Below are 57,039 nucleotides of genomic sequence, written 5' to 3' on the forward strand. Positions count from 1 at the left end.
GCCGTCGTAGCCAGCACGTGGTCCGCTTTCGCATGTGGACTGTAGCGTTCGGCCATCCAGGATCACGGCGCTGGGCTGCCCCTGCTTGCCTTGCGCCACCCGCAAGATCGAACGCAAATCGTTGACCATGGCCTCAAAGCAGCCAGCCTGTAACCACCGTTGGGTTTGCTGGTAGACCGCCTCCCACGGTGGAAACTCGTGGGGAATCAAGCGCCAGGGCGCCCCGGCTCGCGCCATCCAGCGCAAAACTCGTGGGGAATCAAGCGCCAGGGCGCCCCGGCTCGCGCCATCCAGCGCAACGCGTTGAACATCAAGCGCAGGTCATACTTGCGCTGCCGTGCCTGCGGATCCATCAGCGTCAAGTAGGGTGCAGCGAAGGCCCATTCTTCATCGGATACGTCGGTCGGATAGGAGCGTGCTGGCTTCATCCGCTTACGATAGCCGCGAAAGCCTCAAGTTCATTCATAACACGCTCTAAACACGCTCTAGGATAGCTCGTGCGACGGATTGCGCCTGCTCGATCAGGTTGATTGTGCACGGCGGGTGGACTTCAATTCATCGCATCGTATTTTGATGGCGTGGCTGGCCATTATTTCGCGAAACCCGTAGAAATTTGCGAAAAACACATCGCTGCATACGCTGTTTTCGTGCGACGGATTGCGCCTGCTCGATCAGGTTGATTGTGCACGGCGGGTGGACTTCAATTCATCGCATCGTATTTTGATGGCGTGGCTGGCCATTATTTCGCGAAACCCGTAGAAATTTGCGAAAAACACATCGCTGCATACGCTGTTTTTACATTGCGTGCGCAGCGTATAAGGGTAACTAGTAAAACGACTGCGTCGTCGCTGGATGAGTGCAGATAGTTGTCAGAAGCCTCATTCTCCACTGTGCGCCGCAGTTCCTGCGCGCTGTCCCCGCCCACACGATAGCGACTCTGGGCGTTTTCTTAGTCACTCTGATTCTATTTTTAACCTTATTGCATCAATTGCATGGCCGCTGCTGTGCAGGTGCAAGACGTCCTGGTCAGTATGTCTGCTCAGGCTTATCGCGGAAAGGAGATTATCATGGTGCGTTTGAGATATTCACGATTACTGCTGCGTGTTGTGGCAGGCGTTGTTGCGTTGTCGGTGGCAGCTTCTGCGTCGGCCGCATGCTCGGATTTGCTCAGGCTGACACTGCCGTCCACGACGATCACCACCGCCGAGGATGTGCCCGCTGGTACTTTTACCGCTCCGGATGGCAGTGTGATCGATAAGCTGCCGGCGTTCTGTCGCGTCGTTGGAGTGGCGCGGCCTGTGGAGGATTCACAGATCGGGTTCGAGGTCTGGATACCGTCGTCGGGCTGGAACCAAAAATACCTGCAGGTCGGCACAGTCGTCTTTGCCGGGACCATTCAATATAAATCGCTCGGTTTCGCCTTGCGGCGTGGTTATGCGACCGCAACCACCGATGGCGGTCACACGGGATCGGTTGGCGATGCGTCGTTTGCGCTCGGTCACCCGCAGAAGATCATCGATTGGGGCTACCAGGCGCTGGCCGTCACAATCTCAAGTGGAAAGTCGGTGGTTTCCGCTTATACGCATAGCCCGCCGCGCTACTCGTACTTTTTCGGTGCTTCCAATGGCGGCCGCGATGCACTGATTGCGGCGCAGCGCTTTCCGCAGGCCTTTGACGGTGTCATCGCCGATGCGCCGTCCAATGCCTGGATCCACAACGCGTTCTCTTGGCTATGGTCGGAAGATGCCGAATTCGGTAGTTCGGCTGCAACCATTTCTGCTGCCAAGCTGCCGGCTATCCAGGCGGCGGCGCTCGCCCAATGCGATGCGAAAGACCACACTGCCGACGGTGTGGTCAATGATCCACGCAGATGCCACTTCGATCCTAGTGTGTTGTTGTGCTCAGGCGCCGAGACCGACAGTTGTCTCACCGCGCCGCAGATCCAGACCCTCTCGGCGATCCTGGACGGTCCGGTCGATCCGCAGACCGGTCAACGGATTTACTATGGATTTGAGCCGTTCGCCGTCGCCACTCCAGGGTTGTGGGACACGTATGTCACAGGCAACGCGGCTGTCCCCGGCGGCGGCCATTCGATCCTTGCCAACCAGTTCTTCGCGAACATGGTGTTCGGCAACGGTACTGCCTTCGACCATACGCAAGTGAATTTCGGAACCGATGTCGCCCGCGCCGAACGCACGCCGATCAACGGCCAGTCGCTTGCCAGCGTGATTGACGCTACTTCTCCCGATTTGAGCGGCTTTCGCGCGCGCAACGGTAAATTGATCCTTTACATTGGGTGGGAGGATTCGGTGATTCCGCCGCGTGGGGCGATCACCTATTACGAATCTGTCGTCGCCAAGCAAGGCTCGGACAATGGTCAGACCCAGAGCTCCGGCGGCGCTCTGGCGCAGACCCAGCAATTCTTCCGTCTGTTTCTGGTTCCAGGCATGGGCCACTTCACCGGTGGGCCTGGTACTTCTGCCTTCGGTGCGCTCTTTGGACCGCCAGGGTTAGCCATTGATCCCCAGCACGATGTGCTGTCCGCTTTGGAAGCATGGGTCGAACAAGGCGTCGCACCGGAGCGCATTGTTGCGGCAAAGTATGTCGATGACGATCCTGGCAAAGGCGTGGTCCGCACTCGGCCGCTGTGTCGCTATCCGCAATCCGCGCTCTGGATCGGTATGGGCAGCAGCAACGATGCGCAAAACTTCATCTGTGTGGACGGGCCGCGTGGTGCGTACCTTGATGGCGCCGCTGCGTCTGCGAGCGTGCTGTCGCACGGCCGATAGACGAACGCAACGCTCGCGTCTGTTGGGCGCGAGCGTTGGTGGTTGCACGTTCGGCCGAGTGTTTTCATTTCTTGGAAGCGGTTCGCCTTGTGTGGGCCTTGGCCGCAGGTATGGCGGCGCACACCTGCCGACGAGTAGGCCGCTGGCCTTACCTCGGGAGCAGCGGGTAAGCAAAGAGCTGGGCGCACGATGCGATCGCCGCGCCGCCGACGCAGGAGTCTTCCCCACGGCGCATCGGTGTTGCCCACACCGATGCTCGCTGCCCGATATGCCGCGACAAAGCCGTTTCGTGCTGGGCTAAGCGCTCGTTTGCGGCGCGTCTAGCCAGTTCATACCGGCCCAGGGAAAGCCCGTGTCATCGTCATCTGGTAACGTTGGCAATTGGCGAGTGTCAGTGACGCATGCGCGCCGGCTGTTGGACACGATGGTGATTCCCGATGGCGGAGCATCCTATTCACCGTGCTGCGCAAAAATTGCTTCAAGCGCCATCGGATCTTTCCGTTCGCCGTGCCTGCTGCGCAGAGGCAGTGCGGGGCAAAAGCGGTATAAGACCCTCTTGGTCGTGTCTTTTTTTCATGGATCACAATGAACTTCATTTCCACCCGTCATACCGCGCCACCCGTTTCGCTCAGCCAAGCCATCGCTGCCGGTCTGGCGCCCGATGGCGGCCTTTACGTCCCTGAGCGCCTGCCGCCAGCGAGGGCGTTGACGCCAGGCGCTCGCTTGGCCGAGACTGCGGCAGTGTTGCTGGCACCGTTCTTCGAAGGCGATGCGTTGGCGCCAGAATTGCCGACGCTTTGCGCCGAGGCATTCGATTTCGCTGCGCCGCTGCAAGCGCTGGCCACGCCGGGCGATCACGCCTTGGAGTTGTTCCATGGGCCGACCGCCGCGTTCAAGGACTTCGGCGCGCGCTTTCTTGCCGCCTGCCTGACGCGCTTGCGGCCCGATGCCACGACGCCGTTGACCATTCTGGTCGCCACCTCCGGCGATACCGGCGCCGCCGTCGCGGCCGCATTTCATCGCCAGCCTGGCTTGCGCGTGGTGGTGTTGTATCCGGATGGCCGCGTGTCGCCACGGCAGGCGCACCAGTTGGGTTGCTTCGGCGACAACATCCAGGCGCTGCGCGTGGCCGGTTCGTTCGACGATTGCCAGGCCCTGGTCAAGCAGGCCCTCAGCGATGCCACGTTGCAGGCGCAGGTGCCTCTGAGTTCGGCCAACAGCATCAGCCTGGGGCGGCTGTTGCCGCAGATGAGCTATTACGCGCACGCCGCGCTGACCCATTACGCCGCGCATGGGCAGTCTCTGAATCTGGTGGTGCCGACCGGCAATCTGGGCAATGCGCTGGCGGCGATTCTGGCGCGTGGTTTGGGTGTGCCGCTGGGCAAGATCGTGCTGGCGACCAACGCCAATCGTGTACTGCCGGAGTATTTCGCGGGTGCGGTATATGCGGCGCAATCCAGCATCGCCACGCTCGCCAATGCGATGGATGTCGGCGCACCAAGCAATTTCGAACGGTTACGGTGGTTGTATCGTGACGACGATGCGGCGTTGCGCGCACAGTTCCGGGCATATTCGGTAGACGATGCGCAGATCGGTCAGGTGATCGGTGAGCGCTTCCGGCGCTATGGCGAGGTGCATTGTCCGCATACCGCGACGGCGTTGCACGTGCTACAGCAGTTGCGTGCCGAGGCGGCGCAGGCCGATGCCGGCGATTGGGCCGTGGTGGCGACTGCGCATCCAGCCAAATTCGAGGCGGTGGTGGAGCCATTGATTGGACAGCCGGTGCCGGTGCCAGCGGCATTGGCCGAGTTGTTGCAGCGCCCGGCCTATGCCGAGCCGATCGCGCCGGACTATGCCACGCTACGTGCTCGCTTGCTGACGGGAGGATGACTCAGTAGTGCGCGCCTGTCTGCGGCGTGTTGGTGGGCGATGTGCAGCATGCATGGACTGCTACATGCGGCCTGTTGTGCTGTTTATCGCGCTTGTCTGCGCTGACATCGGCGTGGAGCATTGAATCGCCCGTTAAATGAGTCATGATCCCAGATGTTGGTGGTCAGCCACGGGCCCGGAACGCTGGTTCCGGTGATCGACGAGGTGCAAGAAATGCCAAGAGCGGTACCGGTGTGTGATTGAATTTTCGTGACACCTGTAAAATGCATGCTTCATCCGATAGTTGGATGCTTTATTTATTTCATTGGAGATGCGGGTGCGATATGAGGAAGTTCGTGAGAATTGGCTTCAAAAAATGGCCGCATTCTGTATTTGATCTTGCGCAATTTATTTAATTCATATTTTAAATGATTGGTTTATTTTCTTAAATTTATTTTTAATTTCGGTGTGATGAGCCGTAATTCCGAAACGTCTTGGGGTGGCTGCACGATAGTTATGGCTGGTAGCTGGCATTGGCCCCATGCCGCTTTGCCAGGCAGCGCTGCGCGTTTTGACAGTCGCGTACATCTGTGGCCGTGACCCTCGGCAGCATCACGCTCATGCGCAATGGTCATGGCCTCTTGTCCGTGGAGTTGGGGGCCGCTGAACATGCTGGATTGCCCCTTCTTCATGGGGTGGACGACGGGGACAGGTGGATGTCGTATGCCACTGCGGTCGTCCGCGCTCGGTGCGGCTAGAATTGGCGTCCCGCTCGTCGACCCAATTGCAGGAGTTCCGCTCGTGATCAAGCCCCGCACGCCGCCCGGCATCATGGAGTTGCTGCCGCGCGAGCAGATCGCGTTCCAGCGCATGCTGGACGTCATCCGCCGCAACTATGAGCGGTTCGGGTTCCTACCGGTGGAGACGCCGGTGTTCGAGTTGTCCGATGTGTTGCTGACCAAGTCCGGTGGCGAGACCGAGCGCCAAGTGTACTTCGTACAGTCCACCGGTGCGCTGGCCAATGCCGCCGCCGAAGGCGCGGAGGGGGGCATGCCGGAGCTGGCGTTGCGCTTCGATTTGACCGTGCCGCTGGCGCGCTACGTGGCCGAACACGAACACGAACTGAGCTTCCCCTTCCGCCGCTATCAGATGCAGCGCGTGTACCGTGGCGAGCGCGCCCAGCGCGGACGTTTCCGCGAGTTCTACCAGTGCGACATCGACGTGATCGGCAAGGACGCGCTGAGCATCCGCTACGACGCCGAGGTGTTGGCGGTGATCCACGCGGTGTTCGCCGAGTTGGGCATCGGCGCCTTCGCGGTGCAGTTGAACAATCGCAAGCTGATGCGAGGTTTTTTCGAGAGCCTGGGTGTGGCCGAGGGCGAGCGTCAATTGGCGGTGTTGCGCGAGGTCGACAAGCTGGACAAGCGCGGTGCCGACTACGTGCGGCAGACCCTGACTGGCGAGGGGTTCGGTATTCCGGCTGCGCAGGTCGAGCGGATTCTGCAATTCGTCGCGGTGCGTTCCAATGGTCATGACGATGCGTTGGCGCGGCTGGAAGCGCTGGAGGCGCTGGCCGACGCCAGCCCGACCCTGCGCGAGGGGGCGGCCGAGTTGCGCGATGTGCTGACGTTGGTCAAGGCGCTGGGCGTGCCGGAGCGCGCGTATTGCCTGAACTTCTCCATCGCCCGTGGCCTGGACTACTACACCGGCACCGTCTACGAGACCTTGTTGACCGATTACCCGCAGATCGGCTCGATTTGCTCGGGCGGGCGTTACGAGGATCTTGCCAGTCACTACAGCAAGTCCAAGCTGCCTGGCGTGGGTATCTCCATCGGCCTGACCCGCTTGTTCTGGCAACTGCGCGAAGCCGGGTTGATCGAAGGCATCGCTTCCAGCAGCGTGCAGGCCATGGTCGCGCTGATGGATGAGGCGATGTTGGCCGATGCGTTGGATATCGCCCGACGTTTGCGCGTGGGTGGGATCAACACCGAGGTACAGATGGAGCCGAAGAAGGTCGGTAAGCAGTTTCAGTACGCTGCCCGCGCCGGAATCCGCTTCGTGGTGCTGGCGGGCGAGGACGAATTGGCGCGAGGAGTGGTCGCGGTCAAGGACTTGCTGCGCGAGCAGCAGTTCGAGATCGCCCGCGAGGATCTGGCCAGCGCACTGTTGGTGGAGTTGGAGCAGGCCAAAGTCATGGCGTGAGCCGCACGCGGGCTGTGCCGTGCGCTGTCGCCGCCGCGCAGGCGCGGCGCGCGGTGTCGTGTACGGGGATTACGGCAGCAGTCCAGCGTGTTGCAGCATGCGTTTGAGGGCGCGCCGTTGCGCGTGGTCGTCGTTGGGCCAGCCCTGTAATTGCGTTTGCACGCGTCCGTCGCGTACCAGGAAAAAGGTCGGCATGGCCCAGGGGTGTGGCAGCAGCGGCCATTCTGCCGCTGCGTAAATCGGATGCAGTGGCATCTGTGGATGGCGCTGGTTCCAGTTGCGTAGCGCGCTCATATCCTCCGCGCCCGGTGGGTTGCTCAGCCATAGTGCATGGCGGCGGAAGGCCGGGCCGAGTTCGGGGTCGTTGGCGATGGCGCGTGCGGCATCGTCTGACAAGTGGCAGCCGGCGGTAATCAGAATCCGGGGAGTGCGTAGGTCGATGCGTTGCCGCCGCAAGGTCGTGCCGTCGGTATCCAGCGACCAGAGTGTCGGGCCATGTGCGCCGGGACCCAGTCGGTCGTCGAAGTGCAGCCAGTGCGGCCAGTCGGCGCTGCCACCGTTCGCCAGCAGACGGCGCGCGTCTTCGGTGCGATGGGCGAGCAGTAGTGCGTTGCCGGCGGCATCCAGTTGCGCGGCGTCGGCCTGGCCGCGATCGCGTAACAGTTCAAGTGTGTCCAGTTGCGCTTGCAGCCCCGCGGGTGTGGGGCGCACGAGGTAGGTCGCGACGATGGCGCGGTACAGCAGGGTGAGCGAGGCGTTGTCCAGTTGTGCCGCAGCGCTACGGTCGAAAGCTTCGGGCAGGGCGGCGCGTAGCGATGGCCAGGGATCCTCGCGTTCGGCTTGTCGCTGGCGCAGGATGCGGTTGTATCCGTTGTAGCGGCGTTCCAGGGTGCTGATTGTGGCGGTGGTGTCTGCGGCGCGTGCGTGTTTCGCCCAGTTGGTCAGGGTGTCTGCATACTGCTCGGCGCCGAACAGGGCGAGCAGGGCGCGCCCTTGTTCGCGCGTGAGTTGCGGTAGATCAGTCGTCTCGAACCCGCTCAGGCCGTTGCGGCCGAACACCAGCCCGTCGATGAAGCGCTCGCGTGCGCCAGGGGTGAGTGCGTCCAGGGGTGTGGGTTCGCTCGCATGCGTGCGTAGGTAGGTATCCAGTTGCGCCTGGGAGTGGATCGGGAGCTGGTTCGTCGCCATGCCATTGGCGGTGGCGACAGCCATGGTCGCTGGCGGTGTGGCCGACGGCGTCGCATCCGCGAGTGCGTTCGTCGATAGCAGCAGTGCCAAGGATGTAAGCAGAGGAGGCTGCATGGATATTGCCGTGGTGGCTGTCTTGGCGATGCTAGCGATTCCAAGATGCCGGCGCCACTCATCGGGGGCAGTTGCCTGCGTGGAGAGCAGGTCTGCGTAATCGGTCGACGCTTGACGTTTGTGTTAGCACGCTATTACATTAGCGCAATGAAACAGCGTCCCATCCCCGTAGCAGGCCGTGACACCGACGCCGCGTTCAAGACACTGGCGCGCACGCTTGCCCAGCTTGACAAGCCGCAGGACGTCGCTGCGTTCCTGCGGGACCTGTGCACGCCGGCCGAACTGGAGGCGATGGCAGACCGTTGGCGCGTGGTGCCGTTGCTGCTCAAGGGACTGCCCTACCGCGAAATCCATGAGCTGACCCAAGTCAGCGTGACCACCATCGGTCGCGTTGCGCGGACCCTCGAATACGGCGCTGGCGGCTATGCCGTCGCGCTACGCCGGCAGACGCCGCGCCCTTCCGCTTCCCACTGAGATGCCCTGATGAGTGCTTCCCTGGCAGCGCCGGCACGCGACCGGCTGCGTATTGCGATCCAGAAAAGCGGCCGCCTGGCCGAGCCGGCACGCGCGGTACTGGCCGCTTGCGGACTGAGCTGGCGCGAGAGTCGCGACAAGTTGTTCTGCTACGGCGAGTCGTTGCCGGTGGATCTGCTGCTGGTGCGCGACGACGATATTCCTGGGCTGATCGCCGATGGCGTGTGCGACTTCGGCATCGTCGGTCGTAACGAACTGGAGGAGCAGGCCGGCGAACGTCGTCGCAATGGTCTACCCGAAGCCTACCGTGCGTTGCGCGGGCTGCACTTCGGCCAATGCCGATTGATGCTGGCGGTGCCGGAGCAGTGGGAATGGAGTGGCCCGCAGCAGGTGCAGGGCAAGCGGATCGCCACCAGTTATCCGGCGGTGCTGGCCGACTGGCTTCAGGCGCGCGGTATCCAGGCGCAAGTGGTGGAACTGTCCGGCTCGGTGGAGATCGCGCCGCGCCTGGGCACCGCCGACTTGATCTGCGATCTGGTGTCCAGCGGCGCGACCCTTGCGTAGCGCGCTCATATCCTCCGCGCCCGGTGGGTTGCTCAGCCATAGTGCATGGCGGCGGAAGGCCGGGCCGAGTTCGGGGTCGTTGGCGATGGCGCGTGCGGCATCGTCTGACAAGTGGCAGCCGGCGGTAATCAGAATCCGGGGAGTGCGTAGGTCGATGCGTTGCCGCCGCAAGGTCGTGCCGTCGGTATCCAGCGACCAGAGTGTCGGGCCATGTGCGCCGGGACCCAGTCGGTCGTCGAAGTGCAGCCAGTGCGGCCAGTCGGCGCTGCCACCGTTCGCCAGCAGACGGCGCGCGTCTTCGGTGCGATGGGCGAGCAGTAGTGCGTTGCCGGCGGCATCCAGTTGCGCGGCGTCGGCCTGGCCGCGATCGCGTAACAGTTCAAGTGTGTCCAGTTGCGCTTGCAGCCCCGCGGGTGTGGGGCGCACGAGGTAGGTCGCGACGATGGCGCGGTACAGCAGGGTGAGCGAGGCGTTGTCCAGTTGTGCCGCAGCGCTACGGTCGAAAGCTTCGGGCAGGGCGGCGCGTAGCGATGGCCAGGGATCCTCGCGTTCGGCTTGTCGCTGGCGCAGGATGCGGTTGTATCCGTTGTAGCGGCGTTCCAGGGTGCTGATTGTGGCGGTGGTGTCTGCGGCGCGTGCGTGTTTCGCCCAGTTGGTCAGGGTGTCTGCATACTGCTCGGCGCCGAACAGGGCGAGCAGGGCGCGCCCTTGTTCGCGCGTGAGTTGCGGTAGATCAGTCGTCTCGAACCCGCTCAGGCCGTTGCGGCCGAACACCAGCCCGTCGATGAAGCGCTCGCGTGCGCCAGGGGTGAGTGCGTCCAGGGGTGTGGGTTCGCTCGCATGCGTGCGTAGGTAGGTATCCAGTTGCGCCTGGGAGTGGATCGGGAGCTGGTTCGTCGCCATGCCATTGGCGGTGGCGACAGCCATGGTCGCTGGCGGTGTGGCCGACGGCGTCGCATCCGCGAGTGCGTTCGTCGATAGCAGCAGTGCCAAGGATGTAAGCAGAGGAGGCTGCATGGATATTGCCGTGGTGGCTGTCTTGGCGATGCTAGCGATTCCAAGATGCCGGCGCCACTCATCGGGGGCAGTTGCCTGCGTGGAGAGCAGGTCTGCGTAATCGGTCGACGCTTGACGTTTGTGTTAGCACGCTATTACATTAGCGCAATGAAACAGCGTCCCATCCCCGTAGCAGGCCGTGACACCGACGCCGCGTTCAAGACACTGGCGCGCACGCTTGCCCAGCTTGACAAGCCGCAGGACGTCGCTGCGTTCCTGCGGGACCTGTGCACGCCGGCCGAACTGGAGGCGATGGCAGACCGTTGGCGCGTGGTGCCGTTGCTGCTCAAGGGACTGCCCTACCGCGAAATCCATGAGCTGACCCAAGTCAGCGTGACCACCATCGGTCGCGTTGCGCGGACCCTCGAATACGGCGCTGGCGGCTATGCCGTCGCGCTACGCCGGCAGACGCCGCGCCCTTCCGCTTCCCACTGAGATGCCCTGATGAGTGCTTCCCTGGCAGCGCCGGCACGCGACCGGCTGCGTATTGCGATCCAGAAAAGCGGCCGCCTGGCCGAGCCGGCACGCGCGGTACTGGCCGCTTGCGGACTGAGCTGGCGCGAGAGTCGCGACAAGTTGTTCTGCTACGGCGAGTCGTTGCCGGTGGATCTGCTGCTGGTGCGCGACGACGATATTCCTGGGCTGATCGCCGATGGCGTGTGCGACTTCGGCATCGTCGGTCGTAACGAACTGGAGGAGCAGGCCGGCGAACGTCGTCGCAATGGTCTACCCGAAGCCTACCGTGCGTTGCGCGGGCTGCACTTCGGCCAATGCCGATTGATGCTGGCGGTGCCGGAGCAGTGGGAATGGAGTGGCCCGCAGCAGGTGCAGGGCAAGCGGATCGCCACCAGTTATCCGGCGGTGCTGGCCGACTGGCTTCAGGCGCGCGGTATCCAGGCGCAAGTGGTGGAACTGTCCGGCTCGGTGGAGATCGCGCCGCGCCTGGGCACCGCCGACTTGATCTGCGATCTGGTGTCCAGCGGCGCGACCCTGGCCGCCAACCAGCTCAAGGCGGTGGAAACCTTGCTGGACAGCGAGGCGGTGCTGGCTGGGCCGGTGCGCGAGCCGGCCGACGCACGCGCTGGGCTGGCAGCGATGTTGCTGCGCCGGCTCGACGGCGTCCTCAAGTTGCGCGATAGCAAATTGCTGATGTTCCGTGCCGCACGTGACCGGGTGGCCGACCTGACCCGGCTGCTGCCGGATGCCGACCCCTTGGTGCAGTTGCCCAGCGATGTGGATGGGCCATTGCAGTTGCAGACGATGTGTCATGGCGCGATCACCTGGCAGCGCATGGAAGAATTGGAGCGTGCGGGGGCGCAGGGTTTAATGGTGTTGACAGTGGAGCGCTCGCTCGCATGAATCGATTGGATTGGAATGCGCTCGACGCGCAGGGCCGCACGCAGGCGTTGACCCGGCCAGTGCAGGCCGTTGCCGCGCAGACCCGCGCGACAGTGGCGCAATTGCTCGAACAGGTGCGCGCGCATGGCGATGAGGCGTTGCGAGAAATCACCGCGCGTTTGGACGGGGTGGTGCTGCAACAGTTCGAGGTTGGTGCCGACGAATTCCTCGCGGCCGAGGCGGCGGTACCTGCGCCGTTACGCGAGGCGATGCTGCAGGCGGCGACGCGCATCACCGCCTTCCACCGTGCCGGTGTGGCTCAACCGTATGCGGTGGAGACCGCGCCAGGTGTCGTCTGCGAGCGGATGGTGCGGCCGATTGGTCGGGTCGGCCTGTATGTGCCGGCCGGCAGCGCGCCATTGCCGTCCACGGCGTTGATGCTGTGTGTGCCGGCGGCGTTGGCCGGTTGCCGCGAGGTGGTGCTGTGCACGCCGCCGCGTGCCGATGGCTCGGCGGATCCGGCGGTGCTGGTCGCCGCGCGTCTGAGCGGCGTGGACCGCGTGTTCAAGCTCGGCGGCGCGCAGGCCATTGCCGCGATGGGCTTCGGCACGGCGTCGGTGCCGTCGTGCGACAAGTTGTTCGGCCCAGGCAACAGCTACGTCACCGAGGCCAAGCGGCAGGTGGCGCAAGCTGGCGCGGCGGCGATCGACATGCCGGCCGGCCCGTCGGAGGTGCTGGTGATTGCCGATGCCGGTGCCGATCCGGCGTTCGTCGCCGCCGATTTGTTGTCGCAGGCCGAACACGGTGCCGATTCCCAGGTCGTGCTGTTGTCCGACAGCGCCGCGCTGATCGATGCGGTGGAGAACGAGCTGGAGCGGCAATTGGCGACGCTGCCGCGCGCGGCGATTGCCCGCCAAGCGCTGGCCGCGTCGCGGCTGATCCAGGTCGATACGCTCGAAGATGCCTTCGCGATCAGCAATCGCTATGCGCCCGAGCACCTGATTCTGGCGCTGCGCACACCGCGCGATTGGTTGGAGCGGGTCGAAGTGGCCGGCTCGGTGTTCCTTGGCGATTACACCCCCGAGGCGCTGGGCGACTACTGCAGCGGTACCAATCATGTGCTGCCGACCAGCGGCGCGGCGCGTGCTTATAGCGGAGTCAGCGTCGCCAGTTTTCAGAATTTCGTCAGTGTGCAGAGCGCCAGTCAGGCCGGTATCGCCGCCATTGGTGCCTGCGCGGTGCTGATGGCGCGTGCCGAAGGCCTGGACGCGCATGCCAACGCGGTGGCGTTACGCATGGAGAAGGCGGGATGAGCGCCTCCACCGATTCCGCCGCGCTGCTGACACTGGTGCGCGCAGACCTGCGCGACTTCGCGGGCTATTCCTCGGCACGCAGCAGCGCAGTGCAGGGCGATGTGTGGCTCAACGCCAACGAGTCGGCCTGGGCCAACCTGGCCGACCGCGATGCCGACAACCGCCGTTATCCGGACCCGCAGCCGCCGCAGTTGCGCGCCGCGCTGGCCGCGCTGTACGGCTGTGCGCCGGAGCAATTGCTGCTCGGTCGCGGTAGCGACGAGGCGATCGACTTGCTGCTGCGTGCGCTATGCGAGCCGGGTCGCGACGCGATTGTCATCACGCCGCCCGTGTTCGGCATGTATGCGGTATGCGCCCGCATGCAGAATGCGCGCGTGGTCGAGGTGCCGCTGTGCGATACAGCGGATGGATTGTGTGTTGATCTCGACGCGGTGGTGGATGCGGCACTGAGTCAGAGAGTCAAGCTGGTGTTCCTGTGTTCGCCGGGCAATCCGGGCGGCGCGGCCATCGCGCTGGCCGACATCGCCCGTGCCGCGCAACGCCTGCAGGATCGTGCCTTATTGGTGGTTGACGAAGCCTACGGTGAGTTTTCCGATCGATCAGCCCTCGGCGACCACGTTGTTGGCGCATCAGCCGAATGTGGCGGTGTTGCGGACCTTGTCCAAGGCGCACGCGCTGGCGGCGGCGCGGATCGGCTGCGTGATCGCCGATCCAGCGCTGATTGCGGTGCTGCGGCGTTGCCAGGCGCCGTATCCAATCCCGGCGCCGTGCCTGCACCTGGCGTTGGCCGCGTTGCAGCCCGAGCCGCTGCGGCAGACCGCGCTGCGCGTGGCCGAGGTGCGCCAGGAGCGCGTACGCATGCAGACCGCGCTGGCCGCGTTGCCGGGGGTGCGTCGGGTCTATCCGTCGCAGGGCAACTTCCTGCTGCTGCGTTTGGACGATGCAGAAGGTGCGTTTCAGGCCTTGTTGGAGGCCGGTGTGGTGGTGCGCGATCAGCGCGGCGCGGTCGGGTTGGGCGATGCCTTGCGTATTACCCTCGGCACGCCGGAACAGAATCGACGCGTCCTCGATGCCCTGCGGGCGTGGAGGGCGGCGGCATGACCCCGATCCTGTTCGTGGACCGCGACGGTACGCTGATCGAGGAGCCGGCCGATTTCCAGATCGACGCCTACGAGAAGCTGCGCTTCGTGCAGGGTGTGATCCCGGCGCTGCTGAAGCTGCGCGACGCCGGCTATCAGTTCGTCATCGTCACCAATCAGGATGGCTTGGGCAGCGCGACATATCCGCAGGCCGCGTTCGATGGCCCGAACGACTTGATGCTGCAGATCTTCGCCAGCCAGGGTATTGCATTTCGCGAGGTGTTGATCGACCGCAGTTGGCCGGCTGACAACGCGCCCACGCGCAAGCCCGGCATCGGCTTGATGCTGCCGTACTTGCAGGATCGCAGCATCGACTGGGCACGCTCGGCGATGGTCGGCGACCGCGTGACCGATATCCAGTTCGCGGAAAATCTGCGGATTCGTGGCTTTCAGTTGCGCACCGCGCAATTTGGCGGCGATTGGGATTGGGCCGGCATCGCCCACGCATTGGCCGACGCGCCGCGCCGCGCCACAGTGCAGCGCGACACCAAGGAAACACGGATCGCGGTGGCGCTGGATCTGGACTTGGTGCGCGATCCGCACTGTGCCACCGGCCTGCCGTTTTTCGACCATATGCTCGAACAGATCGGCAAGCACGGCGGCTTTGCCCTGGACGTGAGTGCCAAGGGCGACCTGCACATCGACGAACACCACACCATCGAGGACACCGGTCTGGCGCTGGGGCAAGCCTTGCGCCAGGCATTGGGTGACAAGCGTGGCATCGGTCGCTATGGCTTCACTTTGCCGATGGACGAGACCCTGGCCAGCGCCGCACTGGACTTCAGCGGGCGTCCTTATTTCGTGTTCGAAGGTGAATTCAAGCGCGAGCGGGTCGGCGACATGCCCACCGAGCTGGTGCCGCATTTCTTCCGCTCGCTGTGCGATGCGGCAGGTTTGAATCTGCATCTGAGCGTGCGTGGCGACAACGATCATCACAAGGTGGAGGCGTGCTTCAAGGCCCTGGCGCGTGCGCTGCGCCAAGCTGTGCGCCGCGATGGCGCGGCGCTGCCCTCGACCAAGGGTGTGCTGTGAGCGCGCGTGTGACGCCAGTGCGGCGCACCCAGCGCGGCACGCGGGCGAGGACAAGGCGATGAGCGCGTTGGCCTTGATCGACGCGGGCGGCGCCAACCTCGGCTCGGTGCGTTATGCGTTGGAGCGGCTGGGTGTGGAGCCGCAACTGGTGCGCGATGCGGCGGGTCTGCAGGGCGCGGAGCGGGTGATCCTGCCCGGCGTCGGCGCCGCGCCGCAGGCGATGGAACGGCTACGCGCGCAGGGCTTGATCGAGCCGCTGCGCATGCTGCAGGTGCCGTTGCTCGGTATCTGTCTGGGCATGCAGTTGCTGTTCGAACATTCGGAAGAGGGCGAAGTCGATTGTCTGGGCGTACTCGCTGGCGTGGTCCGGCGCATGCCGCCGGCGCCGGGTATCCGGGTGCCGCACATGGGCTGGAACTGCTTACTGCCGCTGGGGCCATCGCCGCTGCTGGAGGGCCTTCCGGCTCGGGCCAGCGCCTATTTCGTGCATGGTTATGCGGCGCCGGTCACTGCCGACACGGTGGCCGCCTGCGACCATGGCGGCCTGTTCAGCGCGGTGGTGCAACATGGGCGTCGTTGTGGCGCGCAGTTTCATCCCGAGCGTTCTGCTGACACCGGCGCACGCATCCTGCGCAATTTTCTTGAGACTGATTTCCCATGAGCTTCCTCGTCTATCCCGCGCTGGATATCCGCGATGGCCGCGTGGTGCGGCTTGCGCAGGGCGACTATGCCCGCGAGACCCACTATGGCGATGATCCACTGCGCCGCGCCAAGGCGTATGCCGACGCTGGCGCGCAGTGGCTGCATCTGGTCGATCTGGATGCCGCGCGCGCCGGTGGTTACACCCTCGCGCCGTTATTGGAGCGCATCCGCGCCCAGACCGGGTTGCAGGTGCAGACCGGCGGTGGCGTGCGCTCGCGTGCCGACGTGCAGCACATGCTCGATGCCGGCGCCACCCGCGTGGTGATCGGCTCGCTGGCGGTGCGCGACCGCGAGTCGGTGCTGGAATGGCTGGCCGAGTTCGGGCCCGCGCGCATCACCGTGGCGCTGGACACGCGGCAGGATGCAAAAAAAGTATGGCGATTGCCGGTGCTCGGCTGGACCGAGACCTCCTCGCTCACCCTGGATGCGTTGGCGAGCGAGTACGCGGCTGCGGGGTTGGCTCATCTGCTGTGCACCGACATCGCCCGCGACGGCATGCTGTCCGGACCGAATCTGGCGCTGTATGCGCACTTGCGTCAGATCGCGCCGGACGTGGCCGTGCAGGCCTCCGGCGGCGTCCGCAATGCCGCCGATGTGCGCGCAACGCGCGAGATCGGCTGTGCCGGTGTGGTGCTGGGCAAATCGTTGCTGGAGGGGCGCTTGCGCTTGGATGAGGCGTTGGCATGCTGAGCCGGCGCATCATTCCGTGCCTGGACGTGCGCGATGGTCGTGTGGTCAAGGGGGTCAAATTTCGCGATCACGTGGACATGGGGGATATCGCAGAACTCGCATTGCGCTATCGCGACCAGGGGGCCGATGAATTGGTCTTCTATGACATCGGCGCCAGCCCGGAAGGACGCTCGGTGGATTACGCCTGGGTCGAGCGCGTGGCGCGGCTGTTGGACATCCCGTTCTGCGTCGCCGGTGGCATCCGCGATGTCGCCACGGCGCGTGCGGTGCTGCATGCCGGCGCCGACAAGATTTCGATCAATTCGCCAGCGCTGGAACGCCCCGCGCTGATCGCTGAATTGGCCGATGCGTTTGGCGTGCAGTGCGTGGTGGTCGGCATCGATTCGATTCGCGAGGACGATGGCCAGTGGCGGGTGCGCCGTTTCACAGGCGATCCCGACAAGACCCAGGCGCTGCGCATGCGCACGCTGGACTGGGTGGTCGAAGCGCAGCGGCTGGGCGCTGGCGAGATCGTGCTCAATTGCATGGACAACGATGGCGTGCGTCGCGGCTACGACATCGCGCAGTTGTACGAGGTGCGCGCACTGTGCAAGGTGCCGCTGGTCGCTTCCGGTGGTGCTGGGCAGATGCAGCACTTCGCCGAGGTGTTCGAGCGCGCCGACGTGGATGCCGCGCTGGCCGCCAGCGTGTTTCACAGCGGCGCCATTCCCATTCCCGAACTCAAGCGCTTCCTGCGCGAACGTCAAATCGAGGTGCGCGATGGCGCATGAACATGCGCAACAAACAGCCGTCGTCGACGACGCGGCGCTGGATTGGAACAAGAGCGACGGCCTGCTGCCGGTGGTGGTACAGGACGCGGCCACCCTGCGCGTGCTGATGCTGGGCTACATGAACCAGGAGGCGCTGGCGGTGACCCGCCGCAGCGGCTTGGTCACTTTTTACAGTCGCAGCAAGCAGCGGTTGTGGACCAAGGGCGAAGGTTCGGGCCACACGCTGGAGCTGGTCGCGATCGATACCGATTGCGATTACGACACCTTGCTGGTGCTGGCGCATCCGCGTGGGCCGACCTGTCATCTTGGCCGCACCAGTTGCTTCCCGCAGGCACCGGGGCAATTCCTGGGCGCGCTGGATCGGCTGGTCGCGCAGCGCGAAAGCGAGCGGCCGCCTGGCAGTTACACCACCACGCTGTTCGAGCAGGGCACCCGGCGCATCGCGCAGAAGGTCGGCGAGGAGGGCGTGGAGACTGCACTGGCCGGTGTGGTGCAGGACGATGCCGAGTTACTCGGTGAATCGGCCGATCTGCTGTATCACCTGACCGTGTTGCTGCGCGCACGCGGTCTGGCGCTTGCCGACGCGGTCGCGGTGCTGGAGGCGCGGCACCGCTGAGGTAGGTCGTCGCTTTTTAGTCCCTGCCAGCCGCTTGCAAATGCCGGCTTATGGGTTGGCGTGATCGCCGACGTCGCGCTTTTCGTAGGCGTTGACGATGCGCGCGACCAGCGGATGCCTGACCACGTCGCGCGCCTCGAAAAAGGTGAACCCGACCCCGTCCACTTGGTCCAACACCTCGATCGCATCGCGCAGGCCGGACTTGACGTGCTTGGGCAGGTCGATCTGGGTCAGATCGCCGGTGATCACGGCGGTGCTGCCGAAGCCAAGACGGGTCAGGAACATCTTCATCTGTTCGATGGTGGTGTTCTGCGCCTCGTCCAAAATGACGTAGGCGTCGTTGAGCGTGCGTCCGCGCATGTAGGCCAGCGGTGCGATCTCGATGACGTTCTTTTCCAGCAACTTCACGACCTTGTCCACGCCGAGCATTTCGTATAGCGCGTCGTAAAGCGGGCGCAGATACGGATCCACTTTCTGGCTCAGGTCGCCGGGCAGGAAGCCGAGCTTCTCGCCGGCCTCCACTGCCGGGCGCACCAGGATCAAGCGCTGCACGCGCGACTCGTTCAATGCTTCCACCGCACTGGCGACGGCCAGGAAGGTCTTGCCGGTGCCGGCCGGGCCGATGCCGAAATTGATGTCGTGGGTGGCGATCTGGTGCAGGTACTTGGCCTGATTGGCGCCACGCCCGCGCACCGTGCCGCGCTTGACCTTGATCGCCACGTCCTGCGGTTGATAGGCGCGCTGGGCGATCTGATCGACGTTGGCCTGGTTCAGGCGCAGATGAATCTGCTGGTCGTCGAACATCACGCTGTCGGCCTCGGCGTAGAGTGCCTGCAGCAATTGTTCGGCGGAAGCTACGGCCGTTTCCGGACCGCTCACCCGGTAGACGTTGCCACGGTTGGAAATCTCCACGCCCAGGCGCAGTTCGATCTGCCGCAGATGTGCATCGAAAGGCCCGGCCAGGTTAGCCAGCCGCTCGCTGTCGGCGGGGTCCAGGGTGAAGTCGCGGTATGCGGATGGTGTGGTCATTGCGATATTGAGGCGGCAGCGCATGCGCTGTGCGCGTTGTTCGTTGCCTGGGAGTCAAGCCTAACGCGCACGGTCATCAAGGACCAGCGCATGTGGCGGCTTTGCGAGCGTTCAAACTATGTCTGCGACCACGCGTCCGCGCAGCGAGTTGCTCAGCGCTTCGGTGATCGTCACCTCGACGAATTGCCCAATCAGACGCGGATGTCCTGGGAAATTCACCGAGCGCATGTTTTCGGTCTTGCCGGTCAGTTCGGTCGGGTTCTTTTTCGATGGGCCTTCGACCAGCACCGTCTGCACGCTGCCGATCATGCTGCGCGAAATCTGCTGCGCGTGGGCGGTGATGTGCGCTTGCAGCCGTGCCAGCCGCGCATGCTTGACTGCTTCGGGAGTGTCGTCTTGCAGGTCGGCGGCGGGTGTGCCCGGACGTCGCGAATAGATAAAGGAAAAGCTCTGGTCGAAGCCGACGTCTTCGATCAGTTTCATGGTCTTGTCGAAATCGGCGTCGGTCTCGCCGGGGAAGCCGACGATGAAGTCCGAGCTGATGGCGATGTCCGGACGCACCTGGCGCAATTTGCGGATCTTCTGCTTGAATTCCAGTGCGGTGTAGCCGCGCTTCATCGCACTGAGGATACGGTCGCTGCCAGCTTGCACCGGCAAGTGCAGATAGTTGGCCAGTTGCGGCACGTCGCGGTAGGCGTCCACCAGCGAGTCGCTGAACTCCAACGGGTGCGAGGTGGTGAAGCGGATGCGACCGATGCCTTCGATCTGCGCGATGCTGCGGATCAGCAGGCCAAGATCGGCGTGTTGCGGGTCTTCGCCGGCGTCGGCGTCGGCATATGGGCCGCGGTAGGCGTTGACGTTTTGGCCGAGCAGGTTGATTTCGCGCACGCCTTGCGCGGCCAGTTGCGCCACTTCCACCAGCACGTCTTCGAACGGCCGGCTGATCTCCTCGCCGCGGGTGTAGGGCACCACGCAGAACGAGCAATATTTGGAGCAGCCTTCCATGATCGACACGAATGCCGAGGGCCCTTCGGCGCGCGGCTCGGGCAGCCGGTCGAACTTCTCGACCTCGGGAAAGCTGATGTCCACCTGCGATTGCCCGGAGGCGCGTCGAGCGCGGATCAGTTCGGGCAGCCGATGCAGGGTCTGCGGGCCAAACACCAGGTCCACGTAGGGCGCGCGCTTGACGATCGCTTCGCCCTCCTGCGACGCCACGCACCCACCCACACCGATGATCACCTGTTTGCCACCTGCCTTCAGTGCTTTCCAGCGGCCGAGCTGGCTGAACACCTTTTCCTGCGCCTTCTCGCGGATCGAGCAGGTGTTGACCAGGACCACGTCGGCTTCTTCGGGGTTGTCGGTCAGCTCTAGCCCTTCGGCGGCGGCGAGGACGTCGGCCATCTTGGCCGAGTCGTACTCGTTCATCTGGCAACCGTGGGTCTTGATGTACAGCTTGCCGCGCGCTGGCGACGGCGAGGCGGGGGTGCCGGTGGAGGGCAGGGGATGCAGGACAGTCCCGGGCATGGCGCTGAATCCAGGCGGGTGGAAAGGTAGCCGACTAGTTTACCCGCGTCAGCGCATCTGCGCAGGCGCTCGGTGGGTTGCTCCGTGCGCCCCACGTGTCCGTGCACTGATTGCAGCCTGCCGGATGCTCGAACGTTGCATATTCGGGCGCGGAAGTGGGGTCGAGCGGGTGTGCGGCACCAAGCCCAGGCGCTTCCAGGATAAAACCACGGCTGCGGTCTCAGGCGCTGGTGGGCGTGGCGCAGTCAGCGGGGGGGCTGGGAAGGATGTCATCTCGGCCCAGTCGTGCGGACTTGGCAATCGGCGGGGAAGTTGGGACACTGCCGTCATGAAGGGGATGCTGTGGCTTCTGGTGCTGGTCATCGCCACGCTGTCGGCTGCGCCGGCCAGTGCGGGTACCGTATACAAGTGCATCGGTGGCGACGGTGTCACCAGCTACGGTAATAAGCGCGTGTCCGGTGGCGATTGCAGTGTGATCGATCACTATATGCCCGAACGCCGTGCTGCGCAGGCCGCGTCGGTCCCGGCCAAGGCGGCCGCCGAGCGCCCGCCTGCCCATCGTGTCGTCGCCTTGGCGGCTCCGTCGGTCGGCGTCCAAGCCCCCCAAGCTAACGTTCCGGTCGCCGCGCCAGCGTCAGCCACGTCCACGATGGTCCCGACGCGCGCGACTTCGGTCGCTGGTGCTCTACCGCGCCGGCTGGTCAGCGGTCAGCTTTACTCTTACATGCAAGATGGCGTGCGCCATTACACCAGCGCGCGGCCAACCCAGCTCGCCAGTCTCGGTACGCTGCGCACGATCCACTACAGCTTCATGGAGACCTGCTACGCCTGCGCCAACACCGGGGTGAACTTCGGCGCGGTGCGCCTGAACACGACCGCCTACCAGAGCGAGATCGCCGCTGCCGCACGCGAATATGGCGTCGAGGAGGCGGTGGTGCGTGCCATCATTCATGCCGAATCGGCCTACAACCCCATGGCGCTCAGTCGTGCCGGGGCGCAGGGTTTGATGCAGTTGATGCCGATGACGGCGCGTCGTTTCGGGGTGGGCGATGCGTTCGATGCGGCGCAAAACATCCGTGGCGGTGTGCAATATCTGGCGTGGTTGTTGAAGCGTTTCAATGGCAACCTGAGCTTGGCCGCGGCCGGCTATAACGCCGGCGAGGGCGCGGTAGACAAACACGGCGGTGTGCCGCCGTATAGTGAGACGCAGCTCTATGTACAGCGGGTCGGCGTGCTCGCCGAACGCTACCGTGGCGCGGGTTCGCCCGCGCATTGACCCTGTTGACGCCCATGGCGCGCGGATGTGCCGCCTGCATTGTCGGCGGATTAAGGGTTCCGCTACACTGCGGTGAATTCGATGCAACTCGATCCCCACCGAGTTGCTGGCAGCCTCACGCTACCCAATCACAGATCGGAGTGCCGAATGGCCAACGATGGGGTTAACGATTCGGTTAATACAGGGCGTCGTCGCTTCCTCACCGCCACCACCGCCGTCGTGGGCGCGTTTGGTGCGGGATGCGTCGCGGTTCCTTTCATCAAATCCTGGGAGCCGAGTGCCAAGGCCAAGCTGGCCGGGGCGCCGATCACGGCCGACATCAGCGCGTTGCAGGAGGGCCAGCGGCTGATCCTGGAATGGCGCGGTCAGCCCATCTGGATCGTCAAGCGCTCCAAGGCGATGCTCGACGCGCTGCCATCCCTGGATGGCCGGCTCAAAGATCCCAAGTGCCAGAACAAGGATCAGCAGCCCGATTACGTGCTGAAAAACCCCGACTACCGCTCGATCAAGCCGGATATCTCGGTGTTGGTCGGCCTGTGTACCCACCTGGGCTGCTCGCCGGAGATGGTCGCCGAGATTCGCCCCGAGCCTTACGATCCAGACTGGAAGGGTGGCTATTTCTGCCCTTGCCACAAGTCGCGTTTCGACATGTCCGGGCGCGTGTTCCAGGGTGTGCCGGCGCCGATCAACCTATTGGTGCCGCCGCACCATTACCAGGACGACAACACGCTGGTCATCGGTGTGGACCCGAGTGCGTCCGCGAAAGGAGGGGCGTAAGTCATGAGCGACAATCTCCTTACTCGCACTGCGGGCAGTGTGTTCGATTGGGTCAACGAGCGCGCCCCTGGGCTGATGCCGTTCTACCGCAAGCACATCGCCGAGTACTACGCGCCGAAAAATTTCAACCTCTGGTATTACTTCGGTTCGCTGGCGTTGGTGGTGCTGGTGAATCAGATCGTCACCGGCATTTTCCTGACGATGCACTACAAGACCAGCGCGGCCGAGGCGTTCAACTCGGTCGAGTACATCATGCGTGACGTGGATTGGGGCTGGCTGATCCGCTACATGCACTCCACCGGTGCTTCGCTGTTCTTCATCGTGGTCTATCTGCACATGTTCCGCGGGCTGATGTACGGCAGCTACAAGAAGCCGCGCGAACTGGTCTGGATCCTGGGCATGCTGATCTACCTGGTGCTGATGGCCGAAGCCTTCATGGGTTACGTGCTGCCCTGGGGGCAGATGTCGTTCTGGGGCGCCAAGGTCATCATCTCGCTGTTCGGCGCGATCCCGGTGATCGGCAACGGCCTGACCGAGTGGATCATGGGCGACTATCTGCCGTCGGACGCCACCCTCAACCGGTTCTTCGCCCTGCACGTGATCGCGCTGCCGCTGGTGCTGTTGCTGATGGTGGTGCTGCACCTGGGGGCGCTGCACGAAGTCGGCTCCAACAACCCCGATGGGGTGGAGATCAAGAAAGGCCCCAAGGGCAACCGTTGGGATCCGAACAAGCCGGCCGACGGTATCCCGTTCCACCCGTACTACACGGTCAAGGACATGGTCGGGGTCGGTTTCCTGCTCATGATCGGCGCCTTCATCATTTTCTTCGCCCCGGCTTTTGGTGGGTTGTTCCTGGAGCACGACAACTTCACCGAGGCCAACCGCCTGGTCACGCCGGAGCACATCAAGCCGGTCTGGTACTACACCCCGTACTACGCGATGTTGCGGGTGGTGCCGAACAAGCTCGGAGGCGTGCTGGTGATGTTCTCGGCGATTGCGATCCTGTTCCTGGTGCCGTGGCTGGATCGGGCCAAGGTCAAGTCGATTCGCTACCGTGGCTGGATCTCGCGGGTGATGCTGGCGGTGCTGGCGGTGTGTTTCGTGTGGTTGGGTGTGATCGGCTCTGGTCCCGGCACCGAGATCATCGAGACCTACATCGGCCGTGTGCTGACGCTGCTGTACTTCCTTTTTTTCCTGACCATGCCGATCTGGACCACGCTGGATCGCACCAAGCCGGTGCCGGAGCGGGTGAGCAGCCATGACTAAGCGCCTGATCGCTTTCTTCGCCTGCCTCGCTTGCATGTGCGTGCTGTCCGCCTCTGCCTTGGCCAGCGAGGGGGGCGCCACCTTGCAGGCGGGTAACGATCTTGGCGACCGCGCTTCGCTGCAGCGTGGCGCCAAGATGTTCATGAACTATTGTTCCGGCTGCCACTCGCTGAAGTACCTGCGTTACTCGCGCATGGCCGAGGATCTTGGCCTGAGCGAAGATGAGGTGATGCACAATCTCAACTTCACCGGGGCCAAGGTCGGCGAACACATCGAGGCGGCGATGCCGCACGAGGCCGCGGCCAAGTGGTTCGGCAAGGCTCCTCCGGATCTGAGTCTGATTGCCCGCGTGCGTGGCACCGACTGGGTCTATACCTATCTCAAGTCGTTCTACCTTGACCAGTCCCGCCCGTTGGGCTGGAACAACAGCCTGTTCGCCAACGCCTCCATGCCCAATCCGCTGTGGGAGCTACAAGGCTTGCAGCAGCCGGTTTACGGCAAGGCCTCGCAGCCGGGTGTGGACAAACCGGTGGAGCGCCTGCAACTGGCGTCCCCGGGCAAACAGACCCCCGCCGAGTTCGACCAGACCGTGCGTGACATCAGCAACTTCCTCGAATACGCTGGCGAGCCTGCAGCGCTGAAACGGCAGCGTCTGGGCGTGTGGGTGGTCCTGTTCCTGGCCTTGCTCACCTTCCTGGCCTATTTGCTGAAGAAGGAATACTGGAAGGACGTGCATTGAACGCTTTCGATGCCGTCTACACGCCTGCTGCACCGTTGCTGAGTGATTTCCCTGTTCATGCTATTGGCTTTTCTGGGCGAGGGTTGCACACTCAGGGGCCGTGGCGACCGTTCGCAAGGTGCGGACGGCGTCGATGCGGCCGGCGGATACCGGTCGTCGGAGAGCCTTGAATGGCGGTGAGTTTGCGCATGCGAAATACCTTGACCTTGTTTTCCTCCACCGATGATGTGCTGTGCCACCGTGTTCGTCTGGTGCTCGCGGCCAAAGGCGTCACCTACGATTTCGTGGCGGTTGATCCGCAAAATCCGCCGGAAGACCTGATCGATCTCAATCCCTACCACTCCGTGCCGACGCTGGTCGAGCGCGAGTTGGTGCTGTACGCCGCCTCGGTGGTCAGCGAGTATCTCGACGAGCGCTATCCGCATCCGCCGTTGATGCCGGTCGATCCGCTCTCGCGTGCGCGCTTGCGCCTGGCGATGTTGCGCATCGAACACGATTGGGTGCCGCAAGTGCAGGCGATCCAGCTTGGCAACAAATCCCAGGCCGAAGCCGGCCGCAAGCGCCTGAAGGAGCTGTTGACCGCCTCGGTGCCACTGTTCAAGGCCAGCAAATTCTTTCTCAATCCGGAAATGAGTCTGGCCGATTGCGCGATGGCACCGATCATCTGGCGCCTGCAGGCGCTGGATATCCCGTTGCCGAAGGATGGCAAGGCGATCGAAGACTACGGCAACCGCATCTTCCGCAATCCCGGTTTCATCCGCAGCCTGACGGATCAGGAAAAGAAACTGCGCGATCTGCCAGCGTGATGCCTGTCTGCTTGGTGGGCTCGCTGTCTTTCCAGATGCGTCGGTGTGACGTGTCGGCGCGTAGAATTGTCGTATGAGCGAAGAGACTTACCGCATGACCAGCCATCGCCCGTACCTGTTGCGGGCGCTGGTGGAGTGGATCAACGACAATGGCATGACCCCCCACGTATTGGTGGATGCTGGCTTGCCTGGTGTGCAGGTGCCGCCGAGTGCGGTCAAGGATGGCAGGGTGGTGCTGAACATCGCCGAGCGCGCGGTGGTGCGCCTGCAGATCGACAACGATGGAGTCAGCTTCACCGCTCGATTTGGCGGTGTCAGCTATCCGGTCCAGGTGCCGATGGCGGCGGTGCTGGCAGTCTATGCGCGCGAAACCGGGCAGGGCATGGCGCTGCCGGACGATATCCATGGTCCGGGCGAGCCGCCCGACGGCGATACGCCACCGCCACCGCCACCGCGTCGTGGCAGTTCCGACGAAGCCGGTAAACGCCCGCGTTTGCGCGTGGTGAAGTAGGACTGGCCTCCGGGCGAGCGCTTGCCGCTCGCCATCGTGCCGTTTTCTTGGGCGGGCTGTGTGCAGTCGGTCGTGCGCATGGTGTCGCCAGGAGCGCACGACGATTGCTGCGCATGCCGGCCGCGTTGTCGGCTGCGTGCGCTATGGCTGCGTTCGATACGGTTGCTGCGACTCGGAGCGGGCCTGCGTCACCCGTTGCGCGCATGACCGGCTGCGTTGGATCGTCATTGGTGTGGTGCTCGTGCCTCATGCAGCGCGGTGACGCTGGCGACAGATGGCCCGGCGAAAGTAATCAGTCGATCCCCGAGCAGCACCAGACGGCCGCTGTGTCGGTCCACGCCGTCGCAGGAATAGTCGAAGCGGAAGCTACGCTCGAAGCCGAGCCAGCCGTTGGGCAGTCGTCGTAGGCGCAGGCCCGTGCCGTGCACGCTTTGGTCGAGCCATTGCACATCGGCGGCTTTGCAGGCGTTGCGGCCGAGGACTTCGGCGCGTTCGGCGGCGGCGCGCGAGGCGTTCCAGAACGCGAACACGGCAGCACCGACAATCATCAGTAGGATCAGACTAGGCATGCGGCCACTGTAACCAGACCTCGGACAAGAGGGCAATCTTGATCGCCAGAGATCGGGATGTGGCGTTGTTGTTTGTCTGTTGCGGCGGCTGGTTGTGCAAATCCGTCGCCCTGCCTGCACACGAGCTAGCGCCTTACTGCGGGGGGTGGACCCAGCTTGAGCGAAAGATCCACCGCCTGCACGTGCTTGGTCAGCGCACCGATGGAGATGCAGTCCACGCCGTCTTCGGCGATTGCACGTACCGCGTCCAGATCCACGCCGCCGGAGACTTCCAGCGGGATGCCGCGCTGATGAAACTCGGTGCTGGCAATCGCCACGGCGGCGCGGCGTTGTTCCGGGGTGAAGTCGTCTAGCAAAATACGCTCGCAACCGGCGCCGAGGGCTTCGCGGAGTTCATCCAGGGTTTCCACCTCGACCACCAGGGGCAACTGCGGCCACTGCGCGCGTGCCGCGGCCACCGCCGCGCTCAACGAGCCGGCGGCATGGATGTGGTTTTCCTTCAGCATCACCGTGTCGTACAAGCCGATGCGGTGGTTGTCGCCGCCACCGCAACGCACCGCGTACTTCTGCGCCAGACGCAGACCGGGCAGGGTCTTGCGGGTATCCAGGATGCGCGCGCCGGTGCCGGCGACCGCGGCCACGTAGGCGGCGGTGACGGTGGCGGTGGCGGACAGGGTCTGGAGAAAATTCAGCGAGGCGCGCTCGGCGCTGACCAGGGCGCGGCTGCGCCCGTGCAATACCGCCAAGACGGTGCCTGCTGCCACGCGTTCGCCTTCGGCCACGCGCCACTGGATCCTGACCTGCGGATCGAGCGCGCGGTGACAGGCGTCGAACCAGGGCCGGCCAGCGATCACCGCCTCCTGCTTGCACAGCAGATAGGCGCTGTCGGCGCGGTCGGGTAGCAAGGCGGCGGTGGCGTCGCCGCTGCCGAGGTCCTCGGCCAGTGCGCGCGCTACATCCGCGTCGATCAGTTCCTGTGCTGGCGCCTGTGGCGACGCGGTGTCGTGGCTCATTTGGTCGGGAAGTCGGCGAGCTGCGTCGTGGCAATCGCCTCTTCAGACAGCAGCACCGGGATGCCGTCCTCGACGCGGAACACCTGTTTGCGATCACGCGTGACCAGGGCTTCGCGCAGCGATTGGCTCTGTGGGCTACCGTCGGCGCGCTTGACCTCGCCAGCGGCGATGGCGCGATTCAGTGCTTCCAGGCCGCGCGTCTCCAGCATCGCCAGCGGTTGGCGGGTGTCGGGCGAGCACAGCAGGTCGAGGAGTTTGCGGTCCATCCGGTCTTCGTCTTGCGTGGAAGGCGGCTAGAATACGTCTTTAATGCAGGGGATGGCCATGGCCTCCAGACAAACCACGCCGCTCGTCGGCATCGTGATGGGTTCCCGCTCCGATTGGGAGACCATGCAGCACGCAGCGGAAAAGCTCGATGCGTTGGGTGTACCCCATGAGGTGAAGGTCGTGTCGGCGCATCGCACGCCGGATGTGCTGTTCGCCTATGCCGAGGCGGCGGCGGCGCGTGGGTTGCGGGCGATCATTGCCGGTGCCGGAGGCGCGGCGCACCTGCCGGGCATGCTCGCGGCGAAGACGGCGGTGCCGGTGTTGGGCGTGCCGGTGCAGTCCAAGGCGCTCAATGGCATGGATTCTTTGTTGTCGATCGTGCAGATGCCGGCGGGTATTCCGGTGGCTACCTTCGCCATCGGCAATGCCGGCGCGGCCAATGCCGCGCTGTTCGCCGCGGCGATGTTGGCGGCCGAGCACGGCGATGTCGCCACGGCGCTGAGCGCGTTTCGCCAGCGCCAGACAGAAGACGTGATGGCCAAGGACGATCCGCGCCAATGACGACGGTCGGTATTCTGGGAGCAGGGCAGTTGGCTCGGATGCTGGCGATTGCTGGCGCGCCACTGGGCCTGCGCTTTGCCATGCTGGATACGGTGGCCGACGCTTGCGCCGGCCAGGTCGCGCCGCTGCAGGTTGGCGATTACCGCGACGCGACGGCGCTGGCCGCTTTCGCCGCCAAGGTGGATCTGGCGACCTTCGATTTCGAAAACGTGCCGGCCAGCAGCGCCGAGTGGCTGGCGGGGCAGGTGCCGGTCTTCCCCAGTCCGGACGCGTTGGCCGTGGCGCAGGACCGTTTGGCCGAGAAGACCTTGTTCCGCGAACTGGGCATCCCGGTGCCCGCGTTTGCTCCGGTCGATACCCGCGAGGAGCTGGATGCGGCACTGGCTCTGGTCGGCACGCCGTGCATTCTCAAGACCCGCCGTCTTGGCTACGACGGCAAGGGGCAGTTCCGCATCGCCTCCGTGGCCGATGCCGATGCGGCCTGGGCGGCCTTGGGCGCGCAGGCGTCGAGCGTCGGTTTGATCGCCGAGGCGTTCGTGCCGTTCCAGCGCGAGATCAGCGTGGTGGCGGTACGTGGTCGCGATGGCGAATTCCGCACCTGGCCGCTGACCGAGAATTGGCATGTCCAAGGTGTGCTGTCGGCCAGTTTGGCCCCGGCGCAGGCCGATGCCGCGTTGGAGCAGTCCGCCGTCGCGCATGCGCGGGCTTTGGCCGAGCGCCTGCAGTACGTCGGCGTGTTCGCGCTGGAGTTGTTCTGCCGCGATGGGGTGTTGCTCGCCAACGAGATGGCGCCGCGCGTACACAACTCCGGCCACTGGACCATCGAAGGCGCCGAGACCTCGCAATTTGAGAACCATCTGCGCGCTGTGCTGGGCTTGCCGCTTGGGTCCACGCGCATGTGCGGCCATGCCTGCATGCTCAACTGGATTGGCGCGATGCCCGATGCCGCGCCGGTGCTGGCCCAGCCCGGTGGGCATTGGCACGACTACGGCAAGGAGTCGCGCGAGGGCCGCAAGGTCGGCCATGCCACGCTACGCGAGGAGACGGCCGAGGCGCTCGCGCAGGCGCTGCAGACGGTCGGTGTGCAATTGCAACGTCAGGCGCAGGTCGCCCCGGTGATCGCTGCGCTGCGTGGGCAGCGCTGATGCAGCGGCATCGCTGTCGATGCGTGTCCCGGTGCAGTGATGCTTGTGCGATATCGGCGTGCCACTACTGCCGACATCGCCGGTGCGATCTCAGCGCAGGTTGTTGGAGACAAATTCCCAGTTGACCAGCTTCCAAAATGCCTCCAGGTAGCGTGCGCGGTCGCCGGGGTAATCGATGACGTAGGCGTGTTCCCACATGTCGCAGGCCAGCAGCGGGACATCCTGGCCCGTCAACGGTGATACCCCATTGGCGGTGACGACCACGGCCAAGTTGTCGTCCGGGCGTTGCACCAGCCAGACCCAGCCCGAGCCGAACACGTTCAGCGCCATGCGGGTGAACTCGGCCTTGAAGCTGGCGATGTCGCCGAAGCGCTTGGTCAGCAGTTCGCCAAGCGCTCCACTGGGCTCGCCGCCGCCGCGCGGGCGCAGGCCGCGCCAGTAGAACGCATGATTCCAGACCTCGGCGGCTTCTTCGAACAGGCGACCCTGGGCGCGCCGCAGCAGATCCTCCAGCGGCAAATCCGCCAATTCGCTGCCGGCGATGCGTGCATTGAGCCGCTCCACCAGGTTGCGCTGGTGTTGGCCGTGATGATGGTCCAGTGTCGCCACCGAAAGATGCGGCGTCAGTGCGCTGTAGTCGTAGGGCAGCGGGGCGAGTTCGATGGCCATGGATCCTCGGTGGCAGGGTGCGCGTGTTTCGGTACGATCACGCGCAGGGCTTACACTATGCGGCGATGCGAAAGTCTAGTCGACCGTCGAGGTCGTTCTTTTGCCCCAGAGCAGCAGGAGGAGAACCCGCAATGCAGGTGATGGAGCGCATCCAGGCCGATGTTGAACGGCATCCGATTGTGTTGTTCATGAAGGGGACGCCGCAGTATCCGATGTGCGGTTTCTCCAGTCGTGCGTTGCAGGCGTTGCTGGTCGCCGGCGCCGACCGGTTGCATACGATCAATGTGCTCGATGAACCGGAAATCCGCGCCAATCTGCCTCGGTATTCGAATTGGCCGACTTTCCCGCAGTTGTTCATCCATGGCGAATTGATTGGCGGTTGTGACATCACCCTGGAGTTGTTCGAGTCCGGTGAGTTGCAGCGCATTGTGACCGAGGCATACCTGTCGTGATGCAGGCGGTGGTGCCGCAGGCCGGCGCGCTGGCCCAGCGGGTGGTATTGATCACCGGCGCGGCCGGTGGTCTGGGGAGCGCTGCGGCCCTGGCCTGCGCCCAGGCCGGGGCCGTCGTCGTCCTGCTCGGCCACAAGCCCGCACGGCTGAACCGGGTTTACGATGCGGTCGCGGCAGTCGCCGCGGCACCGTTGCTGTATCCCTTGGACCTGCTCGGGGCCACGCCGCAGGACTATGCGACCCTGGCCGAACGCCTGCAGGCGGAGTTGGGGCGTCTGGATGGACTGCTGCATTGCGCGGCCGATTTCATCGGCCTCACGCCGTTCGAGCATGCCGATCCGGCGCACTTCGCGCGTGCCATTCACGTTGGGCTGACGGCTCCTGCCTGGTTGACCCAGGCCTGCCTGCCACTGCTGCGACAGGCGCCGGATGCGGCCATCGTGTTCGCATTGGACGACCCGGCGCGTGTCGGCCAAGCCTACTGGGGCGGCTACGGCGCGGCCCAGTACGGACGTCGCGGTCTGCTGGCGAGTCTGCAGGGCGAGCTGGCTGCCTCGCGCGTGCGTGTGGCCGGGTTGCAGCCTGGCCCGATGCGCACAGCGTTGCGCGCGCGCGCTTATACCCATCACGAAGACCTCGATGCGGTCGATCCGGCACGTTACGCTGCCGCTTGCGTGGATTTGCTATCTCCTGCCGGTGCAGTGCACTGCGGCACCATCTGGACTCCTGCGGTATGACCATTCTCTCGGCGGCACTGCTGTTATTCCTGATCCTCGATCCGCTGGGCAACATCCCGGTGTTCCTCAGTGTGCTCAAGCCGTTGTCGGGCAGGCGCCAGCGCATGGTGCTGGCACGCGAGTTGCTGATCGCCCTGATGGTGCTGATGGGGTTTCTGTGGGGGGGCAAGTACGCCCTGGAGGTGATGCATCTGCGCCGGGAGTCGGTGGCGATCGCCGGTGGCATCGTGCTGTTCCTGATCAGTATTCGCATGATCTTCCCGCGACCGGAAGGGCTAATGGGCGAGCTTCCCGATGGTGAACCTTTCATCGTGCCGCTGGCGATCCCGCTGGTGGCCGGCCCGTCGGGCATGGCGGCGGTGATGTTGATGGGCAGCAAAGAGCCGACGCGCCTGGACGAATGGAGCCTAGCGTTGATTTTGGCCTGGCTGGCCACTTCGGCGCTGCTGTTTTCCGCCACTATCTTGTACAAGCTGCTGGGTATGCGCGTATTGACCGCAGTCGAACGGTTGATGGGCATGTTGCTGGTGGCGATCTCGGTGCAGATGTTCCTGGATGGAATCAGTACCTATCTGAAATCGCCGCTTGTGGGTTGATCTCTCTCTCCGTATCCCGCATCCCGTATTAGCGCCGCGCGCTTGCCCGAGTGATAGGCGGCAAGAGCGTGCGTCAGGATCCCGCCGCGACGGCTGCGGCGGGCCACGAGTAGAACAGTATTGGTGTTTGGCCCGTGCGCGGCCCTGTGCGGCCACCGGCGCATTGCCTACCGACGTCAGCGAACAGCCAAATAAATGGCGGATACGCCCTTTTCATGTCCGTTCGTATCGAATTGTCGTGGTTCTGCAACACGCTTCTCGTACGATGTTAATCTAAAGTTAAACCTTGCGGGGGCAGCAAGGTTTAACGCCTCTTCACTACTCCCCTTGCCGTGCGCCCGCACCAGCACGGCGTGCTATGCGCATTTCGTCAAATTCCATTGAGGCTATTGCAATGATTCAACCCCGTCTGCGGATGTCCAAGCTCACTCTGGGCTTGGTCGCAGTTCTCTCTGCTGCGCCCGTATTCGCCCAGAGCACCTCCGCCAGTGTCGGTGGCCTGGTGACCCATGGCGGCCAGCCGGTCGTCGGTGCCGAGGTGACCATCACTCATGTTGAGTCGGGCACGGTCAGCCGGGCGGCCACCGATGCCAGCGGTCGCTACAATGCGCGCGGCTTGCGCGTTGGCGGCCCGTACACCATCACCATCACCAAGCCGGGCGAGGGCACCAAGACGGAAGATGGCCTGTACCTGGGCGTCAACCAGACCGCCAGCATCAATGCCGAGTTGACCGGCGACATGGCGGCACCGACCACGCTGGAGACGGTCAACGCCGTCGCCGTGGCGAGTGGCTCGGAAATGTTCAGCGCCACCAAGATGGGCGCCGGGACCAACGTCGGTCGCGAGCAGATCGAGGCGTTGCCGTCGATCAATGGCAACATCCAGGACTACATGCGTCTGGACCCGCGCGTGGCCTTCGTCGATCGCGCCTCCGGTACGATCAGCGCCGGTGGCCTGAACCCGCGCTACAACTCGATCAATATCGATGGCGTCTCGGCGAGCGACACGTTCGGCCTGGAAGGCAACAACATGACCACTCGGCGTCAGCCGGTGTCGATGGAGGCCATCGAAGCCATCGACGTCAACGTGTCCAACTACGACGTCAGTATCGCCAGTGCGGCCGGCGCCACCGTCAATGCGGTGACCAAGTCCGGGACCAACGACTTCCATGGTTCGCTCTACGGCTCCATGCGCGATGGCGACTGGTTCGGTAGAAATCCCGATGGCAGCAAGTTCAATGGTTTCAATAAAGAGGCCACCTACGGTGCGACCTTTGGTGGTCCGATCGTCAAGGACAAATTGTTTTTCTTTGCCAACTACGAGAAGTTCAAACAGGACGCGCCGGGCATCGATCTGGGTAGCACTGCATTGGGCAATGCCAACGCCAATTATGGCATGGCCGATGTGACCCGCGCGCAGCAGATCGCTAAAAATTATGGCTTCGACGCCGGTAGCTTGAACAGCAACGGCAACACCGACCTGAAGGAATACGCACTCAAGCTGGACTGGAATATCAGCGACAACCATCGCGCCAGCTTCCGCTATAGCAAGCTGGACCAGAGCAAGCTGCGTATCAACGGCGCTGGTAACCTCGGTGAGGCATCGCTGAGTTCTTACTGGTACCAGCACAACAAGAATGTCGAGAGTTACGTCGGTCAGTTGTTCAGCGATTGGTCGGAGAATTTCTCCACCGAGTTCAAGGTGTCTTACCGCGACTATTCCGCGATCCGTGTGGTCCCGACCAATGCGCCGAGCATCGCCGTGTACTTCGCTGGTTCGGTCGCCAACCCGACCGGCGATGTGCTGTACCTGGGTACAGAGACCAATTCGCAGGGCAATATCCTCACCACCAAGACCTGGAACTACTACGGTGCGGGTACGCTGACCCTGGATAACCACACCCTGAAGTTTGGCGTCGATGACAGCACCAACGACATCTACGACCTGTACGGTCGCAATAGCTGGGGCGTGTACAGCTTCTTCGGTCTGGACAATTTCGCCAGCGGCCGTTGGAGTTCCTACAAGCTCAACCAGGAGCGGACACCGGGTTCGATCGCGGCCAGCTACACCAACACCAACCTCGGCCTGTTCGTGCAGGACACCTGGTACGTCAATAGCAACCTGACCCTGACCCTGGGCCTGCGTGGCGACCGTCCCGGAGTCAGCCCGGATCCGGCCTACAACGCGGGTGCGCAGGCGGCATTCGGCTACGACAACAGCAAGATCTTCAGCAGCGGCTTCCTGATCCAGCCGCGTGTGGGCTTCAACTACACCTTCGACACCGAGCGCCCGACCCAGCTACGTGGCGGCGCAGGCCTGTTCCAGGGCGATGCGCCGGAGGTGTGGATCGCGAACAGTTATTCCAACACCGGTTTCAATTACAACGCCTACAGCTTCACCACCTACGATCCGCGCCTGCCGTTCAGCGCCAATAAGAACACCCAGCCGATTCCCACCACCCCCGGCTCGGCCACCCAGGGCGTGAGCTTCGTCGGCAAGGACTTCAAGCTGCCATCGCTGTACAAGGCCAACCTGGCGCTGGACCACGAACTGCCGTGGGAGGGCATCGTGGCGTCGGCCGAAGTGCTGGTGACCAAGGTCAAGCAGGGCCTGTACTACAAGAGCTTGAATATCGGCCCCGTCGTCGCCCCGGGTCAGGACCCGAGTCCGGCCTACTACGGTCCGGATGGCCGCGCGCTGTATTGGAATCCGTCGCAGACCGGCCGTCCGTGGGCCGCTGGCAATAATCGCTTCGGCCGCAACGCTGGCTACAGCGATGTGTATCTGATCGACAACACCGACAAGGGCAAGACGCAGCAGTTGACCTTGTCGCTGTCCAAGCCGTTCGGCGAAGGCGGCGATTGGTCCTGGAGCTTGGCATATACCTACACCCACGCGACCGAAGTCGGCTCGCTGACCAGCTCCACCGCCAGCTCGGGTTGGGGCAACCAGTACGCGTTCAACGCCAACTCCGAAACCGAAAGCAAATCGCGTTACGCGATCAAGGACCGTATTTCCGGCTCGTTGGACTGGAAGCACATGTTCTTCCGCGATTACGAAACGCGTGTCGGTCTGGTATACGAAGGCCGTAGTGGCCGTCCCTACAGCTATGTGTTCAACGGCGATGCCAACGGCGACGGCCGTTCGACCAACGACCTGTTCTACGTGCCGAAGGGTCCGGGCGACGTGCTGTTCGGTACGCTCAGCAATAACGGCACGTTCACCGCCAATCCGGCGATGCAAAAACAGTTCTTCGACTGGCTGGCGCAGAACCCGCAGTTGGCTAAGTACGCTGGTAGCTACGCCCCGGCCAATGGTTTCCGTTCCGCCTGGATCAACACGTTCGACGTGCGTATCAGTCAGCAGTTGCCTGGCCTGTTCAAGGGCCACAAGTCCGAGCTGTGGCTGGACATCCAGAACGTGGGCAATTTGCTGAACAAGAAGTGGGGCCGGATCTACGATTATGGCTTCTATGCCGATGCCCGAGGTGCCAACCTGCAGGGGATCTACAAAGGCAAGTACGTGTACAACACCCTGTACACCGATCAGCCGACGGCCGCCAATGCCGATGCCGATGGGTTCAACACCGGTGTGTCGCAATGGTCGCTGCAGTTGGGTTTCCGCTATCAGTTCTGATCGCGGCGCAAGCTGAAGCGCGGGAAACGGCCGGGGGGACTTGGCCGTTTTCTTTTTGTGTGGGCTGACGTTAAAGTCGCCCGCTCACCACAAACGACACGACATCCGATATGACGACCAGCAATACGGCGGCGCATACGCTGCCGGTAGTGGATGCGCGGATCTACCCGCGCGGCGGCCTGGACATTCTCTCGCGTGTGGAAGTGGCGCGCTTGCGCGATGCTTCCAGCGGCGGCCTGCACGAACTGTTGCGGCGTTGCGCGTTGGCGGTGCTGACCAGCGGTAGCGCTTCCGACGATCCCGGTGCCGCTGGCGATCTGTATCCGGATTTCGATATCCAGGTGCTGCAACGCGACCGTGGCGTGCGTATCGACCTGTTCAACGCCCCGGCAATGGCCTTCGTGGATGGCGAGATCATCAACGGCGTGGCCGAACTGTTGTTCGCCGTGGTTCGTGATTTGGCTTACATGTCTATCGAACTCGGTCCGGAATCGGCGTTCGACCTGCAATCCAGTGCAGGTATCACCAACGCGGTGTTCGGGCAGTTGCGTAACGCGCGCATTCTGCAGCCTGACGACCCGAAACTGGTGGTGTGCTGGGGCGGGCATTCGATTTCGCGCGAGGAATATCTGTACACCAAGCAAGTTGGCTACGAGCTGGGCCTGCGCGGGCTGGATATCTGCACTGGTTGCGGCCCGGGTGCGATGAAGGGGCCGATGAAGGGCGCCACCATCGCCCATGCGAAGCAACGCAAGCACGACAACCGCTACATCGGCCTCACCGAGCCGGGCATTATCGCTGCCGAATCGCCGAACCCGATCGTCAATCATCTGGTGATCCTGCCGGACATCGAGAAGCGTCTGGAGGCCTTCGTTCGCATCGGTCACGGCATCATCGTGTTTCCCGGTGGTGTTGGCACCGCCGAGGAGATCCTGTACCTGCTCGGGATCTTGATGCGCGAGGAAAACCATGGCTTGCCATTCCCACTGATCCTGACCGGCCCGGCCATCGCCGCGCCGTACTTCGCGCAGATCGACCGGTTTCTACGTCTGACCCTGGGCGAGGCCGCCACCTCCCGCTACGAGATCGTGGTCGGTGATCCGGTGACGGTGGCGCGGAAGATGGCCGCTGGTATCCAGCAGGTCCGCGCGCACCGTAAGGAGCACAAGGACGCGTATTACTTCAACTGGTCGTTGCATATTCCACTGGAGTACCAGCGTCCGTTCGAGCCGACGCACGCGGCAATGGCGGCCCTCGATCTGCACCATGGCCGGCCGCCGCATGTACTGGCGGCGGACTTGCGCCGCGCGTTTTCTGGCATCGTCGCCGGCAACGTCAAGCAAGACGGTGTCCGTCGCATCGAACAGCATGGTCCGTTCGAAATTCATGGCGATGCGGACATGATGCAGGCCTTGGACGCGCTGCTGCGTGCGTTCGTCGAGCAGCGCCGGATGAAGATCTCCGGGGAATACCAGCCTTGCTACCGGGTCATGACCTGAGCGCGATGCGGATCGTGGCGACGAAGCTGTCGCCATCGCTGGCGGTGCGTAGCGAGGCGCCTTGCATACTCTCCAGCCGGGTACGCAAGGCCGATAGGCCAACGCGGTGGCCGCGCTGGAGATGCCGCGCCGCGCCGCTGGGGGGCAGGGTATTGCGGATGTTGATTTCAAGCGCGTCGCTGCGTTCGTCGATGGCGATGCCGATTTCGCCGCCCTCTGCGGTGCATTCGATGCCGTGGTGAACCGCGTTCTCCAGTAGCGGTTGCAGCGACAATCGCGGAATCCGTATCGGCGCAATGGCGTCGGGCAGGGTCCAGTGCACGCGCAGGCGCGGGCCGAAACGGATGGCTTCGATATCCAGGTAACGCTTTGCTAGATCGATCTCGTCTTGCAGGTCGACCAGGTCGGGGCGCGCCAGCGCGGCGCGGAACAGGTCCGACAAATCCATCAGCAGTTGTTCCACCTGTTGGGGTTGCCGATGCACCAGCATCACCGCGGTGTTGAGTGTGTTGAACAGAAAGTGCGGCTGGACTCGCGCGGTGAGCGCGTCGATCTCGGCCTGCTTGGCGCGTTCCACCAACTGTTTGATGCGCACATGATTGTGCAACGCGGCCATACCGAGCAGGCCGATCAGCAACGCGATGCCCGATAGCTGCAGCGATAGGGTCAGCCATGACCCGGTAGAGAGTTGCCAATAATCGCCGAAGGTCGACAGGACCAAACCGCTGATGAGCCAGGTCAGCACCTGCATCAGGCACAGCGTTGCGGTGGTGATCGCCAGAAATCCGCGTGTTGCCAGGGTTCGGCGCAACAGCAGCAGACTGGCCAGGGTGAGTAGCGCGATCCACTGGATGCCCAGCGACGCCAGACCGAAATACACCCAGCGATTGCTGGCCGTGCTTGTGCCTGGGAACGGGGTCAGTGCCAGAATGGCCGCAATGCACTCGCCGGCCATTACGATCCAGATCAAGGTGGACGGCTGCTTGAGGACCTGCAACTGATCGTTGGAATAGGCGGAGGCGGGCATCGTGGGGTGGCGGGATGAGAACTGAGGCACATCATGCCTGCTGCCTTTGTCCAGCGCAGCGGCCGTCTACCCCTGAATTCCTGCCATTCGTCGGTAATGGCTGGCGGATCAGCAGCCCCGTCGCTAGCGTTAGCCTGGGGAAGCAATGGGGGATCTATGGCTGGTCATGGGAAGCGTGCGCTTGTCGAGCCGGTGCGGCCGTTTGGTTTCACGGTGGTCGAATTGATGGTGACCATCGCCATCCTGGCGATCCTGGTGGCGCTGGCGGTGCCCAGCTTTACCGCGCTGATGCGCAGCAACCGCCTGACCAGTAACGCCAACGAACTGGTGGCCGCGCTGCAGTTGACCCGTTCGGAGGCGGTTCGCCTGAACGGCGGTGTGAGCCTGTGCCGCAGTGATGATGGCAGAGTCTGCGCCGCCGGCGGCAACTGGGCCGGATTCTTGATCGTCACCCGCGATGGCACCGTCTTGCGCACGAGTACGTTGCGCGCTGGCTTGGTCGTGCAAAGCGCAGCGCTCGACGCTCTGGGTGACAGCCTGACCTTCGGAGCCGACGGCATCGCTCGCGACGGCGCCGGCAATCCGCTGAATATGGTCATCGCGGTGTGTATGCCGGTGGTCAACCCCACCAGTCCACCCGACAACATCAGGAATGTGGAGATGGTTGGTGGTAGCCGTATCCGGGTTCAGTCGGCGAGTGATAAAGGCACGTGCAACACCACCGGCTAAGCCGGTTTCGGCAAGCGGAGAGACGATGAAACGGTTCGACAGCGGTAGACACATGGCAGGCGTCACCCTCATCGAGGTCATGATCTCGGTGCTGATTCTTGGCGTGGGCATGCTGGGGGTGGCGGCCATGCAGACCACTGCACTGCGCAACAACCAGAGCGCGCTGCAGCGCAGCCAGATCGTGATGGAAACCTATACGATCCTGGACGCGATGCGTGCCAACCGTGCTGCGGCAATAAAGGGGAGCTACAACACCACCGGCATGTTGTGCAACGCGCCTAAAGTCACCGATCTCATCTCCGGCGATCAGGCAATGTGGCTCAACGGCTTGAAGGCCGCGATCAGCGGCGCTACTGCTGCAGCTGGGGATAACACGACCTGCGGCACTATTGCCTGCTTACCGAATAAAATGGGCATAGTCATTTGCACGATCACCGTGCAATGGGACGACAGCCGCGCCAAGAACGCGGGGGGCGTTAACAGCAGTGCGCCCCAGGCATTAGCAACGGTGACCGAACTGTGAAGCCTCTTTTTACCCATACGCGACCGCGCCGCCAGTCGGGTTTCAACCTGATCGAATTGATGATTTCGATGCTGCTCGGCCTGCTGGTGGTCGGTGCGGCGATCGGTATCTTCATTTCCAACCGTAAGACCTACTCGGCGACCGAAGGCCTCAGCCGGATCCAGGAGGCCGCACGAACCGGCTTTGAAATGATGGCGCAGGACCTCCGCGAGGCCGGCGGCAATCAATGCGATTCCGGGCTGCCGGTGGTCAACGTGCTGAACAATCCCACCCAACAGTGGTTTACGAACTGGGCGCTGCCGTTGAGTGGCTACGAAAACAGCAGTCCGCCTGGTCTTACCACGACGGCGGGGACCGATGCGATCCAGATTCTCTCCGCTGGTACAGGGGGTGCCACCGTGATCCAACACGATCCGGTGGCCAATACCCTAATGCTCAACGCGGCGGCACCCGACCTACATGCCGGAGCGATCATGTTGCTGTGCGACCGCCAGCAGCTTGCGGTGCTGCAGGTCGCTACAGTTGCCGGCACAAACGTCACCTATGCGACGGGCGGGCTAAATAAGTGCACGCAATTGGGGCGTTTGCCGGGCGCTTGCGCTCCTGGCGTGAACAGCTACACGTTCGAGATGAATTCCATCCTCTCCGAACTGCGAGCGGTGCGCTGGTACGTTGCCACAGCCAGCTCGAAGGTTGGCACGTCGTTGTATCAACAGGTAATCGGTCCGGGTGGGGCGCCTGTCAATAATGAAATCGCCGAAGGCGTCACCGGCCTGCAGTTCATGTATTTGCTGAGCGGCGCTACCGCTTACGTCGATGCGAATGCGGTGGCCAACAACTGGGCCAATGTGGTCGCCGTGCGGATCGTCATGACCGTCAATTCCAACGACCCGGTGGCCGCGGGCCAGCAACCGGTGGCCCGCACCTTCAGCACGACCGTGAGCATCAGGAACCGGAACCCATGAACATCTCTCCGTCTCCAACCCGGCAAACCGGTATTTCTCTCATCGTCGTTCTGTTATTGCTGTTGATTATGACGTTGCTGGGGCTAGCGGTATTGCGCAGTACTCTGTTGCAGGAGCGCATGTCGTCCAATATGTACGACCGTAGTCTCGGCTTCCAGGCTGCCGAGAGCGCGCTGCGCGATGCCGAAAGCTTTATTCAGGCCAACGCTGCCAAGGGACAAACCGTCGGTTTCAATTGTTCCGGTGGCGTGACCGTATGCCCGGCAGTTCCCAACAATACCTATACCGACACTACAACTGGCGGTTGTGCGGCGGGCGCGCAGGAGTGCTGGGTGAACGGGACGGTGACCCCAATGGGGCAGGCGGGCCCGTCACAGTATTACATCCAGTATCTGGGGCAGCGCACCAGCCAAGATCAATTGGGTTTGGGGGGAAGTATCAACCAGAATCAATATGGCGGTACTGGTGGTACCTCGATGGAGAGCTACTACCGCGTCATCGCACGTAGTGTTAACCCAGCCTTGGCCAATGGCCGGGCCATCGTCGTGTTGCAGACCAATGTCACAGTCAAGTAAGGATCTCTGTATGACCAGTCGAGCAAAGAACGCGCGATGCCGGGACTGGCTCCTTGCGGTTGTGGCAGGCGTGTTGATCGGTACCGCCGGCGGTGCCGGCGCCGATGTGGATGTCTCGCAATCGCCGCTGTATCTGGGGAGCGCGGTGCCGGGAAATCTCGCATTCGTGGCGTCGACCGAGTACCCCACCGTCATCAGCAAGGCGAATCAGTCCGACGTCTATTCCCCCACGGTCAAGTTCGTTGGTTATTTCGATTCCAATAAGTGCTATCAATATAACTACAACGCCAATGACGAAACGGATCGTTATTTCTATCCGGTCAGCTTGATCAGTGGAAATAATTATGCCTGCCCAAGTTCTAGCAATCTATGGTCCGGTAATTTCCTGAACTGGGCCGCCACCCAGACCATCGATCCGTTCCGCTCGGCCTTGACCGGTGGTTACCGTTCGCGCGATACCATCACCGAAACCATTCTGGAAAAGGCGATTGCCGATCGACCGTCGACTGGCGATTTCCCGCGGCGTACGATTAGCAACAATCCGGGGCTTATCGCGGGTGGTACGCCTGCACGCTGGCAGAACTTCAATATGCAGATTGATGGCCTTGGCGACCAAATGTACTTCAGCAACAGCACCAACTTCAACAGTACCAACTTCAGCATCAGCAACCCTGGTACGCCAATTCCTTACAATCCAAGCGTCCATACGTTGAATGGAGCTAGTGTCAATCCCAGGGACGGTAAGCCATGCGGATTTTCTAGGGGGTGCGTCCCGGATTCGACCTTGATCTTCCAGGTGTCGATTCGGGTCAAGGTCTGCGATCCCACTCTGGGAACCAACTACCTGGAGAGTAATTGCGTTGCCTATCCGAGCCGCGGCTACAAGCCCGAAGGCTTGATTCAGGAGTATTCAAAGCGGGTTCGCTACAGTATCTTCGGCTACAAGGATGTGGATATCCAGCAGGGTCCCGGTGCTGACAGTGGGATCCTGCGCGCCAGGCAGAAGTTCGTTGGTCCCTATACCTACAATCCTGATAAAGGGACGCTTCTCAATGCGGCCAGCGAGTGGGATCCAAGCACCGGCATTATCTACCAAAATCCTGATGCTACCGATGCTGCGAACACCATTCCAGGCAATTCCAATCCCATCGTCAATAGCGGTGTGATCAATTATCTGAATAAATTCGGTCAGCTCAACACGGGCAAGAACGTCAAAACTTTCGACGATGTCAGCGAGCTTTACTACGCGGCCATCCGCTATTTCAAGAACCAGGGCAACATCGCGGCATATTCGGCATTGAGTGGTTCATCGTTGAACATGTACCAGCAAGCCGATGGGTTCCCGGTCATTACTAACTGGGATGATCCCATTGCCTACCGTTGTCAGGTCAATGTGATTTTGGGTATCGGCGATACCAATACCCACTACGATAAGAACTTGCCAGGCAACAATACCAACCTGCAAGGTGAGCCGCCCAAGCCGCCGGAAGTATCCAGCGACAACACCGTGAACGTGATGACGCGCATGACGCAAATCTGGCAGAAGGAGGGGTTCAGCCCTACTGATGCGGCGAACCGGGCCAAGTCCAGTTCATTCAACGATCCCTATGGTAACTCTGCCTACATCGCGGCGCTCGCCTACGACGCGCATACCAAGGATATGCGGCCTGACATGACGGGCATGCAGACCCTGTCCACGTATTGGGTGGACGCGGTGGAGTATGGCGACTATAAACCGCCGACGCAGAATCAGGCGCAGAATCAATATTGGTTGGCGGCCAAGTACGGTGGTTTTCAGGTGCCGCAAGGCTACGACCCGGATACCAATCTAGGCAAATTGGATGACTCCACATGGTGGGACGGAAGTTCCTACGTCAACGGGAATACTTCGTTCAAGCAGGCCAATAATTACTACGGTGTAGGTGACGCTTCAAAGATGCTGGCCAGCTTGCGCAATGCGTTCGAGCACATCTTTCAGCAAGTCGTAGGATCGTCGGCATCGCTTGCCAGCAATACCAGCAAGCTCGAAGCCGGTGCCAGAGTTTACCAATCCTTGTTCTACAGCGGCACCTGGCGTGGCGATGTGGTTGCCTACAACGTCAATCAGACCACCGGTGCACTGACCCAGGTATGGAGCGCGAGCGCGAATTTCCCGGCTTGGGATAGCCGTACGATCAAGTTCGCCAGCGCTGCGGGGCTCATGACCAACTTTGCCTCTGGCAATCTGACCGGTACACCGCTGGCATCCGCTACTAAAGCTCAGATCGATTATCTGCGGGGTGATCGTTCGCAAGAGAAAGGGAGTGGTAATGGCGGTACTTTACGTACACGTACTGGCATCATGGGTGACATTGTCGACTCGCAGCCAGTTTACGTTGGCGCGCCCAACCCTCAGCTCTACAGCGCCGCGAAATTCATCGGCGCCAGTAGTTATGCCGCTTTCGCTTCCAGTAAGTCCTCGCGCACACCGATGCTGTATGTGGGCGCCAATGACGGCATGCTGCATGCGTTCGATGCCACGTCGGGTGTCGAGAAATTTGCTTTCGTGCCGACGGCGGCGATGACCGGATTGCTAGATTATACCGATCCGAATTACCAGCATCGCTATTATGTCGATGGCGAGCTGACCGTATCGGATGTCTATATGGCTGGCAGCTGGCGCTCGGTTCTGGTTGGCACCATGGGGCGGGGTGGCAAGGGCATATTTGCACTGGATGTGACAGATCCCAATAACATTTCCTTACTCTGGGATAAGACCTCCGCGGATATCCCGGCGCTAGGCAATAATCTCGGCAAGCCGATTATTGGGCAGCTTGCCGATGGCCAGTGGTATGTGATGCTGGGCAACGGCCCGAATAATAGCGCCGATTCGGCCGCTCTGGTGCTGGTCAACGTGTTGACCGGCGCAGGGACTAGCATCGACACCAAGGCTACGGGTAGCAATGGCCTATCGCCGGTGCTGGCGTGGTCTTCCAACAATAATTTCATCATTGACCGAATTTATGCGGGCGATTTGCAAGGCAACATGTGGCGCTTCAGCATGAGTGGCGTTGCCGGCACCCCGAGTAAATTGTTCATTGCAACCTACGGGTCCACGGTGCAACCGATCACCGCAGCTCCGGCTGCTGCGAAGGATCCGGCTACAGGATTGAGCTGGGTGTTTTTCGGCACCGGCAAATATCTGTCCACTGCGGATTTGAGCAACAAAGATGTTCAGACCTGGTATGGGCTCATCGATCGTGGCAATACCATTTCCTCCAGCCGCTCTACGTTGAATCAGATCAATATCTTGCAAGAGGGCGTGGTCAACGGCTATCCGGTTCGGGTGATCGACGACAAGCCAGTGCCTGGACAAGATGGCTGGTACATGGACCTGCTGTCACCTCCAACGCCGCCGCAGACCAAGAGGATACCGCAGGGCGAGCGCATGGTGGTCTCCAACTTTTTCCAGGGCACGGCGTTGATCGGCACCACGCGTATTCCCGATTCCGGCGATGTGTGTAGTCCCAGTGGCAAGGGCTTCGTGATGGCGATCAATCCATTCACTGGTGGACGCTTGCCGCAATCGTTCTTCGATCTGGATGGCAGCGGTGGTTCCAGCAATGGCGATACACTCAATGGCGTTCCGGTCTCGGGCATCGGCTTGAACAGCAGTCCCAATAATCCGATCTTCATTGGTAATCAGATGCAGGTCGGCTTGGACAATGGCGGTACGACGACCCTTAGCACGAACAGCGCCGCGCTCGGTATGGCGCGCGTATCCTGGCGAGAAATTCAGAGGAAAGATTGATGCGACAGTTTTCTTTACCGGCACGGCGTCGGCAGTTCGGCTTCACCTTGATCGAGTTGATGATCGTTGTGGCAATCGTGGGCATTCTGGCGGGGATCGCCTTCGCCAGCTATCAGTGGTCCATCGTCAAGTCGCGGCGTGCGGCGGCGGAGGTCTGTCTGCAGCAGAATGCGCAGCTTATGGAGCGTTATTACACTGCGAATATGACCTACATAGGCGCGCCCTCGCCGGCGAACGCTTGCCCGGACCTGGCGAATTTCTATACGATCAATTATGCGGTCCAGCCAACCGCCAGGCTCTTCACTCTGAGTGCCACTCCGACACCGCAGCAGAACGATGCGACATGTGGCATGCTCACTCTGGATCAGACAGGCGCACGTACTCCGGCGACGGGCTGCTGGTGACTCTCGGGGCGGCCCCGCCACCCCGCTCGGTTGTCTTGTCGCGTGACTCTTGTCAGGCGTCGGACTCCTCTATACAATGCGCGTCCCCGCCCGAATAGCTCAGCCGGTTAGAGCACTTGACTGTTAATCAGGGGGTCGTTGGTTCGAGTCCAACTTCGGGCGCCATATATTTCAAGCACGTAGGGTCGCGAAATCGGCCCTTTTTGCTGGCTGAAGTAAAATTGGACGTAAAATTAAGGCTCGGATCGGACGGTAGCGCATCGCATAGTCGTCGATGATGGGAGGGGTGAGCTTGTAGGCGGTTGCTTCATGCCTAGCGCCCTGCGGCGCACGATCGAGACGCGGCTGGCTGCGGCCGACTAGAGACAAGAGGTGCCCGGGCAGTTGCAATCGCACGGCCTCGGCGGCGTCCAGAACCTGCACTACGCCGCCACGACTACGCCGCCGAGAAGCTGGCCGCGCTTAAGGCATTGCACAAACGACTCACTGGCAAGTCAGCGAAGGTGACGCAGATACGGCGGCGCAACGCCGGCTGATCTACGTCACCTGCATCCCCGCTAATTGTTAGGAGATGGTTGAGGATGTTTGTTGATCACGACAGTCTGGATGTACTCGCCGTTTTCGCCGTAGACCACAACGATCCGAGTGTTCGCATCGTCGTACACGACTTGCGCGCTACAAGGACAAGTTGCAGAATCCGTGACAAGCCCGATTGGCCGTTGCTTATCATCATTGACCACAGCCATAGTCGCCTCTGCCGCACGACCTAGCGGCAGTTGCGCCTGCACACCCGGCGTCACGATTGTGATCGATAGGACTTCGTCTTTCAGCGAATTGATCTGAACATATCGCAATCCGTCTTTCTCGAACTTGTACACCTTGAATTTTGGCGAGAGACTGATGTTCTTCACCCCGGCCGGCACACTTTCGCCCATGCCAGGAATCAAATCGGCAGGATTGGGTTTACTGTTTCGTGCAACCGCCGTTGAAGCAACGATTGAGAGCAAAATTGCTGGAAAAATCAGCTTCATATTGCGCATTTAACACTCCGTTGTTGGGTTGCACCACCTACGCTAGACCCAAACATCTTCGATGCGCAATGCATCAACATACCGAAAAAGCATTCGTCTACGCATTAAGCCGCGCCGCACAGGAACTGGAACATCCGCTGGCGAGCAGGCGACAGACAATCAAATTTCAGGCAGCCGAACGCCGCAGGTCTTGAGCCGGAAAATCTCCCAAAAAGCTGCGTGCATCTTTCTGTCGCCCGACTCCCAGTATTGCCAGACTCTCAACTCGCAATACACGACCGCAGCGGCCCAGCCTAGCCGCCTCACGTGCCGCCCGAATTTGCGCACGCGCAGGCGTCATCGCACTGGCCTTACAACTGCAGGCAGCGCATCCATGTCGTCTACATTAACGGCAATAGGTGGCAACCAGCGCAAAGCACGTTTGCGATCCTGTGCGCCTATCAACATGCCATCCTCAGTTTTGCGCGGGCCGCTCACGACCGTGTGCCAGTGCGCTCTGCGGACATGCGGTCTGACATGTCGGTCAGTCGGCGCGTATCGCCGCCGGCTTGCTCGCGTGCATAGGCTGCGCGCAACGCGGCACTGAACCGCCCCGGGAAGTTGGGAGGCTGTTTGGTTTGAGTCACGCCGCTTCGGCGTAACTGGCTTGTTGTCGATAGTCAGCCTCTTCGGCTTCTGCTGGCGGCATGTTCCCGATCGACCCCTGCAAGCGTTTGTGGTTGTACCAGTCCATCCAATCGAGCGTGGTCAGCTCCACGTCCTGGCGATTGCGCCACGAGCGCCGGTGGATCACCCTTGTACAACCCGTTGATCGTCTCGGCCAGCGCGTTGTGCCCCCAAGGGCAGGCTTCGCGCTCATAACTGTCGCCCACGCTGCCCACCGATGGCTCGATCCCGGCGTCGGCCAGCCGCTCCGTATAGCGGATCGAGACGTACTGCACGCCGCGGTCGGAGTGGTGGATCAGGCTGCCGTCGGTTGGACGCCGCGCATGCAGCGCCTGTTCCAGCGCGTCCAGCACGAAGTCCGTGTGCGCGGTCGGCGACACCTTCCAGCCAACGATGCCCCGCGCATACACGTCGATCACGAAGGCCGCGTACACGAACCCGGCCCAGGTCGAGACGTAGGTGAAGTCGCTGACCCACCGTCGGTTCGGCGAGGGCGCGTGGAACTGCCGGTTCACCTTGTCCAGCGGGCACGGCCGCTTGTCGTTGATCGTGGTCTTGACCACCTTCCCGCGCACCACCCCGTGCAGGCCGAGCTCGCTCATCAGCCGCGCCACCGTGCAGCGGGCCACACGATGGCCTTCGCGCCGCAGTTGCCGCCAGACCTTGCGCACGCCGTACACCTGTCGCTTCTCCTCCCATACCCGCCGGATCTGCGGGCGCAGCGCCCGGTCCTTTCACCAACGCTTCGGACGCAGGTTCGCGTCCGCTTCCCGCTAAGCGTGGTGGTAATACGTCGACGGGGTGACCCGCAGCACTTGGCAGATCGGCTCGACCCCGTGGACGTCACGATGCTCAGTCACGAACGTGGTCAGGGCTTGAAGCGGCGGTCGAGCTCCGCCTGGGCGAAGTACGCGCTGGCCTTGCGCAGGATCTCGTTGGCTTGCCTCAATTCACGCACTTCGCGCTCCAACGCCTTCATCCGCGTCCGCTCGTCCGTCGTCAACCCCTGACGCTCACCAGCATCACGTTCGCACTGCCGTACCCAATTGCACAGCGTCTGCGCCGAACAGCCGATCTTCCCGGCAATCGATTCGATCGCGCCGCCCACTGCGAGCCGTATTCGCCTTGATGCTCCCGCACCAGTCGAACCCCACGCTCTCTCACTTCTGGTGAATACTTACTCATGGCTCCATCTTCTCAAGAGTTGGAGCCTCCCAACTTCCCGGGGCGGTTCAGTCAGGGTTTGGTTTGAGTCACGCCGCTTCGGCGTAACTGGCTTGTTGTCGATAGTCAGCCTCTTCGGCTTCTGCTGGCGGCATGTTCCCGATCGACCCCTGCAAGCGTTTGTGGTTGTACCAGTCCATCCAATCGAGCGTGGTCAGCTCCACGTCCTGGCGATTGCGCCACGAGCGCCGGTGGATCACCCTTGTACAACCCGTTGATCGTCTCGGCCAGCGCGTTGTGCCCCCAAGGGCAGGCTTCGCGCTCATAACTGTCGCCCACGCTGCCCACCGATGGCTCGATCCCGGCGTCGGCCAGCCGCTCCGTATAGCGGATCGAGACGTACTGCACGCCGCGGTCGGAGTGGTGGATCAGGCTGCCGTCGGTTGGACGCCGCGCATGCAGCGCCTGTTCCAGCGCGTCCAGCACGAAGTCCGTGTGCGCGGTCGGCGACACCTTCCAGCCAACGATGCCCCGCGCATACACGTCGATCACGAAGGCCGCGTACACGAACCCGGCCCAGGTCGAGACGTAGGTGAAGTCGCTGACCCACCGTCGGTTCGGCGAGGGCGCGTGGAACTGCCGGTTCACCTTGTCCAGCGGGCACGGCCGCTTGTCGTTGATCGTGGTCTTGACCACCTTCCCGCGCACCACCCCGTGCAGGCCGAGCTCGCTCATCAGCCGCGCCACCGTGCAGCGGGCCACACGATGGCCTTCGCGCCGCAGTTGCCGCCAGACCTTGCGCACGCCGTACACCTGTCGCTTCTCCTCCCATACCCGCCGGATCTGCGGGCGCAGCGCCCGGTCCTTTCACCAACGCTTCGGACGCAGGTTCGCGTCCGCTTCCCGCTAAGCGTGGTGGTAATACGTCGACGGGGTGACCCGCAGCACTTGGCAGATCGGCTCGACCCCGTGGACGTCACGATGCTCAGTCACGAACGTGGTCAGGGCTTGAAGCGGCGGTCGAGCTCCGCCTGGGCGAAGTACGCGCTGGCCTTGCGCAGGATCTCGTTGGCTTGCCTCAATTCACGCACTTCGCGCTCCAACGCCTTCATCCGCGTCCGCTCGTCCGTCGTCAACCCCTGACGCTCACCAGCATCACGTTCGCACTGCCGTACCCAATTGCACAGCGTCTGCGCCGAACAGCCGATCTTCCCGGCAATCGATTCGATCGCGCCGCCCACTGCGAGCCGTATTCGCCTTGATGCTCCCGCACCAGTCGAACCCCACGCTCTCTCACTTCTGGTGAATACTTACTCATGGCTCCATCTTCTCAAGAGTTGGAGCCTCCCAACTTCCCGGGGCGGTTCAGTCAGGCTGCCTCGTAAGCGCCATAGCTGCGCAGGCGCTCGTAGCGCTTTTGCAGCAGTTTCGCGATTGGCTGCCGTTCCAAGGCGTCCAGCTCGTTGAGCAACACGGCTTTCAGTCGCTTGCCCATCTGCATGGGATTGCGGTGCGCGCCGCCGATCGGCTCGCGGATCACCTTGTCGACCAAGCCGAGCGCGGACAGCCGCTTGGCGGTCAGGCCCAGTTGTTCGGCGGCGTCCTTGGCCTTGCTGGCATCCTTCCATAGGATCGAGGCGCAGCCTTCCGGCGAAATCACCGAATAGGTGCCGTACTGCAGCATCAAGGTACGGTCGCCCACACCGATGGCTAGCGCGCCGCCGGAGCCGCCTTCGCCGATCACGGTGCAGATCACCGGAACCTTCAATTCGGCCATTTCCAGCAGGTTGCGTGCGATTGCCTCGCTCTGGCCGCGCTCTTCGGCACCGATGCCGGGGTAGGCGCCCGGGGTGTCGATGAAGGTCAGCAACGGCAGCTTGAAACGCTCGGCAAGCTTCATCAGGCGCAGCGCCTTGCGATAGCCTTCCGGGCGCGGCATGCCGAAATTGCGCGCGATCTTGCTCTTGGTGTCGCGTCCTTTTTGGTGGCCGATGATGACCACGGAGCGGCCGTCGATGCGACCGATGCCGCCGACGATGGCCTTGTCGTCGGCAAACGCGCGGTCCCCGGCCAGTTCTTGGAATTGATCGCACAGTACGTCGATATAGTCCAGCGTGTAGGGCCGCTGCGGATGCCGCGCCAACTGCGAGATCTGCCAGGGCGATAGATCGCGGAAGATCTGCGCGGTGCGTGCGCGCAGTTTGTCCTGCAGCGCCAGCACTTCGGTGTCGACGTTGACGGCTGTGCCATTGCTGGCGCTACGCATTTCCTGGATCTTGGCTTCCAGATCGGCGATGGGTTGCTCGAAGTCGAGGTAGTTCGGGTTCATTGGAAGCGGTGGTGAGCGTGATGTGCGCAGTTTAGCCGAATGCCGGGCATTACCCCGTACGCGGCCGTTCGGTGGCGTGGTTGGGCTGGTGTCAGCGTCACTGGAAAGTGCACGCGAAGCGGCAATAGAGACAACGCGACAGCCGCCGCGCGGATCAGTTCGCCCACGGCGGGGTGTATTTGACTTTCACCGCGCGCACTGCCGGATCGCCGCGCAGCGCGTCCAGCAGGTGCGGGTCCACGCGGACCGAATGATTGCCGTTGAGGTCGAGCATGCCGGCCACGCTGCCTTGCGCCGATTGCAGTAACAGGTCCAGACGCAGCGGCGTCTTGCCCGGGCGGTGGCGGGCGAGCAAGCCGTCGATGCGCGGCCAGGCGCTGCGTTGGCGTAAATCCAGCCGCAACGACAGCCGCTGCGCGTGGTGGGTGCAGATGTGTTCGTAGTCCCAGCATTGGCGGATGCGCATGGCATAGCCGCCGTTGAATTCATCCTCGCGCACGCCACCCTTGACGATCAGCAGCCGGTCGCGGGTGAGCAGGTGGCCGAACTCGGCGAGCGCATCGGAGAACGCGCTGCATTCGATGCGACCACGGCCATCTTCCAGTTGTACGAACACCTGGCTATCGCCCTTGCGGCGCACGCCGACCACCAGACCGGCCAGGATCGCGCTGACTTCCGGACGCCAGGCGCGCTTTTCGCCATCGCCATCGCCGCTGCGTCCGCGTCCGCCGCTGGATTGCGCGCAGATTTTTTCCAGTGCGCCGAGGTCGCAGCCGACCAGTTCGCGGACTTCGTCGCGGTACGGATCGAACGGATGCCCGCTGAGATAAAAACCCAGCGTCTCGCGCTCGCCGGCCAGCAACTGGCCCAGCGGCCATTCTTTGCTTTCCGGCAGGTTCAAGTGCAGCGCCGGTGCGCTGGTGTCGGCGTTGCCAAATAGCGAGTTCTGCCCGGAGGCGCGCTCGCGCGCCATCTGCTCGGTGGCTTTCATCACCTCGGGTAATTGCAGCATCAATGTGGCGCGGTTGCTGTCCAACCCGTCCATCGCGCCTGCGTGGATCAGCGCTTCCAGCGTGCGCTTGTTGAGCTTGGCCGATTCCACGCGCGTGCAGAAATCCAGCAGCGAGACGTAGGCGCCGCCGCGTTCGCGTTCGGCCACGATGGCTTCGCAGGCACCGCGCCCCACACCCTTGATCGCGCCCAGTCCGTACTGGATGGTGTCGGGTGTGGCCGCTTCGAACATGTAAGCCGAGGCGTTGATCCGTGGTGGCAGCACGGTCAATCCGAGGTTGCGGACCTCGTCGAGGAAGCCCACGACCTTGTCGGTGTTGTCCATGTCCGAGGACAGCGTCGCGGCCATGAATTCGGCCGGATAGTGACGTTTCAGCCAGGCGGTCTGATAGCTGACCAGTGCATAGGCGGCAGCGTGCGATTTGTTGAAACCGTAGCCGGCGAACTTCTCCATCAGGTCGAAGATTTCGTCGGCCTTGGCCTCGCCGACACCGCCCTTGGACGCGCCTTCGCGGAAAATTTCGCGATGCTTGGCCATCTCGGCCGGCACCTTTTTGCCCATCGCACGGCGCAGCAGATCCGCGCCGCCCAGCGAGTAGCCGCCGACGATCTGCGCCATCTGCATGACCTGCTCCTGGTACACCATGATGCCGTAGGTGTCTTTCAGGATGGCTTCGGTGCGTGGATCGGGGTAGATGATCGCCTGCTGGCCGTGCTTGCGCGCGTTGAAGTCGGGGATCAGGTCCATCGGGCCGGGACGGTACAGCGACACCAGTGCGATCAGATCCTCGAAGCGGTCGGGTTTGGCGTCCTTGAGCAGGCGGCGCATGCCCGAGGATTCGAACTGGAACACCGCGCCGGTGCTGCCCGAGGCGAAGATGTCTTTGTAGGTCGGCACATCGTCGAGCGGGATCGCGGTGATGTCCACCGCCGGAATGCCTGCGCGCGCGTGGCGCACGTTGATCGCTTTCACCGCCCAGTCGATGATGGTCAGCGTGCGCAGGCCGAGGAAGTCGAACTTGACCAGGCCGACCTGTTCGACGTCGTCCTTGTCGAATTGGGTGACGGGATTCTTGCCCAGGTTGTCGACGTCGTGTTCGGCGAATAGTGGGCAGAAGTCTGACAGCGGTGTCGGTGCGATCACCACGCCGCCAGCGTGCTTGCCGGCGTTGCGGGTGAGGTCTTCGAGTTGTCGCGCCAGGTCGATCAGATCGCGGACGTCTTCCTCGCTCTGGTAGCGCTGGATCAACTCCGGCGCGGCCATTTCGCTGTCCTTGCCTTCGCCCATCGCATCGGTGAGGGTGATGCCGAGGATGTTGGGGATCAGCTTGGCTACCCCATCGACCAGGCCATAGGGGAAACCGAGCACGCGGCCGCAGTCGCGTACCACGGCTTTTGCCGCCATGGTGCCGTAGGTGATGATCTGGCTGACTCGGTCGCGCCCGTACTTGCGCGCAACGTAGTCGATCACTTCATCGCGGCGATCCATGCAGAAGTCGATGTCGAAGTCGGGCATCGACACGCGTTCGGGGTTGAGGAAGCGCTCGAACAGCAGGTTGTACGGCAGCGGGTCCAGGTCGGTGATCTGCAACGCCCACGCCACCAGCGAGCCGGCGCCGGAACCGCGGCCTGGCCCGATCGGAATCCCCTGCTGCTTACCCCATTGGATGAAGTCTGCCACGATCAGGAAGTAGCCGGGGAAGCCCATCTCGATGATGGTGTCCAACTCGAATTCGAGCCGCTCCACGTAGTCCTGGCGGGTTTTGTCCGGTGCCAGTGGGTTCTTTTCCAGGCGTGCGGCCAGGCCGTCGCGTGACTGACTGCGGATCCAACTGTCCAGGGTCTCTTCGTCGGGTACCGGGTAGGCGGGCAGGAAGTAGGTGCCCAACTGCATCTGCAGATTGCAGCGTTGCGCCAGGGCCAGGGTGTTGTCCAGCGCGTCGGGAATGTCGGCGAACAGCGCGGCCATGTCCTCGGCCGATTTGAGGTACTGCTGATCGCTGTACTCGCGTGGGCGCTTGGGATCGTCGAGCACGCGGCCGGAGGAAATGCACACGCGCGCTTCGTGCGCGGCGAAATCGCTGGCGTACAGAAAGCGCACATCGTTGCTGGCCACCACGGGTAGGCCGCGCATGCCGGCGGCATGCAGGGCGAACTGGTTGAACGCTTCCTCGCCGTCGCGGCCGGTGCGGGTCAGTTCCAGGTGCAGGCCGTCGCCGAAGATGCGCTGCCAGTCGGCCAGTTGCTGCTCAGCCAGGTCGTGGCGGCCTTCGCTGGCCAGACGCCCGGCCAGGCTGTGGCGTCCGGCCAGTGCGAACAGGTTGTCACTGCCGTTCTGCAGCCACTCCGGGCGCAGCGCCACGCCGCCTTCGCTGCGGTGGCCTTCCAGCCAGGCACGGGTCAGCAGCCGCGACAGGCTCAGGTAGCCGTCGCGGTTGCGGCACAGCACGGTCAGCCGCCATGGTGCCTGGTTGCCGTCGGCGATCAGCAGGTCGGCGCCGATGATCGGCTTGATGCCCACGCCCTCGGCGGCCTTGTAGAACTTGACCAGCGCGAACAGGTTGTTGAGATCGGTGACTGCCAGCGCAGGCAGATCCAGTTCCACCGCGCGGCTGAGCAGATTGGCTTGCTTGGCTTTCTTCGGGTCGGCCTGATCCGGTTTCTCGGGCACACGGATGGTCGAATCCGCCAGCGAGAATTCGGTGTGGATGTGCAGGTGGGCGAAGCGAGAAGTGGACATGCGGAACCAGAGCGATGCCCAGGCAGGGTAGCGGCGGGGGCGGGAGGGGGCAAGGCTTGACAGGGCAAGCGCTGGCATTCGGGACAGGTCTCACGTGGCGTGGATCGTCTCGCGTCGTTGCCAACACCCGCTGCGTGTGTGTTGACGCGCGCTGTATTGCGCACCTAGCCCTGCATGCTCGGCCCTGCGTCCCGGCCTTCCAGGGCTTTGCGCACCGGCGCGAAGCTGCGTCGGTGCTGTGGGCAGGGGCCATGCGCGGCCAACGCGGCCAGATGCGCTGGCGTTGCATAGCCTTTGTGCAAGTCGAAACCGTAATGCGGGTGTTGCGCATGCAGGTCTTGCATGATCCGGTCGCGGGTGACTTTGGCGATGATCGAGGCGGCCATGATGGCGCGATCGAGCGCGTCACCACCAACCAGCGCTTCGGCCGGGCAGGGCAAGCCCTTTGGCACGCGGTTGCCATCGATGCGGGCGAAGCCGGCGACATGCGCCACGCCTTCGACGGCGCGACGCATGCCGAGCATGGTCGCCTGGTAGATGTTGAGGCGGTCGATCTCTTCGGCTTCGATCAGCACGACATGCCAAGCCAGGGCGCGTTCGATGATGCGTGGGTACAGTGTCTCGCGCCGTGCGGCGGTCAGTTGCTTGGAGTCGTCCAGTCCGTTGATGCGGGGACGGGTCGGATCGAACACCACCGCCGCGACCGCGACCGGCCCGGCCAGCGGTCCGCGCCCGGCCTCGTCGACCCCGGCATATAGTCGGGAGTCGGGAGTCGGTGGTGGCTCGGGGAAAAGCGCCAGCTCGAGTGGTTGCCTGTTCACGAGGCGGGGTGTTCCGCGTCTGCCGTCGCGCGTTCCGCAGCTGGGGTGGAGCCTTGCAATAGCTCCGCGACCACATCCGCAGCCCGCGCGGATGCGTCCTGGCGCAGCAGCCGGTGCAGGCGTTCGTACTCCGGTTGCAGCGCGGCCACCGCTTGCCGATTACGTAGCCAGTGCAGCAGCGCAGCGGCCAGTGCGTCCGGCGTACAGGCATCCTGCATCAGTTCCGGGGCGAGGTCCCGGCCAGCGAGGATGTTGGGCAAGGCATAGCGGTCCACTTTCAACAGTCCCAACGCCTTGACGATGCGGTAGGTCAGCGGTGAGACCTTGTAGCCGACCACCATCGGCCGCTTCACCAGCATGGCTTCCAGGGTGGCGGTGCCGGAGGCCAGCAGCACGGCGTCGGCGGCGATCAGCGCGGTGCGCGCCTGTCCATCCAGTACATGCAGTGAAGCTGTGGGCAAGGCCGAACGTGCCACTTGTTCGGCGAGCAGTGCCTTGCAGGCTGGATTGGCCGCCGGTACCAGCACGTGCATGCCCGGTAATTGCTGCAGCACCTGCGCGGCGGCGGCGAAGAAGGTGTCGCCGAGCCGACCGATTTCCCCCAACCGGCTGCCTGGCAGCACGGCCAGCACCGAGACGTTGGGCGGTACACCGAGTTCGACGCGGGCGGCCTCGCGTTCGCTGTGCAGGGCGATTGCATCGGCCATCGGGTGGCCGACGAAGCGCGCATCCACGCCGTGCCTGGCATAGATCGGTGGCTCCATCGGGAACAGGCACAGCACCCGTTCGGCACTGGCGCCGATCTTGGCCGCGCGCTGCTCGCGCCAGGCCCAGACCGACGGACTGACGTAGTGCGCGGTGCGGATGCCACGTTGCTTGAGCCAGCGCTCCATGCCGAGATTGAAGTCGGGTGCGTCGATGCCGACGAACACGTCCGGGCGCCAGTCCAGCACGCGTTCGCGCAGCGCGCGGCGCAGCTTCAGCAAGCGCGGCAGATGCCGCAGTACTTCCATCAGCCCCATGACGGACAGTTCGCTGGCATCGAACCAGGTGTGGCAGCCGGCCTGTCGCATGGCATCGCCACCGACGCCGGCGAACTGCGCATCCGGATAGCGCGCGCGTAGTGCCTCGATCAGCCCGGCACCCAGGAGATCGCCAGAGGCTTCGCCCGCCACCAGGGCAATGCGGTGCGGTCGCGCGGCTTCGGAACTGGCGAAGGATAATTCCGAATTCGGCACGGGTGACGCAGCGGCAGTGTCTTGCGCCGGCGGGGTGGAGCGGATCAGGTCATGACGGGTCCCGGGTTCCGGGTCCCGTGCCCCGGCATCGACGTTCATCGCAACAACGACCGTTCGCTGGATTCGATGAATTCCAGCATGGCGCGCACGTCCTCGTTGCCTTCGGCCAGCGTCAGCAACTGCTGCTTGGCTTCGGCCAGGGGGAGCCCGGCCACGTATAGCGCGCGGTAGGCGCGTTTGATCGCGGCCACGCGCTCGGCATCGAAACCGCGACGTTTGAGGCCTTCGCTGTTGATGCCGCGCGGACGACCGAGCGAATTGCCGCCGACCATGATGAACGGTGGCACGTCGCCGTTGATCAGCGCGCCCATGCCAAGGAAGGCGTGATCGCCGACGCGGCAGAATTGGTGCGCGCCCGCGAAGCCGCTGATGATCACATGGTCACCGATTTCCACATGCCCGGCGAGCGTGGTGTTGTTGGAGAACACGCAATGATTGCCGACGATGCAATCGTGGGCGATGTGGGTATAGGCCAAAAACCAGTTGTCGCTGCCGATCCGGGTGATGCCGCCGCCGCTGCCGGTGCCACGGCTGATGGTGACGAACTCGCGGATCACATTGCGCTCGCCGATCACCAGTTCGGTGCGCTCGCCGGCGAACTTCTTGTCCTGCGGCTCACCGCCGAGCGCGACGTGGCCGATCAGGCGGTTGTCGCGGCCGATGCGGGTCGGGCCGAGGATGCTGCAATGCGAGCCGATCACGCAGCCTGGGCCGATCTCCACCTCGGCACCGATCACGGTAAAAGCGCCGACGTGTACGTCGGCGGCCAGTGTCGCCGTCGGATCGATGACCGCAGACGGATGGATCACAGCAGCGTTGGCACTCATCGCAGAGCTCCTGCCAGGGGCATCAATCAGCGCTCTTTGGCGCACATCACTTCGGCGTAGGCCACCACCTCGCCGTTGACCTTGGCCTCGCCGCAGTACACCGCCATGTTGCGGATGACCCGTTTGATTTCCACATGCAGCTCCAGCACGTCGCCAGGCACGACCGGGCTGTTGAAGCGCACATTGTTGACCTTGACCATGAAGAATGGC

Annotated in this window: 46 protein-coding genes, 1 tRNA gene, 5 pseudogenes and 2 other annotated features (1 of these 54 only partly in view); of the genes and pseudogenes, 34 read left to right on the forward strand and 18 right to left on the reverse strand. The window is 63.0% G+C overall.

Annotation, left to right across the window (positions count from 1 at the left end):
* Positions 1-428, reverse strand: a pseudogene (locus XANALMUS060_RS03085) (transposase); the annotation flags it as partial.
* Positions 429-1,067: 639 nt separating this feature from the next.
* On the opposite strand from XANALMUS060_RS03085, the gene XANALMUS060_RS03090 reads away from it, so the two are divergent.
* The 3 genes from XANALMUS060_RS03090 to hisS all read left to right on the forward strand — a co-directional run bounded on the left by XANALMUS060_RS03090 (position 1,068) and on the right by hisS (position 6,860).
* Entirely contained in the window at positions 1,068-2,789 is a 1,722-nt protein-coding gene (locus tag XANALMUS060_RS03090; RefSeq protein WP_082064920.1) for a tannase/feruloyl esterase family alpha/beta hydrolase, read from the forward strand.
* 585 nt (positions 2,790-3,374) lie between these two features.
* On the forward strand, positions 3,375-4,679 hold the full coding sequence (thrC, locus tag XANALMUS060_RS03095; protein ID WP_045737119.1) for a threonine synthase: 1,305 nt from the start codon (positions 3,375-3,377) through the stop codon (positions 4,677-4,679).
* A gap of 780 nt (positions 4,680-5,459) precedes the next feature.
* The gene (gene hisS, locus XANALMUS060_RS03100; protein WP_045737120.1) at positions 5,460-6,860 is read left to right on the forward strand and encodes a histidine--tRNA ligase; all 1,401 of its coding nucleotides are present in this window, start codon (positions 5,460-5,462) and stop codon (positions 6,858-6,860) included.
* Positions 6,861-6,929: 69 nt separating this feature from the next.
* Here the strand turns inward: hisS and XANALMUS060_RS03105 are convergent, their stop codons facing one another.
* Positions 6,930-8,162 carry a hypothetical protein gene (locus XANALMUS060_RS03105; RefSeq protein ID WP_235430326.1) on the reverse strand — a complete coding sequence of 411 codons (1,233 nt, stop codon included), beginning with the start codon at positions 8,160-8,162 and terminating at the stop codon, positions 6,930-6,932.
* A gap of 147 nt (positions 8,163-8,309) precedes the next feature.
* On the opposite strand from XANALMUS060_RS03105, the gene XANALMUS060_RS03110 reads away from it, so the two are divergent.
* From XANALMUS060_RS03110 to hisIE, 11 genes and pseudogenes are all read left to right on the forward strand, one after another.
* A complete protein-coding gene (locus XANALMUS060_RS03110; protein WP_045737121.1) occupies positions 8,310-8,636 on the forward strand; it encodes a YerC/YecD family TrpR-related protein in 327 nt (108 codons plus the stop codon).
* Between the two features lie 9 nt (positions 8,637-8,645).
* Positions 8,646-9,197 (forward strand): annotated as a pseudogene (gene hisG / locus XANALMUS060_RS18195) (ATP phosphoribosyltransferase); the annotation flags it as partial.
* 1,167 nt (positions 9,198-10,364) lie between these two features.
* Positions 10,365-10,691, forward strand: coding sequence for a YerC/YecD family TrpR-related protein (locus XANALMUS060_RS03120; protein ID WP_045737121.1), 327 nt, complete (start codon positions 10,365-10,367; stop codon positions 10,689-10,691).
* Between the two features lie 9 nt (positions 10,692-10,700).
* Positions 10,701-11,615 carry an ATP phosphoribosyltransferase gene (gene hisG / locus XANALMUS060_RS03125; protein ID WP_045737122.1) on the forward strand — a complete coding sequence of 305 codons (915 nt, stop codon included), beginning with the start codon at positions 10,701-10,703 and terminating at the stop codon, positions 11,613-11,615.
* A complete protein-coding gene (gene hisD / locus XANALMUS060_RS03130) occupies positions 11,612-12,907 on the forward strand; it encodes a histidinol dehydrogenase (RefSeq protein ID WP_045737123.1) in 1,296 nt (431 codons plus the stop codon). The genes hisG (XANALMUS060_RS03125) and hisD overlap by 4 nt, the downstream gene beginning before the upstream one ends.
* Positions 12,904-14,008 (forward strand): annotated as a pseudogene (gene hisC, locus XANALMUS060_RS03135) (histidinol-phosphate transaminase). Before hisD ends, hisC begins: the two are co-directional and overlap by 4 nt.
* A complete protein-coding gene (hisB, locus tag XANALMUS060_RS03140) occupies positions 14,005-15,078 on the forward strand; it encodes a bifunctional histidinol-phosphatase/imidazoleglycerol-phosphate dehydratase HisB (protein WP_045737344.1) in 1,074 nt (357 codons plus the stop codon). Before hisC ends, hisB begins: the two are co-directional and overlap by 4 nt.
* A gap of 58 nt (positions 15,079-15,136) precedes the next feature.
* On the forward strand, positions 15,137-15,739 hold the full coding sequence (gene hisH / locus XANALMUS060_RS03145) for an imidazole glycerol phosphate synthase subunit HisH (protein WP_045737345.1): 603 nt from the start codon (positions 15,137-15,139) through the stop codon (positions 15,737-15,739).
* Entirely contained in the window at positions 15,736-16,470 is a 735-nt protein-coding gene (hisA, locus tag XANALMUS060_RS03150; protein WP_045737124.1) for a 1-(5-phosphoribosyl)-5-[(5-phosphoribosylamino)methylideneamino]imidazole-4-carboxamide isomerase, read from the forward strand. Before hisH ends, hisA begins: the two co-directional genes overlap by 4 nt.
* Positions 16,464-17,240 carry an imidazole glycerol phosphate synthase subunit HisF gene (hisF, locus tag XANALMUS060_RS03155; RefSeq protein WP_045737125.1) on the forward strand — a complete coding sequence of 259 codons (777 nt, stop codon included), beginning with the start codon at positions 16,464-16,466 and terminating at the stop codon, positions 17,238-17,240. Before hisA ends, hisF begins: the two co-directional genes overlap by 7 nt.
* Positions 17,230-17,856 (forward strand): bifunctional phosphoribosyl-AMP cyclohydrolase/phosphoribosyl-ATP diphosphatase HisIE, encoded by a 627-nt coding sequence (gene hisIE, locus XANALMUS060_RS03160; RefSeq protein ID WP_045737126.1) that lies wholly within the window; start codon positions 17,230-17,232, stop codon positions 17,854-17,856. Before hisF ends, hisIE begins: the two co-directional genes overlap by 11 nt.
* A 48-nt stretch (positions 17,857-17,904) precedes the next feature.
* Here hisIE and XANALMUS060_RS03165 read toward each other — a convergent pair whose 3' ends face one another.
* A complete protein-coding gene (locus XANALMUS060_RS03165; RefSeq protein ID WP_045737127.1) occupies positions 17,905-18,885 on the reverse strand; it encodes a PhoH family protein in 981 nt (326 codons plus the stop codon).
* A 111-nt stretch (positions 18,886-18,996) separates the two neighbouring features.
* On the reverse strand, positions 18,997-20,409 hold the full coding sequence (gene miaB, locus XANALMUS060_RS03170) for a tRNA (N6-isopentenyl adenosine(37)-C2)-methylthiotransferase MiaB (RefSeq protein ID WP_045737128.1): 1,413 nt from the start codon (positions 20,407-20,409) through the stop codon (positions 18,997-18,999).
* A gap of 328 nt (positions 20,410-20,737) precedes the next feature.
* On the opposite strand from miaB, the gene XANALMUS060_RS03175 reads away from it, so the two are divergent.
* The 6 genes from XANALMUS060_RS03175 (at position 20,738) to XANALMUS060_RS03200 (ending at position 25,784) form a co-directional block, all read left to right on the forward strand.
* Entirely contained in the window at positions 20,738-21,685 is a 948-nt protein-coding gene (locus XANALMUS060_RS03175; protein WP_045737129.1) for a transglycosylase SLT domain-containing protein, read from the forward strand.
* Positions 21,686-21,832: 147 nt separating this feature from the next.
* Positions 21,833-22,462, forward strand: coding sequence for a ubiquinol-cytochrome c reductase iron-sulfur subunit (petA, locus tag XANALMUS060_RS03180; RefSeq protein WP_045727359.1), 630 nt, complete (start codon positions 21,833-21,835; stop codon positions 22,460-22,462).
* A gap of 3 nt (positions 22,463-22,465) precedes the next feature.
* Entirely contained in the window at positions 22,466-23,728 is a 1,263-nt protein-coding gene (locus XANALMUS060_RS03185) for a cytochrome bc complex cytochrome b subunit (RefSeq protein WP_045727360.1), read from the forward strand.
* The gene (locus XANALMUS060_RS03190) at positions 23,721-24,467 is read left to right on the forward strand and encodes a cytochrome c1 (RefSeq protein ID WP_045737130.1); all 747 of its coding nucleotides are present in this window, start codon (positions 23,721-23,723) and stop codon (positions 24,465-24,467) included. Before XANALMUS060_RS03185 ends, XANALMUS060_RS03190 begins: the two co-directional genes overlap by 8 nt.
* Before the next feature lie 170 nt (positions 24,468-24,637).
* On the forward strand, positions 24,638-25,273 hold the full coding sequence (locus tag XANALMUS060_RS03195) for a glutathione S-transferase N-terminal domain-containing protein (protein WP_045737131.1): 636 nt from the start codon (positions 24,638-24,640) through the stop codon (positions 25,271-25,273).
* A gap of 73 nt (positions 25,274-25,346) precedes the next feature.
* Positions 25,347-25,784: a ClpXP protease specificity-enhancing factor gene (locus XANALMUS060_RS03200; protein WP_045737132.1), complete on the forward strand. Its 438-nt coding sequence runs from the start codon at positions 25,347-25,349 to the stop codon at positions 25,782-25,784.
* A gap of 224 nt (positions 25,785-26,008) precedes the next feature.
* Here the strand turns inward: XANALMUS060_RS03200 and XANALMUS060_RS03205 are convergent, their stop codons facing one another.
* The 3 genes from XANALMUS060_RS03205 to XANALMUS060_RS03215 form a co-directional block, all read right to left on the reverse strand.
* Entirely contained in the window at positions 26,009-26,353 is a 345-nt protein-coding gene (locus XANALMUS060_RS03205; RefSeq protein WP_045737133.1) for a DUF3301 domain-containing protein, read from the reverse strand.
* Positions 26,354-26,478: 125 nt separating this feature from the next.
* Positions 26,479-27,366 (reverse strand): carboxylating nicotinate-nucleotide diphosphorylase, encoded by an 888-nt coding sequence (nadC, locus tag XANALMUS060_RS03210; RefSeq protein ID WP_045737134.1) that lies wholly within the window; start codon positions 27,364-27,366, stop codon positions 26,479-26,481.
* Entirely contained in the window at positions 27,363-27,632 is a 270-nt protein-coding gene (locus tag XANALMUS060_RS03215) for a Trm112 family protein (RefSeq protein WP_045737135.1), read from the reverse strand. The genes nadC and XANALMUS060_RS03215 overlap by 4 nt, the downstream gene beginning before the upstream one ends.
* Before the next feature lie 58 nt (positions 27,633-27,690).
* On the opposite strand from XANALMUS060_RS03215, the gene purE reads away from it, so the two are divergent.
* Entirely contained in the window at positions 27,691-28,194 is a 504-nt protein-coding gene (gene purE / locus XANALMUS060_RS03220) for a 5-(carboxyamino)imidazole ribonucleotide mutase (RefSeq protein ID WP_045727366.1), read from the forward strand.
* Entirely contained in the window at positions 28,191-29,339 is a 1,149-nt protein-coding gene (locus tag XANALMUS060_RS03225; protein WP_045737136.1) for a 5-(carboxyamino)imidazole ribonucleotide synthase, read from the forward strand. The genes purE and XANALMUS060_RS03225 overlap by 4 nt, the downstream gene beginning before the upstream one ends.
* Before the next feature lie 90 nt (positions 29,340-29,429).
* Here XANALMUS060_RS03225 and XANALMUS060_RS03230 read toward each other — a convergent pair whose 3' ends face one another.
* On the reverse strand, positions 29,430-30,008 hold the full coding sequence (locus XANALMUS060_RS03230; RefSeq protein WP_045737137.1) for a Fe-Mn family superoxide dismutase: 579 nt from the start codon (positions 30,006-30,008) through the stop codon (positions 29,430-29,432).
* 131 nt (positions 30,009-30,139) lie between these two features.
* On the opposite strand from XANALMUS060_RS03230, the gene grxD reads away from it, so the two are divergent.
* The 5 genes from grxD to ppnN all read left to right on the forward strand — a co-directional run bounded on the left by grxD (position 30,140) and on the right by ppnN (position 36,929).
* Positions 30,140-30,460, forward strand: a complete 321-nt coding sequence (gene grxD, locus XANALMUS060_RS03235) for a Grx4 family monothiol glutaredoxin (RefSeq protein ID WP_012915788.1) — start codon at positions 30,140-30,142, stop codon at positions 30,458-30,460.
* Positions 30,460-31,197, forward strand: a complete 738-nt coding sequence (locus XANALMUS060_RS03240; protein WP_045737138.1) for an SDR family NAD(P)-dependent oxidoreductase — start codon at positions 30,460-30,462, stop codon at positions 31,195-31,197. The genes grxD and XANALMUS060_RS03240 overlap by 1 nt, the downstream gene beginning before the upstream one ends.
* Positions 31,194-31,793, forward strand: coding sequence for a YhgN family NAAT transporter (locus XANALMUS060_RS03245; protein ID WP_045737139.1), 600 nt, complete (start codon positions 31,194-31,196; stop codon positions 31,791-31,793). Before XANALMUS060_RS03240 ends, XANALMUS060_RS03245 begins: the two co-directional genes overlap by 4 nt.
* A 415-nt stretch (positions 31,794-32,208) precedes the next feature.
* Positions 32,209-35,430 (forward strand): TonB-dependent receptor, encoded by a 3,222-nt coding sequence (locus tag XANALMUS060_RS03250; protein ID WP_045737346.1) that lies wholly within the window; start codon positions 32,209-32,211, stop codon positions 35,428-35,430.
* 110 nt (positions 35,431-35,540) lie between these two features.
* Positions 35,541-36,929: a nucleotide 5'-monophosphate nucleosidase PpnN gene (gene ppnN, locus XANALMUS060_RS03255; RefSeq protein ID WP_045727372.1), complete on the forward strand. Its 1,389-nt coding sequence runs from the start codon at positions 35,541-35,543 to the stop codon at positions 36,927-36,929.
* Here the strand turns inward: ppnN and XANALMUS060_RS03260 are convergent.
* Positions 36,919-37,956, reverse strand: a complete 1,038-nt coding sequence (locus tag XANALMUS060_RS03260) for a histidine kinase (protein WP_045737140.1) — start codon at positions 37,954-37,956, stop codon at positions 36,919-36,921. The genes ppnN and XANALMUS060_RS03260 overlap by 11 nt on opposite strands.
* A gap of 225 nt (positions 37,957-38,181) precedes the next feature.
* Here XANALMUS060_RS03260 and XANALMUS060_RS03265 point away from each other — a divergent pair, with 225 nt between their 5' ends.
* From XANALMUS060_RS03265 to XANALMUS060_RS03295, 7 genes are all read left to right on the forward strand, one after another.
* The gene (locus XANALMUS060_RS03265; protein WP_052688100.1) at positions 38,182-38,685 is read left to right on the forward strand and encodes a GspH/FimT family pseudopilin; all 504 of its coding nucleotides are present in this window, start codon (positions 38,182-38,184) and stop codon (positions 38,683-38,685) included.
* 25 nt (positions 38,686-38,710) lie between these two features.
* On the forward strand, positions 38,711-39,208 hold the full coding sequence (gene pilV, locus XANALMUS060_RS03270) for a type IV pilus modification protein PilV (protein WP_045737142.1): 498 nt from the start codon (positions 38,711-38,713) through the stop codon (positions 39,206-39,208).
* Positions 39,205-40,173 carry a PilW family protein gene (locus tag XANALMUS060_RS03275; RefSeq protein ID WP_152640373.1) on the forward strand — a complete coding sequence of 323 codons (969 nt, stop codon included), beginning with the start codon at positions 39,205-39,207 and terminating at the stop codon, positions 40,171-40,173. The genes pilV and XANALMUS060_RS03275 overlap by 4 nt, the downstream gene beginning before the upstream one ends.
* A complete protein-coding gene (locus XANALMUS060_RS03280; RefSeq protein ID WP_045737143.1) occupies positions 40,170-40,748 on the forward strand; it encodes a PilX N-terminal domain-containing pilus assembly protein in 579 nt (192 codons plus the stop codon). The genes XANALMUS060_RS03275 and XANALMUS060_RS03280 overlap by 4 nt, the downstream gene beginning before the upstream one ends.
* A 10-nt stretch (positions 40,749-40,758) precedes the next feature.
* Positions 40,759-44,538: a pilus assembly protein gene (locus tag XANALMUS060_RS03285; protein ID WP_045737144.1), complete on the forward strand. Its 3,780-nt coding sequence runs from the start codon at positions 40,759-40,761 to the stop codon at positions 44,536-44,538.
* On the forward strand, positions 44,538-44,942 hold the full coding sequence (locus tag XANALMUS060_RS03290; RefSeq protein ID WP_045737145.1) for a type IV pilin protein: 405 nt from the start codon (positions 44,538-44,540) through the stop codon (positions 44,940-44,942). Before XANALMUS060_RS03285 ends, XANALMUS060_RS03290 begins: the two co-directional genes overlap by 1 nt.
* Positions 44,943-45,030: 88 nt before the next feature.
* Positions 45,031-45,107 (forward strand) — tRNA-Asn (locus tag XANALMUS060_RS03295).
* A gap of 392 nt (positions 45,108-45,499) precedes the next feature.
* Here the strand turns inward: XANALMUS060_RS03295 and XANALMUS060_RS03300 are convergent.
* From XANALMUS060_RS03300 to fabZ, 9 genes and pseudogenes are all read right to left on the reverse strand, one after another.
* Positions 45,500-45,982 carry a hypothetical protein gene (locus tag XANALMUS060_RS03300; protein ID WP_235430327.1) on the reverse strand — a complete coding sequence of 161 codons (483 nt, stop codon included), beginning with the start codon at positions 45,980-45,982 and terminating at the stop codon, positions 45,500-45,502.
* Positions 45,983-46,595: 613 nt separating this feature from the next.
* Positions 46,596-47,824: pseudogene (locus tag XANALMUS060_RS03305) on the reverse strand (IS3 family transposase).
* Positions 47,437-47,553, reverse strand: a sequence feature (AL1L pseudoknot). Its footprint overlaps the pseudogene before it by 117 nt.
* 68 nt (positions 47,825-47,892) lie before the next feature.
* Positions 47,893-49,121, reverse strand: a pseudogene (locus tag XANALMUS060_RS03315) (IS3 family transposase).
* Positions 48,734-48,850: a sequence feature (AL1L pseudoknot), on the reverse strand. It overlaps the preceding pseudogene by 117 nt.
* Positions 49,122-49,172: 51 nt before the next feature.
* On the reverse strand, positions 49,173-50,132 hold the full coding sequence (locus XANALMUS060_RS03325; RefSeq protein ID WP_045737146.1) for an acetyl-CoA carboxylase carboxyltransferase subunit alpha: 960 nt from the start codon (positions 50,130-50,132) through the stop codon (positions 49,173-49,175).
* A gap of 154 nt (positions 50,133-50,286) precedes the next feature.
* A complete protein-coding gene (gene dnaE, locus XANALMUS060_RS03330) occupies positions 50,287-53,883 on the reverse strand; it encodes a DNA polymerase III subunit alpha (RefSeq protein WP_045737147.1) in 3,597 nt (1,198 codons plus the stop codon).
* Positions 53,884-54,047: 164 nt separating this feature from the next.
* On the reverse strand, positions 54,048-54,704 hold the full coding sequence (locus tag XANALMUS060_RS03335) for a ribonuclease HII (protein ID WP_045737148.1): 657 nt from the start codon (positions 54,702-54,704) through the stop codon (positions 54,048-54,050).
* The gene (lpxB, locus tag XANALMUS060_RS03340) at positions 54,701-56,041 is read right to left on the reverse strand and encodes a lipid-A-disaccharide synthase (protein WP_152640374.1); all 1,341 of its coding nucleotides are present in this window, start codon (positions 56,039-56,041) and stop codon (positions 54,701-54,703) included. Before lpxB ends, XANALMUS060_RS03335 begins: the two co-directional genes overlap by 4 nt.
* Entirely contained in the window at positions 56,038-56,829 is a 792-nt protein-coding gene (gene lpxA, locus XANALMUS060_RS03345; protein WP_045737149.1) for an acyl-ACP--UDP-N-acetylglucosamine O-acyltransferase, read from the reverse strand. The genes lpxB and lpxA overlap by 4 nt, the downstream gene beginning before the upstream one ends.
* A gap of 26 nt (positions 56,830-56,855) precedes the next feature.
* A protein-coding gene (gene fabZ / locus XANALMUS060_RS03350) for a 3-hydroxyacyl-ACP dehydratase FabZ (RefSeq protein ID WP_045737150.1) crosses the window boundary here: on the reverse strand, positions 56,856-57,039 show its 3' end. The gene runs 269 nt beyond the window's last position; 184 of the gene's 453 nt are visible here — the last part of the coding sequence; its start codon lies off the right edge, out of view — the gene reads right to left on this strand; the stop codon is at positions 56,856-56,858.

This window comes from Xanthomonas sp. MUS 060 (assembly GCF_000963215.1).
GTDB lineage: Bacteria > Pseudomonadota > Gammaproteobacteria > Xanthomonadales > Xanthomonadaceae > Xanthomonas_A.

Bases quoted from the DNA above. Each gene is read 5' to 3' on its own strand.
- XANALMUS060_RS03215 (WP_045737135.1), bottom strand. From the start codon at position 27,632: ATGGACCGCAAACTCCTCGACCTGCTGTGCTCGCCCGACACCCGCCAA.
- thrC (WP_045737119.1), top strand. From the start codon at position 3,375: ATGAACTTCATTTCCACCCGTCATACCGCGCCACCCGTTTCGCTCAGC.
- XANALMUS060_RS03205 (WP_045737133.1), bottom strand. From the start codon at position 26,353: ATGCCTAGTCTGATCCTACTGATGATTGTCGGTGCTGCCGTGTTCGCG.
- hisD (WP_045737123.1), top strand. From the start codon at position 11,612: ATGAATCGATTGGATTGGAATGCGCTCGACGCGCAGGGCCGCACGCAG.
- XANALMUS060_RS03185 (WP_045727360.1), top strand. From the start codon at position 22,466: ATGAGCGACAATCTCCTTACTCGCACTGCGGGCAGTGTGTTCGATTGG.
- XANALMUS060_RS03250 (WP_045737346.1), top strand. From the start codon at position 32,209: ATGTCCAAGCTCACTCTGGGCTTGGTCGCAGTTCTCTCTGCTGCGCCC.
- XANALMUS060_RS03190 (WP_045737130.1), top strand. From the start codon at position 23,721: ATGACTAAGCGCCTGATCGCTTTCTTCGCCTGCCTCGCTTGCATGTGC.
- hisF (WP_045737125.1), top strand. From the start codon at position 16,464: ATGCTGAGCCGGCGCATCATTCCGTGCCTGGACGTGCGCGATGGTCGT.
- ppnN (WP_045727372.1), top strand. From the start codon at position 35,541: ATGACGACCAGCAATACGGCGGCGCATACGCTGCCGGTAGTGGATGCG.
- XANALMUS060_RS03110 (WP_045737121.1), top strand. From the start codon at position 8,310: ATGAAACAGCGTCCCATCCCCGTAGCAGGCCGTGACACCGACGCCGCG.
- petA (WP_045727359.1), top strand. From the start codon at position 21,833: ATGGCCAACGATGGGGTTAACGATTCGGTTAATACAGGGCGTCGTCGC.
- XANALMUS060_RS03165 (WP_045737127.1), bottom strand. From the start codon at position 18,885: ATGACCACACCATCCGCATACCGCGACTTCACCCTGGACCCCGCCGAC.
- XANALMUS060_RS03245 (WP_045737139.1), top strand. From the start codon at position 31,194: ATGACCATTCTCTCGGCGGCACTGCTGTTATTCCTGATCCTCGATCCG.
- XANALMUS060_RS03265 (WP_052688100.1), top strand. From the start codon at position 38,182: ATGGTGACCATCGCCATCCTGGCGATCCTGGTGGCGCTGGCGGTGCCC.
- hisIE (WP_045737126.1), top strand. From the start codon at position 17,230: ATGGCGCATGAACATGCGCAACAAACAGCCGTCGTCGACGACGCGGCG.
- lpxB (WP_152640374.1), bottom strand. From the start codon at position 56,041: ATGAACGTCGATGCCGGGGCACGGGACCCGGAACCCGGGACCCGTCAT.
- XANALMUS060_RS03260 (WP_045737140.1), bottom strand. From the start codon at position 37,956: ATGCCCGCCTCCGCCTATTCCAACGATCAGTTGCAGGTCCTCAAGCAG.
- hisH (WP_045737345.1), top strand. From the start codon at position 15,137: ATGAGCGCGTTGGCCTTGATCGACGCGGGCGGCGCCAACCTCGGCTCG.
- grxD (WP_012915788.1), top strand. From the start codon at position 30,140: ATGCAGGTGATGGAGCGCATCCAGGCCGATGTTGAACGGCATCCGATT.
- lpxA (WP_045737149.1), bottom strand. From the start codon at position 56,829: ATGAGTGCCAACGCTGCTGTGATCCATCCGTCTGCGGTCATCGATCCG.
- hisA (WP_045737124.1), top strand. From the start codon at position 15,736: ATGAGCTTCCTCGTCTATCCCGCGCTGGATATCCGCGATGGCCGCGTG.
- XANALMUS060_RS03230 (WP_045737137.1), bottom strand. From the start codon at position 30,008: ATGGCCATCGAACTCGCCCCGCTGCCCTACGACTACAGCGCACTGACG.
- XANALMUS060_RS03325 (WP_045737146.1), bottom strand. From the start codon at position 50,132: ATGAACCCGAACTACCTCGACTTCGAGCAACCCATCGCCGATCTGGAA.
- XANALMUS060_RS03200 (WP_045737132.1), top strand. From the start codon at position 25,347: ATGAGCGAAGAGACTTACCGCATGACCAGCCATCGCCCGTACCTGTTG.
- XANALMUS060_RS03105 (WP_235430326.1), bottom strand. From the start codon at position 8,162: ATGCAGCCTCCTCTGCTTACATCCTTGGCACTGCTGCTATCGACGAAC.
- XANALMUS060_RS03175 (WP_045737129.1), top strand. From the start codon at position 20,738: ATGAAGGGGATGCTGTGGCTTCTGGTGCTGGTCATCGCCACGCTGTCG.
- pilV (WP_045737142.1), top strand. From the start codon at position 38,711: ATGAAACGGTTCGACAGCGGTAGACACATGGCAGGCGTCACCCTCATC.
- XANALMUS060_RS03195 (WP_045737131.1), top strand. From the start codon at position 24,638: ATGGCGGTGAGTTTGCGCATGCGAAATACCTTGACCTTGTTTTCCTCC.
- XANALMUS060_RS03280 (WP_045737143.1), top strand. From the start codon at position 40,170: ATGAACATCTCTCCGTCTCCAACCCGGCAAACCGGTATTTCTCTCATC.
- miaB (WP_045737128.1), bottom strand. From the start codon at position 20,409: ATGCCCGGGACTGTCCTGCATCCCCTGCCCTCCACCGGCACCCCCGCC.
- XANALMUS060_RS03240 (WP_045737138.1), top strand. From the start codon at position 30,460: ATGCAGGCGGTGGTGCCGCAGGCCGGCGCGCTGGCCCAGCGGGTGGTA.
- XANALMUS060_RS03285 (WP_045737144.1), top strand. From the start codon at position 40,759: ATGACCAGTCGAGCAAAGAACGCGCGATGCCGGGACTGGCTCCTTGCG.
- nadC (WP_045737134.1), bottom strand. From the start codon at position 27,366: ATGAGCCACGACACCGCGTCGCCACAGGCGCCAGCACAGGAACTGATC.
- XANALMUS060_RS03225 (WP_045737136.1), top strand. From the start codon at position 28,191: ATGACGACGGTCGGTATTCTGGGAGCAGGGCAGTTGGCTCGGATGCTG.
- hisG (WP_045737122.1), top strand. From the start codon at position 10,701: ATGAGTGCTTCCCTGGCAGCGCCGGCACGCGACCGGCTGCGTATTGCG.
- XANALMUS060_RS03120 (WP_045737121.1), top strand. From the start codon at position 10,365: ATGAAACAGCGTCCCATCCCCGTAGCAGGCCGTGACACCGACGCCGCG.
- dnaE (WP_045737147.1), bottom strand. From the start codon at position 53,883: ATGTCCACTTCTCGCTTCGCCCACCTGCACATCCACACCGAATTCTCG.
- XANALMUS060_RS03300 (WP_235430327.1), bottom strand. From the start codon at position 45,982: ATGCGCAATATGAAGCTGATTTTTCCAGCAATTTTGCTCTCAATCGTT.
- hisB (WP_045737344.1), top strand. From the start codon at position 14,005: ATGACCCCGATCCTGTTCGTGGACCGCGACGGTACGCTGATCGAGGAG.
- purE (WP_045727366.1), top strand. From the start codon at position 27,691: ATGGCCTCCAGACAAACCACGCCGCTCGTCGGCATCGTGATGGGTTCC.
- XANALMUS060_RS03290 (WP_045737145.1), top strand. From the start codon at position 44,538: ATGCGACAGTTTTCTTTACCGGCACGGCGTCGGCAGTTCGGCTTCACC.
- XANALMUS060_RS03090 (WP_082064920.1), top strand. From the start codon at position 1,068: ATGGTGCGTTTGAGATATTCACGATTACTGCTGCGTGTTGTGGCAGGC.